Source organism: Rhizobium sp. 10PS4 (assembly GCF_032464805.1).
GTDB lineage: Bacteria > Pseudomonadota > Alphaproteobacteria > Rhizobiales > Rhizobiaceae > Rhizobium > Rhizobium laguerreae.
Window position 1 is genome coordinate 57,672 of the sequence record NZ_JAWDIW010000015.1, and the last position, 57,671, is coordinate 115,342.

The window sequence follows — 57,671 nt, forward strand, 5'->3', positions numbered from 1 at the left end:
TCTGCAGTGGCTGTGCATCGGCAGTCTGCTCGGTCTTCCGACGAACATGATGCCGCCATTGGCTATGGTGCTCAACAAAACCCGTTATCTCGCTCTCCGGATGTTTGCCGAGTTCGCCGTCAGGGTTCCGGTCACCATCCTGGGCATTGTCTATTTTCAAGTGGCGGGAGCACTGGGCGCGCGGATCGTGGCGGTGCTTGTCGCCTATGCAGCATCGCTCGTCATCACGCGGCAGCTGATCGGCGCGACATTTGCCGCGCAGTTGAACGCTTTTTTACGGCCTCTGGTCGCGAGCGTGCCGATGATGGCTTTCCTGCTCTGGGCAGAGCCGATGCTTGTTGCCATGCCTGTCGGCTTTCACCTTATCGTCGGCCTGGCGCTTTGCGGCGGGGTGTCCGCGGCGATCTTCTGGATCTTCGCGCTGCTCGTGTGGCAGATCGCCGGGAAGCCCGACGGCATCGAGACCATCGTCGTCCACAGGCTCATGCCGCGACGAAACAGGGTCCTCACTTCATGATCGAGACAAGTGCAGTCCAACGATGTTTGGTGTTTTCGGAGGAACAGAATGCGTTACGGAATATCTTCTAAGGCTCTGGGTTTGCTTATCGTTCTCGGTCTGGGGGCGTTGCCCGGCCAGCCCAGCGTGGCCCAGGAACCGCTCAACATCGATGCGTACCAGCTGACGTTCGAGGAGAGTTTCGACAGTCTCGACGTCTCGGCCTGGGGGGAGAGAAGTTCCCGTTGGATCGCCCATACGCCCTGGAACGGCGATTTCGGCGACGCCCGTTTCACAGATCCGGCCCCCGGCTTTCCGTTTACCACCGATCAGGGAATTCTAAAGATCGAAGCGCGCAAGGAGGCCGATGGAACCTGGCGCTCAGGCCTGCTGTCGTCGGTGAACCCGAAAGGCGAAGGGTTCTCGCAGCAGTTCGGCTATTTCGAAGCAAGGATGAAGCTGCCGCCTGGCAAGGGCGTCTGGCCGGCATTCTGGCTGATCGGGCTCGACCGGTCGAAATACACCGCCGAGATTGACGTCCTGGAATATTATGGACGCGCGCCCTACGAATTCAGCATGGGCTTTCATATCTGGCGTCAGAGCCAGGGCGGTCAGAACAGCACCGGCGGCTATTGGCAAAAGGTCCAGGACGGAATTTTGAACAGCGACTATCACACCTACGGCGTCGATATCCAAGCCGACAAGACGAGCTTCTACTTCGACCGTAAGTTCATCTGGAGCTTCGACACGCCGAAGGAATTCCACATGCCGTTCTATCCGCTGGTGAACCTGGCACTCGGCTCGGGTTGGCCGATCGATGAAACGCCGAATCCTTCCATTCTACTCGTCGACTATATTCACGTGTACCAGCGGAAGCCTACTGACGCAGCGAATTGAACAGCTGACGGACAGCCGTCGCTAACGGCCGCAGCTGAGGCCGGTTTGCGGATCGAAGAGATGCATCGCCTCCTCGTCGAAAAAGAGGGTGAGCTTTTCGTTGTTGCGGATCGGCGTGCGTGGCGGCAGGCAGGCCATCAGGCGCTGATTTCCGGCAAGGGCGGTGACGACGAGTTCCGGGCCGGTCAGCTCTGCGACCTCAAGGGTCACCTCGATCGACGGGCGGGCGCCGTCCGTGCGAAGCGCCTCGGGACGGATGCCGAGGATAAGGTCGCGGCCATTGCCGACCGCCTCGCGGAAACGGGTGGGCAGGGGCAGGATCGCATCGGTGCCTGAAAGCGCCAGGCCACCGTCGCGCGCCGCCGTCGCCTTCAGCAGGTTCATCGGCGGCGCGCCGACGAAGGTCGCGACATAGAGAGTTGCCGGATGGTTGTAGATCTCCTCCGGCGTACCCAGCTGCTCGATGCGGCCGTCGCGCATGACGGCGATGCGGCTTGCAAGGGTCATAGCCTCGATCTGGTCATGGGTGACGTAGACGACCGTGGTCTTCAGCATCTGATGCAGCCGCTTGATCTCGGTGCGCATCTCCATGCGCAGCTTGGCATCAAGATTAGAGAGCGGCTCGTCGAAGAGGAATACCTCAGGTTTGCGCACCAGCGCGCGACCGATCGCGACCCGCTGGCGCTGGCCGCCGGAAAGCTGGCTCGGCTTGCGCTCGAGGAGGTTTTCGATCTGCAGGAGCTTGGCGGCATCACGCACGGCTCTGTCGCGCTCGGGTGCTGCCACCTTGCGCATTTCCAGGCCGAAACCGATGTTCCGGTGCACCGTCAGATTGGGATAGAGCGCGTAGGATTGAAAGACCATGGCGATGTCACGGTCCTTCGGATGCACGCCGAGCACCGAGCGGCCGCCGATCCTGACATCGCCGCTCGTTGCCTCGGCAAGGCCGGCGATGATGTTCAGCAGGGTGGATTTGCCGCAGCCGGAGGAGCCGAGCAGCACCAGGAATTCGCCGCTTTCCAGCGAGATGTCGATGCCTTTCAGCGTCTCGATGTCGCCGTAGGCCTTGCGGATGTTCTGAATGTCGAGCGCGCTCATCGCAAGGGCTCCTGAAGAGATGTCGGGCCGCCATAGTTGCGGGGAAGAGTGGAGATGGCGCGCGAGGCAACCTCGGTTCCCGCCATCAGGCAGGAAACCAGCGGCTCACCGCTTGCGAGCGCGGCGAGAAAGGCGGCGTTGAAGACATCGCCGGCGCCGATCGTATCGACGACATCGACAACGGGTGCTGCCACCGAAACCAAGCTGCCGTCAGGCCCGATCGTGAGAGCCCCGTCCGGGCCGCGTTTGACGACTACGATCGCACCCGCCGGCATATGCGATTTGATCTGACGCGCGGCCTCGATCGGATCGGCGATGCCGGCAAGTGTCGTCGATTCGACCTCGTTCAGCAGCGCGACACCGCTGCGCGAAAGCCAGGCGCGTGTCGCTGCGCAATTCTCGTCTGTCCAGCCGTCGAGTGGCCAGCCGGTATCGAGCGCAACGGTGATGCCATGGCTGTCGGCCCAATCGAAGAACTTGCCGTATTCTTCTGTCAGATCGTCGGTCAGGAACGAGCCGCAGAGAAGCGCGTAGCCGCCCTGCAGTCTTGCGCCCTCGATGACGGCGAAAACGTCTGCCAGGCTGAAACGCGGCAGGTGGCCCCTCGTCGTGAAGAAGGTGCGCTCGCCGTCAGGATGGGTGATGCCGACGGAGAGCGTCGTTTTCTCAGGACGTACGGGCCACTTGTCGGAACGGTGGCCGAAGGCTTCGCTCAGCCAGCGGCCGAACTGATCACTGCCGATATTGGCGGCGATCTCGAATTCGACGCCGAGCGCTTGCCAGGCGAGCGCGCTGTTGCCGGCGGCCCCGCCGACGCGCAACTCGTCATGATCGACGATGATTTCCGTCCCGGCCTTCGGCCAAGGGGCGGTCGGTCCAAGGATCAGGTCGACGTTGACATTGCCGATGACTGCAAGCGGCCGCATTCATTCGCTCCGGGTGATTTTGGTCGATCGAACCGGCGTTCCCGCATTATCCACGCGGGCATCGGCAAAGGCGATCATCAGCCGCTGGGCGACCGGAAGCATGGCGAAGATCGCGGCAAAACCGGTTGCAGGTGCAAAGCGGATCATCACCGCGCCGGCGACCGGCGCTTCGCCCGAGGCGTCGAACAGGATGACCGGGGCGCCGGTCTCGACGGCGGATGTCGCCATTGCCGTCACCAGGCCAGCCGTCTCGTCCAAGCCGCGGAACAGCACGACGCCGATTTCCGGCCCCAGCATCTCCATCGGCCCGTGGCGCAGCTGGCCGCCTTCGAGCGAGAAGCAGGGACGGCGCGACAGCTCGGTCAATCCGAGTGCGAGCGCCTCGGCGATACCCTGCAACCGGCGGCCTGACGTGACAATGGTCGCGACGTTTTCCAGCGCCGAGAGTGCGGCGGCGATGTCATGATCTTCCGGCGCCCTGAGGGCGGTAAGGGCGGTGTCAGGATCTTCGCCGAGGGCGGAAAGGATTGCCAGATGCAGGGCGAAAGTCACCGTTAGGCTGCGGGTCGCGGCGAAGGCAAGCTCGGTGCCGCCGGTGCCGACCAGCGACGGAGCGGTTCTTGCGAGGAAGGAATTACCTTCGAGTGTCAGGCCGAAAGTCTCCTCCGTGCCGCCGGTCTCGCTGAACCAACGCACGACCTCGGCGCTTTCGCCGGACTGCGAGGTGACAAAGATCGTCCTGCCGGCGATCGGCAACGGCTGGCCGAGCTGTTCAGACAGGGGCAAGGCGACGGCATCGATGCCGAGCGCCCGGTAGAGCGGTTCGACGGCGCGGTTGACGGCATGCGAGCCGCCCATGCCGATGAGCAGCAGCCTGCCGGTCTTTTTCAGCGAAGCCGCAGCCCTGACGGCCATCGGCTGGGCCGCTTCATAGGAGGTGATCGCATCGGCATGCTGGCGCGCCATTTCGCGATCGATCGCCGCAAGTCCGGCCGGCCGGGTTCTTTCTTCTGTCATGTTCATCCCTTGACGCCGCCGCTGGTGAGCCCCGAAATCAGGGCGCGTTGCATGAGAAGACCAATCAGCACCGGGGGCAGGGCGGCGAGCACACCTGCCGTCGCGATCAGTCCGTAATCGGAAACGCGGCCGCCGGCGAGATCGGCAATGGCGACGGTCAGCGTCTTGGCGCGCTGGTCGGAAGTGAAGAGCAGCGCATAGAAGAATTCATCCCAGGCAAGTAGGAAGGCAAAGAGGCTTGACGTCGCCACCACGGGGGCGGCCAGCGGCAGCGTGATGATCCTGAGCGTCTGAAACAGGCCGGCGCCGTCGATCATCGCGGCGGATTCGATCTCGCGCGGGATGGAATCGAAACCCGACTTCATCAGCCAGGTGGTGAAGGGCGCAAGGATGGTGAGATAGACGAGGGCGAGGCCGAAGACGTTGTTCAGCATGCCGAGATGGGAAAGGCCCATGTAAAGCGGCACGGCGAGCGCCACCGGCGGCAGCATATAGGTGGCGATGACCATCGACAGCGACCATCCCACAGCAGGCGTACGCGACACGGCCCATCCGGCCGGTATGGCGAGCGCGATGGCGGCGATCGTCGCCATGCCCGCCACCTCTATGCTGTTGCGCAGCGACGAGGTGAAGGCGGCGCCGGCGCTGTTTTCGAGCGTCGAGAGCAGCACGCCGTAGCGAGAGAAATCCGCCGTCTGCGGCCACCAGCGCAGCGGCTTTTCCGCAAGGTCGGCGGCCGGCGAGATGCTCATGATGAACAGCCATAGGATCGGCGCCAGGATGACGGCGGCAAGCAGCAGCGCGCAGAGGTGAATGAAGGCGGAAAAAAGTGGGCTCTGGCGTTCCATCAGGCTGCACTCCCCGCGGTCTTGCGCACCAGGGCGGCGTAGCCGGCAGCAAGCAGCGTCACCAGCAGCGTGACGATCAACGCCAAGGAGGCGCCGGAGCCTGCCCGTTGGAAAGAGAAGGCTTCCTGATAGACGAGGATCGACAGCGTGCGGGTGCTGTTGGCCGGGCCGCCGCGGGTCATGACCCAGATGATGTCGAAGACCTTGAAGGCTTCAATCGTGCGCAACACCAGGGCCACCATCAGCGGGCCGGCGAGATAGGGCAGGATGACGAAGCGGAAGCGGGCAAAAGCGCCGGCGCCGTCGACCAGCGAGGCGGCGGTGATGTCGCGCGGCACGGCCTGGAGTGCGGCCAGCGCGATCAGCGCCACCAGCGGGAAATTCTTCCAGCAGTCGGCGACGATCAGGGCTGCCAGCGCCGTGCCCGGCTCGCCGAGCCAGGAGCGGTAGGCCTCCAGCAGGCCGAGCTGCGTCAAGGCGGCATTCAGCGCGCCATATTCCGGATTGTAGATCAGCCGCCAGAGCGTGGCGTTGACGACGGTCGGCAGCGCCCAGGGCAGGATCATCAGGGCGCGAAGCGCGGTCCGGCCGCGGAATTGCTGGTTCAGCAGCAGGGCGGCGAGCACGCCGATCACCATTTCGGCGGCGACCGAGACGATTGCGAACCATGCGGTCGTGACGAGCGTGCGCTGGAAATTCGAACCGGAGATCATCTTCACGTAATTGTCGATGCCGACGAAGCTGCCTTCCGTGCCGACCAGCCTGGCGTCGGTGAAGGAAAGGCCGACAGTATCGATCAGAGGCCAGCCGATGACTGAAATCATGATCACGAGAAGCGGCAGCATCAAAAGCCACGCGCGGGTTGTCAGCCAAGTGCCCGACATCAAGGCGACCCTTATTCTTCATAGGTTCTGGAGACCGGGCGACGGCAGGCGCCGCCCGGGGTTTCATGCGTTGCTCAGAGGCCGCTATTGTCGGCTGCCGACTTCAGCGCGTCCTCTGGCGAGGACTGGCCAAGCAGCGCTTCCTGGATCGCCTGCTGCAGCGCGGTCGAAAGCTCCTGATATTTCGGCGTCGTCGGGCGCGGATACATGGCGGCAAGGCCGATCTTGGCAGCCGAGATCAGCTCTTCCTGGCCCTTGGTGACATCAGGATCCTCATAGGAGGACGCCCAGATCGGCAGGCTGAGCTTGGAATACGCGTTCTGCGTTGCCTGCGAGGTCATGAAGGTGATGTATTTCCAGGCCTCATCCGGATGCTGGCTGGCCGAGGTGATGCCGAGGCCCATCGAGCCGTTTACGGCAGAAGCCTCGCTCTTGCCGGCAATACCCGGCGCCGGCACGACGCCGACCTTGCCTGCGACCTTGCTGTCCTTCGGATTGTTGGCCATGTTGTACATGTAGGTCCAGTTCAGCGCGAAGGCGGCATCGCCGTTTTCGAAGACCTTGCGGACGTCCTCTTCGAGGAATTCCTTGGAGTTCGGATTGGTGAGGCCGGAGGAATAGCTGGAAACCATGTATTTCAGCGCATCGAGGCCGCCGCCGGTCTGGAAGGCCGGCTTGCCGTCCTTCAGGAAATCGCCGCCATAGGCGCTGACGAGCGTGGTGTAGTCGCAGATCGCGGCTTCGGCCTGCGACCAGCTCCAGGCGATCGGCGTGGCGAGCAGGCCCTTGTCCTTGATCGTCTTTGCCTGCTCGGTCAGTTCGTCCCAGGTCTTGGGTGGCGCCTTGATGCCGGCCTTTTCGAGGATTTCCTTGTTATAGAACAGGTATTTGGTGTCGAGGATCCACGGCATGCCGTAATATTTGCCGTCATATTGCACGGTGGTCCAGGCACCCGGCAGCACGCCCTTTTTCATCTCGTCGGTGACGCGCGAGGAGACGTCGACAAGAACCTTATTGGTGGCGTATTCGGCCGGCCAGATAACGTCGAAGAGGACGACGTCATAACCGCCGCCGGAACCCTGCGCCAGCACCGTCTTGTCGTGCAGGCCTTCATAGGGGACGAATTCGAGATTGACCTTGATGTCGGGGTTCGCCTTGGCGAAGGCGTCGGTCATAGCGCGCACATCGGCCTCGCTATAGGCAGCTTGCGCCATGAAAAGCGCGTTCAGCGTTGTTTCGGCGAAAGCGTGCGGCGCAAGGGACACGCCGATCAAGGCCGCACCCAGAAGCGTCTTGTTAAAGGAATTCAGCATTGCAGCCTCCAGTTTTTGACATTTACGCATTGCCGAGGGCGGTCCTCCGCCATCGGTGTTCGAGAGGGCACGCGCGGAAAGCGTGCCGGTTCGTCGTCTCGGAGCGTCGTCGGAGCCGTTGCCCGCCTCCTGCGTTCCCTGGAACTCTCCGGTTCCTCATTAAGTCAAGTGTCTTGACTTATTACTTCTTCAACATTCTATTGGAGTCAAGAGGGAATTGCACATGAATGACAGCCGCCCGATCCGGGCCAAGAGCGGCACCAATCACGAAGGCACCAGCGCGCATAACCGGCGCGTCATGATCGATGCCCTGAGGATCAACGGCGCGCTTTCACGCGCCGATCTGGCACGGGCGACGCGGCTGACCAAGCAGACGGTGTCGAATATCATCGAGGAACTCGAGCGCGACGGTCTCGTCAGTTCGCAAGAGGCGGTGAGGAGGGGCAGGGGGCAGCCGTCGACACCCTATCGTCTCGTGCCCGAAGGCGCCTTTGCAATCGGCCTGCAGATCGATCGGCATGTGACGCGGGCGGTCGCCGTCGATCTGGTCGGCAGCGTTCTCGTGCGAGATGAGGCCGGACTACCACCCGGAGGTCCGTCGAACGGGACGAAGGTCATCCTCGATCTCGTCGCCGGCGTGCGGTCAAAACTTGCCGGGATCGTCCAGCAGTCGGAAAAGCGGCTGGTCGGCCTCGGCGCCGCCATGCCCGGGCCTTTCGGGGTTGCCGGCAGCGGCGACGATCCGTGGATGATGGAGGCCTGGCAGAAATTTCCGTTGTTGGAAACGCTGACCGCCGGCACCGGGCTCGATGTCGGCCTGCAGAACGATGCGGCGGCGGCAGCGACCGCCGAGCGTATGGTGGGAGCCGCCCACGGCATCGACCATGCCGTCTGCCTCTTCGTCGGCTATGGCATCGGCGCCGGCCTTATTCTGAATGGCGAGCTCTACCGCGGCACCAACGGCAATGCCGGCGAGATCGGCATGGCGCTGCTGTTTGCCGACGGCAAATCGACGCCGCTCGAACATCGCGCCTCGCTCGCCTCGCTCTATCAGCATCTGTCGATAGATCCCGCCGATCCTCATCTCCACGCACGCATCAACGACCTTGCCTTAAGAGGCGACCAAAGCATCCATGCCTGGGTCGAGGCGGCCGCAGTGGATCTGCGCTGGAGCATCCATCTCCTTGAGACGCTTTTCGATCCGCAGACGGTGATCCTCTGCGGCAGCGCGCCGGAGGCGCTGGTGAACAGGTTGATTGCGGCAATCGGCCCGTTGCTGCCCTCGATCGCCGAACATCGCGGCCGGACGCTGCCGCGCCTGCAGCCCGGCATGGCCGATCCCTGGTCGGTGGCGCTTGGTGCTGCCGCCGGACCGATCAGCCGTGCATTCGATCCGCGTTTTGCGGCGATCCTGAAGGATTCCCTTCAATCCTGAGGCCTAAACTCTCAGGTTGCACACAAGTGCAACGGCCAAAATGTCAGCGTTTTGCAAGTTTCGTTGCAGCGGAGCAGGCGAATAACTTCGCTCCGCCGTAATATAAATTAATATCAACCCTCCCCTAAGAATCCATTGTTTCGAATATAGGTGTAATTTATTAACCGACTTCGGAAGCAATCGACGAAATTTCTATAAATATTTCCTCGAGGTCGGCGAATAACGATTGTATGAAGGTTTTATGACGACTGGATTTCGATCATTTAATGTCATGTAATCTTCATTGGAAGACGCAATTTGAACCAGCTAATAGGGCGTGCGCTGAAAGTGCGCGTCCCTTTTACGTTCGAGGTTCTCATGCAAGCCAAGCTTCTCGGCGCCGTCGGCGCCCTTCTCGCTACAGCGTTTCTTGCTGGTCCCGCTGCCGCCGCCGATAAGACCAAGATTGACTTCTGGTTCGGCAATTCCGGTGACATCGCAAAGCGTGTCCAGGAGCAGTGCGATCGCTTCAACCAATCGCAGGCCGACTACGAAGTCGTCTGCACCAGCCAGGGCAGCTACGACGCGTCCCTGCAGAATACCATCGCTGCCTTCCGCGCCGGCAAGCAGCCGACCATCGCCCAGGTCTCCGACGCCGGCACCCTCGACATCATGCTCTCCGGCGCCTACTACCCGGCCAACAAGCTGATGACCGACATGGGCTACACCGTCGACTGGAAGGACTACTTCTCCGGTATCTCCGGCTACTACGCGACATCCAAGGGCGAGATGTACTCCTTCCCCTTCAATTCCTCGACCGCTCTGCTCTACTGGAACAAGGACGCCTTCGCCAAGATCGGCAAGGATCATGCTCCGGCGACCTGGAAGGAAGCAGGCGAGGACCTCAAGGCTCTGAAGGATGCAGGCTATGCTTGCCCGCTCGGCTTCGACATCTCCAACAACGAAGTCTGGCAGTACATCGAGCAGTTCGAAGCCGTCAACGGCGAAGCGATCGCCACGAAAAAGAACGGCTTTGAAGGTCTCGACGCCGAGCTGGTGTTCAACAAGAACCCGCTTCTCGTCAGCTACGTCAAGGATCTCAAGTCCTGGTACGACAACAAGCTTGCCGTCATCAAGAACAAGGCTGTCGGCCAGACCTTCGTCGAAGCCTTTGCCGCTGGCGATTGCCAGGTCATCCTGACCTCGGTCGGCGACCACGGCAACGTTGGCCGCACCGCCAAGCAAGGCATGAACTGGGACGTTGCCATGCTCCCGACCTACGGCGATGCAACCCGGCACAGCTCTTATGTCGGCGGCGCTTCGCTCTGGGTTCTGAAGGGTCATTCCGACGCCGAATACAAGGCTGCCGGTGCCTTTTTCAACTTCATCGCAAAGCCGGAAGAAGCTCTCACCTGGTCGACCGTTACCGGCTACATCCCAGTTCGTAACTCCGGCTTCGAATATCTGAAGAAGCAGGGCTTCTACGACAAGGCTCCTTATGCCGGCCGCGAACTCGCTATTCAGAGCCTGACCGCATCGCCCGCTGACGATGCGGCTCCGCACGGCATCCGCCTTGGTGGCCTGCTGCAGGTCCGCACCGAAATCGCCAATGGTCTCCAGGCAATCTTCGTCAACAATGCCGATGTCCAAGCTTCGCTCGACAGCGCTGCCGAACGCGGCAATACTCTGTTGCGTCGCTTCCAGCAGACCTACAAGAACGTTCAGCTCCCCTGATCGCTTGATATGAGCCGCACCCGGTCCGCGTTCGCGCGCCGGGTGCGTCTTTGTAAGTTCTTCAGTCGGCCGCGGATGCGAACTCGCCGCCCGCGCCTAAACCAAACCAGGCCGAAAACGACCACCCATGGAAAAGCGTGTCACTTTCTCGTCGACGACGATCGGACTGCTCTTTGCATTTCCGATGCTGTTGCTGATTTTCGTCTTTTTCTACTGGCCGAGTGCGCAGGCGCTCTATTGGGCGTTCACGCTCGAGCAGCCATGGGGCGGCGGTAATGCCTGGGTGGGTTTCGACAATTTCAGACAGCTGCTCACCGATCCGATCTATTGGGACTCGATCACCCGCAGCATGATCTTCGGCTTCAGCTCGACGGCCATTGCCATGGGGCTGGCCCTCATCCTGGCGCTTTTGACGGATCGTGAACTGCGCGGCCACAAAGTCTACCGGTCGGTCTTCATCTGGCCTTACGCAATTGCCGCTCCCGCTCTCGGCCTCGCCTTCCGCTTCATCCTGGCGCCGGAGGCCGGCCTTCTGTCTGTTATCAACCACGTCTGGCCCGGCCTCTGGAATCCCGCGCTCGACGGCAAGGACGCGATGATCGCCGTCATCGTCGCCTTCTCCTGGAAATATATCGGCTACAATTTCATCTTCTTCCTCTCGGCGCTGCAAGGCATTCCGCGCTCGCTGATTGAGGCCGCCGCAATGGACGGTTCGGGGCCGATGCGCCGGATCTGGGATATCCAGCTGCCCCTGCTGACACCGACGCTGTTCTTCCTGCTCGTCATCAACATCACCGAGAGTTTCCAGGATTCCTTCGGTATCGTCGACGTTATGACGCAGGGCGGCCCGGCGCGCGCCACCGAACTCATGGTCTACAAGATCTATTTCGACGGCTTCAGAGGCCTCGACTATTCGGGCGCCGCAGCGCAGTCCATCATCCTGATGGTGCTCGTTGTCCTGCTCACCGTCTTCCAGTTCCGCTTCATCGAGCGGCGCGTGCACTACAAGTGAGGTTGCGGACATGATCGAACGCACGCCGATATTCAACTTCATCTGCTATAGCCTTCTCGCGCTCGGCATGGTGATCGCGCTTCTGCCTTTCGCCATTGTCATCATCGCCTCGACGCTTGATCTGGAGACGGTCAATCGCGTGCCGCTGCCGCTGGTTCCAGGCTCGCATTTCTGGGAAAACGCTGAGACAGCCTGGGTTCGCGCCGATCTCGGCAACAAGCTGTTCCACAGCATCATCTTCGCCGCAACCGTCGGCGCCGGCAAGGTCATGCTGTCTTCGATGGCAGCCTTCTCGATCGTCTACTTCCGCTTCCGCGGCCGGTATGTGATTTTCTGGATCATCTTCATCACGTTGATGCTGCCGCTGGAAGTCCGCATCGTGCCGACCTATTCGATTGCGGCCAACGCGCTGCAGCCTTTCCAGACGATCCTAGACGTTACCGGCATAAGCTGGCTCGTTGCGCTGATCACCGGCGTCCAGATCAAGCTCGAATGGGGCCTGCTGAATTCCTATCCCGGTCTCGTTCTGCCGCTGGTCGCAACCGCGACCGGCACCTTCCTCTACCGGCAGTTCTACCTGACGGTTCCCGACGAGCTGGCCGAGGCCTCGAAGATGGACGGATCGGGCCCGGTCCGGTTCTTCTGGGACATTCTGCTGCCGCTCTCGCGGCCAAATATGATCGCGCTCTTCACCATCATGTTCGTCTGGGCCTGGAACCAGTATCTCTGGCCGCTGCTGATCACCACCGATCCGAATTTCGGCATCGCCGTGACGCAGCTCAAGACCCTCATCCCGTCCGAATTCGGCCTGCCCGACTGGAACGTCGCCATGGCCGGAACCCTGATCATCATGTCGCCGCCATTGATCCTCGTCATTCTGATGCAGCGCTGGTTCGTACGCGGCCTTATCTCCACCGAGAAGTGAAGGAGTACTCCCTTGGCACCGATCTCCATTCGTGGCGTGAAGAAAAACTACGGCAAAACCCCCGTTGTTCACGGCGTCGATCTCGACATCCAGTCGGGCGAATTCATCGTCATTCTCGGGCCATCCGGCTGCGGCAAGTCCACGCTGCTGCGCATGATCGCCGGTCTCGAGGAAATCACCGGCGGTGAAATCGCTATTGACGGGCGCGTCGTCAACCAGTTGGAGCCGCGCGAGCGCGGCTGCGCCATGGTGTTCCAGAACTATGCGCTTTATCCGCATATGAGCGTTGCCGAGAATATCGGCTACGCATTGAAGGTGGCCGGCGTCTCGAAGGCGGAGCGTCAGCGGCGCATTGGCGAGGTCGCCAAGGCGCTCAGCCTCGAACCCTTCCTCGAACGCCGGCCCGCCGCTCTTTCCGGCGGTCAGCGCCAGCGCGTCGCCATGGGCCGCGCGATGATCCGCGAACCGAAGGTGTTTCTCTTCGACGAGCCGTTGTCGAACCTCGACGCCAAGCTGCGTATCGCCATGCGCGCCGAAATCCGCCGTCTGCACCGCCGCCTCGGCGCCACTTCGATCTTCGTCACGCATGACCAGACCGAGGCGATGACGCTGGCCGACCGGCTGGTGGTGATGAACGGCGGCAGGGTGGAGCAGGTCGGCACGCCGGAAGAGGTCTATCATCATCCGGTTTCGCGCTTCGTCGCGGGCTTCGTCGGCACGCCGGCGATGAACCTGCTCGAGGGCACGATCAATGACGAAGGCGTCTTCGTCTACGATCAAAGCCGCAAGGTCGCGCTGCCGCGCGAGCGCGCCGCGCCGCTGAAAGGCAAACGTGTCGTGCTCGGCATGCGCGCCGAAGCGGCCCGGCTGGTGGCCCCGGATGCGCCCGGAGCCCTCACCGCAACGGCCGATTTCATCGAAGAGCTCGGCGCAAGCCGCATCGTCCACGCCGATTTCGATGGGCTGCCCTTTGCCGTGGCGCTGACCGAAGCGGTGAAGGTTAAGTCGGGCGACCCGATCGGCATCGCGATCGATTACGACCAGATCCACCTCTATGCCGCCGATACCGGCCGGATCATCGAGAACCCGGTTACAGCAGGTGCAGGTGCCGTTCACGCCTAAAGCAGTCTTCGATGGGCCTTGCAGAGCGTTCGGCGGCTGAGGGTGTCAGCCGCTTGCTCGAAGGCGAATTGCTCTAACGGTGGATCGGGTCGATCCACGGGACGTCTTCCGGCTTTTCGACTGGCTCGATGTCGAGATTGACGACGACCGGTTCCTGGCCTGAGCGGACGAGAACGCATTCCAGCGTCTCGTCCCGGCTGGCGTTGATCTCCTGATGCGGCACATAGGGCGGAACATAGATGAAGTCGCCTGGGCCGGCCTCGGCGGTATATTCCAAATGCTCGCCCCAGCGCATGCGGGCCTTGCCCTTGACCACGTAGATGATGCTTTCGAGATCGCCGTGGTGATGGGCGCCGGTCTTGGCGTTGGCATGGATCGTCACCGTGCCGGCCCAGATCTTTTCGGCACCGGCGCGCGCATTGTTGATCGCGGTCGCGCGATTCATGCCCGGCGTCTGTGCGGTGTTCGGATCGAGCGAATTGCCGGGAATGACCTTGACGCCATGTTCCCGCCAGTCGACATGATGATGCTCGTGGTCGTCGCCCATGCCTTGCCTCCACTTTCGATTTCGTCAGTCTAAGCGGGAGCCGGGCGGTGGCCAAGCGGATTTGCCGTTGCGCAGCCACACGACATCTCCGCACCGATAGCTTCTGTGTGCCTAAGGAAAGAACGGATCCCGATGAGCCATGTCCCGCAGATCGACTACGACAGTGCTTCGGAAGAGGTTCGTGCGGCGCATGACGAAGAAGTCAGGCTACGCGGGCGCATGACCAACATGAAGCGGACGCTGCTGCATTCGCCGGCCGCCCACCGCATCTATGCCGAGTGGTTCACGCTGCGGGCCGAGCTCGATCCTGCCGTCAGCGACCGGGCGATCTGGATCTTCTCGCATGCGATCTCGAAGGCGGCGAAATCGAAGATCGCTATCACCTTCTTTCGCCGGGCGCTGATCAACAAGGGTTTCAATCCCGATGCGCTGGAGTTTTCCGACGAGGAAGCGCTGCTCGACGCCTTCGGCAAGGCGATCGTCGCCGATTCCAATGCTGTTCCCGCCGAACTCTGGGCAAAGCTGAAAGAGCGCTACGAGACCAAGGTGCTCGTCGATCTCGTCGCCTTTGCCGGCATCATGCTGGCCACCGCCGTCTTCAACAATGTCGTCGAGGTCGACTTCGACCCCGAGCTTGAAGCCTTTGCCGAAGGCGCCAGTTCATCCGCATCCTGAAATTTCAGCTATCGAGCGGCAGGATCAGCACATCGCGCGGCGGCACCTCGATGCCACTATTGCCGATATGGTCGATCGGCCAGACTGCCTGGCTTTGCGCAAGGGCTCCTTCGGCTAGCGTCAGCTCGGTCTTCTGCGCCGTTCTCGTCGGATTGACGAGCCAGAGGAAGCTACCCTTTTCCCCCTTGTGGATACGGGCGAAGAGTGCGGCATTCGACAGCGTCACGTGGCGCTTCTTCCCGCTCCATCTCAATAGCTCAGCGAAGAAAGCGCCATTCGCCTTCCCCTGCGTGCGGTAATAGGCAACGGAAGGATTGGTGCCGATGAGCAGCGTGCGGCCCTTGCCATAGGCATTTTCGACGACGGCAAGACGGCCGTCGGTGAAGTGGCCGCGTCCCGTTCCGCCGGCCAGCCGATAAGACTGCAGGAAGCCGCCGCCGTCGATCGCCGCGCCGTCGAGATCGAAATGGATGCGGTCGCCGATATCGGGCATGAACTCGACCTCTTCCTCTCGCGCGCCAAAAACCTCGTCGAGGCCCATGTTCGGCTGAACGGTGCCGACATGGCCGCGATCGCCGAAATAGCCTGGGCATGCTTCGGCAATCAGCGTGCCGCCATTTTCGACCCAGGCTTTCAGGCGTTTCGCCTGCTCTGATGTGAACATGATCGGATAGGGGAAATAGAGGAAATCATAGGCCGCGATATCGTCGATATGCACCCAGTCCGGCTGCACGCCGTTTTCGAGGAAGGCTCGATAAGCGCCCCACATGGCTTCGGGATAGGGTTTCTCCTTGCGGTCGTGGTTCAGGAGGTAATCGAACTCCTGCGTTTCGCGAACGACAAGGATGCCGACCTCGCCGCGCAAGGGCTTTGCCTCCCAGAGGGGAGCTTGCGCCTTGTCATTTGCCCATTTCGCCATGGCGCTTGCCATGTCGGAGCGCGGCGTGCGCGAGCCGTCCATGCCGTAGGAGCCGAAAGCGCCGAAGAGCGGGCCATCGAGCAGCGGGCGCCAGCGCAGATTGATCACGCCGCGGGCGCCGCCGGCAAGCGAGGTCATGCTCCAGAGGCGGATATCCTCGGGAGCGACGACGCGGCCATCCTCCCTGTCGCGGCCGATCACCTGCGGCTGCAGCCAGAGCGGGCCGCCCTGGCGTTCGGCATGCCAGAACGGCTTGCCGCGGGCGGCGGCGCGGTTGATGTCGACGCCATACCAGTTTTTCCAGGCTTCCGACCCCTTGCGAGCCTGGATCCAGGTGAAGCCGTAGACCTCGACCTTGGAGGCGGCGAGCCAGTCGTCGCAGCCATTGGCCGCCATGTTGGGAATTGCGCCCGATATGCCGTGGGCAACGATGGTGTTCTTCTGGTCGACGGCGCGGATCGTGTCGATGCGCCACTGCATCTGGTCGTAGAAATTGTCGCGCTTGAACTGCAGCCAGTCGATGCATTCGGGGTACGGCGCCATGTGCACCGGCGGCTCGATATCGTCCCATTCGGCATAGCTGTAGCGGTACCAGGCTTTCGCCAGGACCTTCAGGCTGCCGTATTTCTTCTCCAGCCATTTGCGAAAGGCTGATTTGGCATAGGGGCTGTAATCGACATCGGCGGAATAGTTGCACTCGTTCCAGACGTCATAGCCATAGATCGCCGGATGATCCTTGTAGCGGGTGGCGAGCGCGGTCAGGAATTTTCCCGCCGCTTCCTTCACTTCGGGGCAGTTCAGCGTCAGGGCGCCGGCGCCGCCGCCATTGTTGGAGAAGCCGCCAGTTGCCGACGACACGCCCATATAGGAACCGAGTTTGGTGCCGTCGGCATTGACCTGCAATGCATGAGCATATTTGCGCACCGCCCAGTCCGGCACGGCATGGATCAACTCGGCGATAACGGTCTTGATGCCGTTTGCGGCGGCAAGATCCATCTGGCGGTCATAGTCCTCCCAATCGTAGACGCCGGGGGCGGTTTCGATCGCGCTCCACATGAACCAGTGGCGGAAGATGTTGAGGCCGTCTTGCCCGGCGGTGGCGTAGTCGCGTTCCCAATCTTCGCGGGGCGGGTTGGACTTGCGGAAATAGACGGCGCCGTAGGGCAGCTGGATATCTTTGTTGAGCATTTTCCTGTCCTTCTCTATCGATGACCGGACATGGCTTCGCCGTCCGGAAAGAAGGCTCCGGCAGTCGGCAATCGAAGATGTCGTCCGGTTGTTCTAAAAAGCGTTGATCTAGTGCGGCCCTCCGGCGAGGAGTTCCAGGGTGCGGATGAGGGCGGAATGGTCGCGTTCGCCGTCGCCATTGGCGATCGCGGCATTCATCAACTGCTGCGTGGCGGCCGTGTTCGGCAGCGACAGATCGAGTGCGCGGGCGGCATCGACGGCAAGCGTCATGTCCTTGCGGTGCAAGCGGATGCGGAAGCCGGGCTCGAAGGTCTCCTTGACCATGCGCTCGCCATGCACTTCGAGGATGCGCGAGGAGGCAAAGCCGCCCATCAGCGCGGAGCGGACCTTTTCCGGATCGGCGCCGGCCTTCCTGGCAAAGAGCAGCGCTTCGGCAACCGCCTCGATCGTCAGGCCGACGATGATCTGGTTGGCGACCTTGGCCGTCTGGCCGTCGCCGCTGCCGCCGACATGAGTGATGTTCTTGCCCATCTTCTCGAAAAGCGCCTTGGCGCGTTCGAAGGCTTGCTCCTTGCCGCCGACCATGATCGTCAGCGAGGCGGCCTTGGCGCCGACCTCACCGCCGGAAACCGGGGCATCGAGATAATCGCAGCCGAGCGCCTCGATGCGTTTGGCGAAAGTCTTGGTGACGACCGGCGAGATCGAACTCATGTCGATAACAAGCTTGCCCCGGGAAAGGCCGGCGGCGACGCCATCTTCGCCGAACAGCACCGCCTCGACATCTGGTGTATCCGGCAGCATCAGGATGACGATGTCGGAAGCGTGCGCTACCGCCCTGGCGCTGGCTACGGCTTTGCCGCCCTTGTCGACAAGATGTTGCGAGATTTCCTTCACCCGGCTCAGATGCAGCGTGTGGCCGGCGTCGATCAGGTGTTCCGCCATCGGGCGGCCCATGACGCCCAGTCCGATAAATCCGATGTTCATGCTGTCCTCGCTGACGTCAGATAGGGTTTCATCCAGCCGAGGCCTTCGCTGGTGCCGGATTTCGGCTTGTACTCGCAGCCCACCCAGCCGTCGTATCCGAGGCGATCGAGCTCGGAGAGGATGAAGCCGTAATTGACCTCGCCGGTGCCGGGTTCGCCCCGGCCGGGATTGTCGGCGATCTGGACATGGGCGATCTTCTCCTTCAGCCGGATGAAGGTGGGGATCAGGTCGCCCTGCATGATCTGCATGTGGTAGAAATCATACTGGATGTAGAGATTGTCCGAGCCGACCCGGTCGAGAATGCGTTCGGCATCAGCGGTGGTCGACAGGAAGAAGCCGGGAATATCGCGCAGGTTGATCGGCTCGACCAGCAGCTTGACGCCGACGTCGGCACAACGCTTTGCTGCATATTTCAGATTGTCGACCAGCACCGTTTCCAGCGTTTGAAGGTCCGCACCCTTCGGCACCAGGCCGGAGATGACATTCACCTGCCGGCAGTCGAGCGCTGCGGCATAGTCGAGCGCCAGTGCCACTCCGTCGCGGAACTCCTCTACGCGGTCCGGCAGGCAGGCGATGCCGCGCTCGCCGCCGGCCCAGTCTCCTGATGGCACGTTGAAGAGCGCCTGTTTCAGGCCGCTCGCCTTTAGCGCCTCGGCGACCTTCTCCTTCGGTTCGGCATAGGGGCCGAGATATTCGAGGGCGCCGAAGCCGTCCCCTGCTGCAGCGGCGAAGCGGTCGAGAAAGGGCAGGTCCTGGTAGAGGAAGGAAAGGTTGGCGGAAAATTTCGGCACGGGATCGTCCTTAGATATTGGCGGGCGCGACGAAACGATGCCGGTGCAGCATGCGCTTGTCGCGAGGGTCGGGATTGGGAACGGCGGAGATGAGGCTCTTGGTATAGGCCTCCTCGGGAGCGGTGCAGATCTGTTCGGCCTCGCCGAGTTCGACGATTTTGCCGCGATGCATGACAGCGACGCGATCGCAGAAATAACGCACGACCGAAATATCGTGGGAGATGAAGATGAAGCTCAGGTTCAGCCGCTGGCGGATATCGAGCAGCAGATCGAGGATCTGGCTGCGGATCGAGACGTCGAGTGCCGATGTCGCCTCGTCGGCGATGATGATGCGGGGGTCGAGCGCTAGGGCGCGGGCGATGCCGATGCGCTGGCGCTGGCCGCCGGAGAAGGCATGCGGATAACGCTCCATGCCCATCGGGTCGAGGCCGACCAGGCGCATCAGTTCGGCGACGCGGTCCTCCAGCGCCTTGCCCTTGGCCAGACCGTTGACAACAAGCGGATCGCCGATCACCTCCTTGACGGTCATGCGCGGATTGAGCGAGGCGAAAGGATCCTGGAAGACCAGGCGGACTTCGCGGTGGAAGGTGCGGAGTTCGCGCTTGGTGAGTTTCGTGACGTCGATCTCGCTACCGTCCTTGCCGCGATAGGTGATGCTGCCCGATGTCGGCTCGACGGTGCGCAGGATGAGCCGGCCGAGCGTCGTCTTGCCGGAGCCGCTTTCGCCGACGATGCCGAGGTTTTCGCCGGGATAAAGATCGAAGCTGGCGTCGTCGACGGCGCGCAGCGTATTGGCCTTACCGTGCCAGCCGTAGATCTTGCCGAGGTTGCGGACCGACAGGATCGGCTGCGGCGCCTGCGGCGAGAGCGCCACGGCGGGCAGCCGGCCTTCGACATGGTGGGTGAGCTTGACCGTCGAGGCCAGCAATTGGCGGGTATAGGGATGTTCGGCGGCGTGGTAGATCGCATCGACCGGGCCGCGCTCGACGATGCGGCCGAAGCGCATGACGGCGACATCATCGGCCACTTCGGCGACGATCCCCATGTCATGGGTGATGAGCAGCATGGCCATGCCGCGTTCGACCTGCAACCGCTTGATCAGGTCGAGGATTTCGGCCTGGGTGGTGACGTCGAGCGCCGTTGTCGGCTCGTCGGCGATGAGAATGTCGGGATTGCCGGCAAGCGCCATGGCGATCATGGCGCGCTGGCGCATGCCGCCGGAGAACTCGAAGGTGTAGCGGTCGGCCATCTTGTCCGGGTTCGGGATCTCGACCTGGCGCAGCAGTTCGATGGTCCGTTCGCGGGCGGCACGCTGATCGAGATTGCTGTGCAGGCGAACGGCCTCGATGATCTGCGAACCGATGGTGTGCACCGGCGACAGTGAACTCATCGGCTCCTGGAAGATCAGGCCGATGCGGCGGCCGCGGATGGCGCGCATTGCCCGGTCCGACGGTTTCAAGGCGGCGATATCGGTGATCCCGTCGCCATTGTTGAGCAGGATGCGGCCGGAAACGATGCTGCCCGGGCTGTCGACGATCTGCAGCAGCGAGCGGGCCGTAACGCTTTTACCGGAGCCGCTTTCGCCGACGAGGCAGAGCGTCTGGCCGCGTTTCAGCTCGAAGCTGACATTTTCGACGGCGTGCAGGATGTGGGTGCGCAGCCGGAAATCGATCGAGAGATTTTCGACGGAGAGAACGACGTCGTCTGAAAGATCGGTCATGGCTTCCTCCTCAATTGTCATAAGGGTCGGCGGCATCGCGCAGGCCGTCGCCGAAGAAATTGAAGGACAGGACTGCGACGACGACGGCGAGTGACGGCCAGATCAAGAGCCACGGCGCGGTGGCGACGGTGCGGATGTTCTGGGCGTCCTGCAGCAGCACGCCCCAACTGACGACCGGCGGCTTGAGGCCGATGCCAAGGAAGGAAAGCGAGGTCTCGGCGACGATCATGGTCGGGACGGCCAGTGTAACGACCGCAAGGATGTGGCTCGTCAGCGACGGCAGGATGTGGCGGAAGATCAGCCGGGCCTCGCTTGATCCGTCGAGCCTGGCGGCAACGACGAAATCCTCGCTGCGCAGCGCCAGGAAGCGGCCGCGCACCTCACGCGCGAGGCTGGTCCAACCGAGCAGCGAGACAATGATTGTTATGACGAAATAGACATTGACCGGCGACCATGTCAGCGGGATCGCCGCCGCCAGGCCGAGCCATAGCGGAATGGTCGGCATGGCGCTGACGACCTCAATGACGCGCTGGATCAGCGTATCGACCCAGCCGCCGTAGAAGCCGGAGATCGAGCCGAGCACGACGCCCAGGATCAGCGACATGGCGACGCCGACGAGGCCGATCGACATGGATACGCGGGTGCCATAGACGAGGCGCGAGAAGACGTCGCGGCCGAGCCGGTCGGCGCCGAGCAGATACATCGGATCGTTCTGGTTAAGGGGGCCGATCAGGTGGCGGTTCATCGGGATCAGGCCCCAGAGATCGTAGGCCGCGCCTTTGACGAAGAAGCCGATCGGCACAACCTTGGTGTCGTCGACGACGAAGGTGCGGCGCAGAGCCACCTTGTCGATCTCGACCTTGTAACCCTTCACATGGAAATTGAATTCCGAGCTGCCGTCCGGTTTTTCGACGAAGAAGCTGAAGCCCTGCGGCGGGGCATAGGTATATTGCGGCCGCGAGGTCATCGGCAAAGCCGGCGCCAGAAATTCTGCGAAGAGGCCAACCAGATAAAGAAAGAGGATGATGGCGCCGGCCACCATCGCCACCTTCTGGCGGACCAGTTTGCCGGCGACCAGCCGCCAGGGACCGACCGCGGCGGTCGAGACGGTCTTGCCCTGTTTCAGCGGGCTGATCGAGGGGCCGTCGGCAACAGTGTGAAGCGGCCCCGCATGGCTTCCGAAGGTTTCGTGCGTGCTCATCGCGTCCCCCTCAATTGAACCGGATGCGCGGATCGAGCAGCGCCAGCAGCAGATCCGACAGCAGCATGCCGACGAGGGTGAGCGCGCTCAAAAGCAGGATGAAGCTGCCGGCGAGATACATGTCCTGCGAGATCAGCGCACGGAAAAGTAGAGGACCTGCGGTCGGCAGGTTCAGCACGATGGCCGTGATCGTCACGCCCGAGACGAGATGCGGCAGCACCCAGCCGATCGCCGAGACGAAGGGATTGAGCGCGATTCTGACCGGGTATTTCAGGATGACCTTGTATTCCGGCAGACCCTTGGCGCGGGCGGTGACGACATACGGCTTGTGCAGTTCGTCGGTCAGGTTGGCGCGCAGGATGCGGATCAGCGCCGCCGTTCCCGATGCGCCGATGATGATGATCGGGATCCAGAGATGGGCGAGGAAATCGCCGACCTTGGCGAGGCTCCAGGGCGCCTCGGCATACTCAGGCGAGATCAGCCCGCCGACGCTTTGGCCGAGATATTTATAGGCGATGTACATCAGCGTCAGCGCCAGGATGAAATTCGGTACGGCAAGGCCGATGAAGCCGAGAAAGGTGAAGACATGGTCGCCGACGGAGTGGCGGCGGACGGCAGAATAGATGCCGATCGGCAAAGCCACGATCCAGACGAAGAGCAGGCTCAACAGCGAGATCACCAGCGTCGAGCCCATGCGGCCCCAGATCAGCCCGGAGACCGGCTGGCCCCATTCGAAGGAGTAGCCGAAATCGCCGCGGCTGACGATGCCCCAGATCCATTTCAGATATTGGACGTAGAAGGGGTCGTCGAAGCCGTAGATTTCCTTCAGCCGCTCGATCTGCGCGGGATCGACGGTCTGGCCGCTGTCGCTCATCGTGGCGATCATCGACGTCAGATAGTCACCCGGCGGCAGCTGGATGATCAGGAACGAGATCAGCGACATGCCGAACAAGGTCGGGATCATGTAGAGCACGCGCTTGAAGATATAGCCAAGCATCGGAATGTTTCTCCTCCCGTCGGGAACGCTGTGACGCGCTTCCCCCGGATATCCACCCGCTTTCGGCCTAGGCCGAAAGCGCTCCTCCGTCGCGCGTCACCTCATTTCCAGGTGAGATGCAGGACCTCCAGCCGATCGATGCCAGGCACCTCCACCTGCGCGCGTCCATCCTTCACACTGAAGCTTGCGGCGCGGTCGGCAACGACGAGCCAAGCCTTCGCCACCGATCGGCCCTCCGGAATCTCCACCGAAACGGTCTGCGCTGCCAGAGGGTAATTGTCGCGGATCGGGCCTTTCATCATCATCGGGTTGGTGAGGTTGAATAGGCTGAGCGCCAGACCCTCATCGTTTTCGCGCAGCGCCAGATCGACGACGCCCTTGCCCTTGACGGTGACGCGCGGCGTCTTGCCGAGTGCCCAATGGACGGCGTTGGCGATGAGACGGGCGTGGTCGACGGCAAAGACCTCCCAGAAGATCTCGCCGATGTTCCAGGGGATGTAAATCGTGCGTCCGCCCTTGCCGGTCTCGCGGGCGATTACGGCAGCATCTTTCGGGGCCTCGCGCGGATAGACCTCTTCCATCGGCAGATCGGGAAAATCGGGGACATAGAGGAAGGGCGTCTTCGCATCGGCCGACGGTTCGGCGTGGATCAGGCGGGTGCCGCCCATGATGCGTTCGGCGCCGTCGAAGCCCCGATTGATCGGGTGATCGCCGGAAAGGGCGACATAGGTGTTCTTGACGATGCCGCGCGGGCCAGAGACGTATCTGGCGCCGAGCACGTCGGCCAGACCGAATTCGTCACGCTTCTTGCCGAATTCGTCACGCAGCGACGTCTCGTAAGAGGCGATGACGCTGCCGCCGCGATCGACATAGGCGCGGATCGCCGCGTTCTGCGCATCCGAAAGGCAGGAAGCGTTGGCGAGAATGATCAGTTTGAAGCGGTTGAGGTTTTCCTCGGTCAGCACCTGGTCCGAGAGCAGCTCGAAGGGCAGCCGGGCTTCGACGAGGGCGTGATAGAGACCGAGATCGTGTTTCTCGGCGGAATGCCGCTCTTCCGGCGCCCAGTGGCGCAGTGTCGTCGAGGGATCGACCACGGCGATTTCGGCGGTCGGCTTCATGCTTTCCAGCACCGGCTCGACGGCTGCCTGCAGGCCGAATGCGTCGGCCACCGGCTCGACCCAGCGTTTGTCGGGCACGACACCGTTGAATTTGGTGAACCAGGCATAGAGGCCGTGGGCAGTGCCGTCGTTGATCCAGAGCTGCATCTCCTCGCCCGAGGTGACGGCATCCTTCCAGCGATATTCCTCCTCCGGGCCGATCGAGGTGATCAGCACGACCGGACGGTCGGGGAAGGTGGCGCGGATGCGCTTGCCGTTGCGGCCAGCCGACCAGCCGAGCTCGAGCCCCTTGCGGCCCTGATGGTCGACGACGAGGAAGGGGCAGTGCCTGGCGATGACCGAGAGATCGAATTCCATCAGCGAAGCGCCGCCCATGTTCGGAATGAAGCTCGCATGCGGGCGGATCGCTTTGACGGCATCGTCCCATTGCGCGATCATGTCGGTGAGCACGCGGCGGCGCCATCGCACCCAGGCCTGCCAGGCGGGATCCTCGGCATCGGGTTTTACAGGCAGGGCGTGGCCGGACATGTCCTTGAAGCGGCGGGCGCTGTCTTCGCTATAATCGACGCCGTGGCCCTGCCAGCGATTGGCGAAGACCGCATCGATATCGTATTTGCGGACGATCTCCTTGACCACCTCAGGCATGAAGGCGGTGTTGTAGTCGCCATAGGCATTGGTCACCCAGACATCGGGATAGGCCCAGTGGCGGCGCGGCGTGCCGTCGGCATTGATCATCACCCATTCCGGATGGGCTTTTGCGGCATCGTCATGGATCGCATGCGGGTCGACGCGGGCCATGACATGCATGTCGAGCTTGCGGGCGGCATCGACGAGCGCGCCGAAGATATCCTTGTCGCCGAGATACTTGCTCACATAGTGGTAAGGGACTTCGCTCGGATAATAGGCGATATAGCCGCCGGCACTGAGGCAGATCGCGTTCGATTTCGTGCGTTTGAAGACATCGATCCAGAAGGCCGGGTCGTATTTCTCCGGATCGTCTTCCACGAAGGTCAGCTGAGTCCAGCGGGTCGCCGTCTTGAACCAGTCCGGCGTCCTCAGCGTGTGGGTATTCTGTTTCCTGGCATCGAGCATCGTCTTCATCCAATCATTGGCAAAAGCAGGGCCTCGGCGCCAACCGGCGGGGGCCGGCACCTAATTGGGCTCCTGGGATAAAAGGTCTTCAGACCTTGTAGAACTGCTCCGGCATGGTCGGAGCGGGCGTCGGCCAGCCGAAGGAGTTCGGCATGATCTTCGTGATGTTCTTCATGTTGTTCTTGACGATGCCGTATCCATCAGGCGGCAGCGAGATGCCGAAGACATAGAAGTTGTCGGCGGCGCCTTGCAGGATCTGCTTCATGACCTCGCGCTGGCCTGATGCGTCGGAAGTGGCCTTCAGCTTGTCGTAGAGCGCAAGCTGGCTCTTCGTGCTTTCCGGCGGTTCCTCGGCATTGGCATTGGCGCGGTCGCGATACCAGAGTTGCCAGGCCGGGGCATACATGGCGTTGGCATCGGTCGGCACGTAATAGCGCGGGTCGAGCATGGCGGCGACGCCGCCATTTGCGCCGAACTGGTGGGCGGTCGCATCGAAATCACGGCCCTGGCGGACGCGCGTCTCCCAGAGCGAACGGTCCATCGAGCGCATCTGCGCATCGATGCCGACCGCCTGGAACATCGGGATCACCAGCTGGAAGAGATCGAGGAAGACGGCGCGCGCCTGGTCGATCTCGAAGATGATCGTCAGGCGGCGGCCTTTTTCGTCGAGGCGGAAGTTCTGGTCGTCGCGCTTCGGCACGATCTCATCGAGCATGGCATTCGCCTTGTCGACGTCATAGGCCGTGAACTGCGTGGCGAGCTGCTCATTGTAGAGCGGGTCTTCCTTCTTGATCGATGCCTGGGCAGGCGCCCCCTGGCCGACGAGCACCGCATCGATCAGCGACTGCCGGTCGAGTGCTGTCGAGAGTGCCGCACGGAAATCCTTGTTCCGGAAGAGCTTCCGCTTGGTCTCGTCATTGTGGTTCAGGTTGAAGATGAAATTCATCACATTGGCTTCAGTCGAAGTCAGCGTGTAGAAATCATAGCCGCCCTGCTCACGCGCATCGTAGAGAACCGACTTGTTGTTCGGCGTGGCGATATACTGGTCCATCAGGTCGACTTCGCCCTGCATGGCCTTCAGCAGCAAAACCTGCGGGTCGGCGACCATCTGGTAGACGATGCGGTCTATATAAGGCAGCTGGTTGCCCTCGGTGTCGACCTTCCAATAGTAGGGATTGCGTTCGGCAACGGCGCGTTCGGTGTTTTCGCCGGGCGCTATCGTGAACATCCAGGCATGCACGCACGGCTTCTTCGAGGAGTTCAGGAAGAAGGCGTTGTCGTCCTGGAAACCGGCGGCCGCCTGGAAGGAGGCGATCCAGCTTTCGAAGCCGCGTTGTTTGGCGAGTTCATCGGCCTTCGGATTGAAGTCGATGTGGAACTGCTCGAGATAATGTTTCGGCGTGCGCGTCGTCTGGTCGTTGTTTGCCCAGGCGACCTGCAGTGGGAACAGGCCGTTCGGCTTGTCGAAGATGACCTTGAAGGTCTGTTCGTCGACGATCTCCAGCTTGGCCGGCTTGCCGCCGGACTTCCAGTGATCCTGACCGACAAAGGCGACGCGCTTGTCGGTGAAAACGGTGTCGTACCAGAACTTGATGTCGGCGGTGGTGTAGGGATGGCCGTCCGACCATTTCATGCCCTTGCGCAGGCGGATCGTATAGACCTTGGAGTCGGCATCGCCCTCAAAGGACTCGGCGACATTCAGCGTCACGCCTGACCAGTCGGGGGTGTAGCGCAACAGCGGTTCATAAGCCTGGTAGCGAAACAGCATCGACAGCGACCCGCCGCCGACCAGCGCCATGTTCCAGTCGCCACCGTACTTGCCGACGCTTTCGACCGGTTTGACGACGAGCGGATTTTCAGGAAGCCGGTCCTTCAGGCCCGGCAGGGCGCCGCTCGACACCTTCGTTTTCAGGATATCCGCTTCCTTGAAGTCAGCGGCGAAAACCGGCAGGGCCGGCAATATCAGGGCGGCCGATGTCCCGGCCAGAAACGCACGTCGTTTCAGCTTGATCATAGGGGATCTCCTCCAAAAAATCCGTGCCCTTATCATTATTTTTGCTGTGGGGTTTGGATGGGGAAAAGATTACATTTGGATATTGTTAGGTAAAGCGTTATGTTTACGTTAGTGTATAATTTGCTTTACCGGCGCGATTGCTATAGCCAGCGCGCATCAATCGAACGCTGAGGTGCCACGTGGGAAGCAGGGGCCGGGTTACATTGCAGACGATCGCGCGGGAGGTCGGCCTGTCGAAATATGCGGTCTCGCGCTCGCTTGCCGGCAAGAGCGGCGTCAGCGAGGAAACGCGCGCGCTGATCCGCGAGACGGCGCAGCGCCTCGGCTATACCAAGCCCGCCGGGCAGGGCTCCACCGGCGAGGTCGCGGTTGTCTTTCACGATCTCGATGCCGTCAACAGTGAGCTCTATATGCAGGTGCAGAACGGTGTGCAGCGCGAGGCTCATCGGCTTGGCATGACGCTGCGCGTACGCTGGACCCATGATTCCGACCAGTTGGAGGAGCTGGCGCGCACTTGCGATGGGCTGATGCTCGTCGGTCCGCATGCCCGTGAGGCCGTGGCGGCGGTAAGTGCCACCGGCGTTCCGATCGTGCGTTTCGGCTGGGTCGATGCGCTCGAACAGATCGACCATGTCGGCGGCACCGACCATGAGGCAGGGCAGGCGGTGGTGGAGTATCTGGTCGGGCTCGGCCATCGGTCCATTGTTTACGTCTATGGCATGCCAGGCCTGCGGGGGCGCCAAGAGCGGCACTACGGTGCCCGCGAAATCGCCGAACGCTATCCTGACGTTGCGCTTCATGTAATGCAGTTCGACGAAGAGAATGGCTTCAGCGCGGCCTTCCGAGCGCTCGTGGAAAAAGGCATCCGGCCGACGGCTTTTTTCTGCGCCCATGACGGGCTGGCACTGACCGTGGTTTCCGAGCTGCTCGGTCAAGGATATCGCATTCCCGACGATATTTCGGTCGTCGGCTTCGGCGACTACTCGCCGGCAACGCAGATCTCGCCGGCGCTGACGACGGTGAGGATGGAGGGGCAGGAATGCGGGGCGGTCGGGCTGCGGCTTTTGCTCGAGCGCATCGAGAATCCACGCCTGCCGGGCATGCCGGCGCGGCGTATCATGATTGCCTCGCGCATTATCGAGCGCCGCTCGGCCGGACCCTGCAAGGCGGCGGCGAGCGTCGATGCCGCCGAGGTTTAACCGCCGAGCGAAACAATCGCAGCCTTGACTGCGTCCGCGCCGGGCCTGGTCGGCCGGTATTCCAGACCGACGGCGCCGTCGTAACCGTTGGCAAAGATCCAGCCGAGGCGTCGGGCAAGGTCAATATTGCCGGAGCCCGGTTCGTTGCGGCCAGGGTGATCGGCGACATGGACGTGTATGATACGGTCGAGACGGCCGTTCAGCACCTCCTCGGTGCGCTCGTCCATCACGGCGGAATGGTAGATGTCGTAAACGATCCCGATCTCGGGGCGGGCGACGTCATCGATGATGTCGAGACCTTCGCGGGTCGAATCGAGGAAATAGCCGACATGGTCGATGCGGATGTTGAGCGGCTCGACGCCGAGACGGACACCGCTGCCTTTGAGGATATCGGCGCCGGCTCTCAGCGTTTCGGTGAGCGCCCGGCGCTGTTCTTCGCGGGTCAAGCCTGAGAGATCGTCGCCCGCTTGGGCAATCAGCACCGGCGCGCCGAGACGCTTGGCGACAGCGACGGATTCGGCAAGGCCTTTCAGCCAGGCCTGCCGGTTGGCGGCGTCGGTCAGCGCGATCATCGGTTCGGCGACGAGGCTGGAGACGGCAAGGCTGGTTTCCTTCAGCGCCGCCTCGATCGCATCCAGATCCTTGTCGGTCCAGCGCCAGAATTCGATCGCCGTCAGGCCGGCCGCATGGGCGCGGCGGATGCGATCGGGAAAGCTGTCGCCCTCTTCGGCAAACAGCCACTCTATGCAGGCTGAATAACGTCGCATGAAAACTCCTCCCATCTGTTGATGCAGGCATGCGACAGATCGGCGCCTGCCGCAAGCGGTGTTCGGGCGCTTGACGCCCGGGGTTCATTGGCGGAACACTCAGCACATCAGGCCGGGATCTCCGGCCGTTTGCGGAGGAAGACATGGATCTCGGATTGAAGGGAAAGACTGCCGTCATAACAGGTGCGTCGGTCGGCATCGGGCTGGCGATCGCCGAGGGGCTGGCGGCTGAGGGCGTCGACCTCGTGCTGGCAGCACGCGGCGGCGATCGGCTCGAGGCGGAAGCCGCCCGTATCGCCAAGAAGTACGGCGTCAGCGCCGCCGCTGTCGCGGCCGATGTGGCGACGGTTGCGGGAACCGAGGCGATCATCGCGGCGGCGGCCGAAAAAGGTGGCGCCGATATCCTCATCAACAATGCCGGCACCGGATCGAACGAGACGGTGATGGAGGCGCCCGACGAGAAGTGGCAGGACTATTGGGACCTGCATGTGATGGCCGCCGTGCGGCTGGCGCGCGGCATCGCGCCGCAGATGAAGCAACGCGGCGGCGGGGTGATCCTGCACAATGCCTCGATCTGCGCCGTCCAGCCGCTCTGGTACGAGCCGATCTACAATGTCAGCAAGTCGGCGCTGATGATGTTTTCGAAGACACTTTCGACCGAGCTCATCAAGGACAATATCCGCGTCAACTGCGTCAATGCCGGTCTGATCCTGACGCCCGACTGGATCAAGACCGCCAAGCAATTGACGGCGGAAACCGGCGGCAACTGGGAAGGCTACCTGCAGAGCGTCGCCAACGAGCACGCCGCCTCCAAACGCTTCGGCACACCAGAGGAGCTGGCAAACGTCTTCGTCTTCCTGAGTTCGGAGCGCGCGAGCTATTGCATCGGCTCGACCTATTTCGTCGATGGCGGCATGCTGAAGACGATCTGACCGAGGCTGCAGGCAGGGCGCGCGGCGGCCGGTCTTTCTCGAGGCTGCCGGGCGTTTCTGTGGACGTTGCCGATACAAGCTATATATAATAGCTATTTTGTTGTATGTTCACGCTTTTGACGCTATTTGCCTGCTATTGGCAGGATAAATACTGCGATTTCTACAAGGCGACGACGATGCTGACGAAAAAGGGAAAATACGGGCTGAAGGCGCTGGTCGACCTGGCGCGGCTGGCGCCGGGTGAGACCGCCTTCATCAACGACATCGCGGCCCGCAACAATATCCCGAAGAAGTTTCTCGACACGATCCTGCTCGAACTGCGCAATGTCGGCATCCTGCGCTCGAAGAAGGGACCGGGCGGCGGCTATTCCCTGTCGCGGCCGGCAACCGAAATCCGCATCGGCCATGTCATCCGCACGCTCGACGGGCCCTTAGCGCCGATCCGCTGCGCCAGCCGTACGGCTTACGAGGCCTGCGACGACTGTGCCGATCCGGAAACCTGTCAGGTGCGGCGCTCGATGACCGAGGTTCGGGACGCGATCGCCGCCATTCTCGACAATATGACCCTCGAGCAGTTCGTCGCCGACGGCGGCCGCATCGACGGCACCAAGGAACAATTCCCGATCTCCGCCGCCAGTTGAATTAGGTCCTCCCAGGCTCTGACATATATTCGCCTGCGATGTGCAGCAACTTATCCCGCGCCAGCGATAGCGCGTGAATGCGGGCATTGCGCCAATGGCGGTCGAGATTGAGGCCGATGCCCGCGGATGTTTCCCCTGCAAGTTCGAACAGCGCATTTGCGGTGTCGAGCGCCGTTTCCCCGGCAAGAATTACGGCCGCCGAGGCGGAGAAATGTGCGTCCGCCATCGCGGCCTCCACAGGATTGACCTGGGCAATGTCGAGTTTGCGGCCAGCCCGTTCCAAGGCTGCCGCCGCCATTTCGATGCGGATGGCGCGTTCGCCGATCTGGGGAAGGACGGTCGTGCTGCGATCGCCAATTGCGGTCATCAGGTCGCTCCATGCGGCCCGGGCGATGCCCAGGCTGACGCCCGCCTTGAGCAGCAGGCCGAGCGAGATGCCGGTCGAATGTCCGGAGGAGGAAGCAGGCGCAATCGCATCGGCATCGACATGAAGCGTTCCGACGATCGCCGTCGCCGATCCATTGGTGCGCTGGCCGAAGCCGTCCCAATCATCGACCACCTGCACGCCTTCTTCACCGCGTGCGAGGTAGAGCGTCACCGGGCGGCTGGGAGGAGCGGTGGCGGCAGCGGCGATCCAGTCGGCGAATAGAATACCGGGCGCCTGCCACGTGCGCCCGCTCAGGCGGTAGCCTGGACCTTCGGCAGTCAGTTCGGTCCCGTCGGTGAAGGCGGCGCCCGCGAAGCTGTCGCCGAGCAGCACACGGGCAAACAGCGATGCCTTCAAATCCTCGGAAGCTTGAATGCGGAGCGTTTCCAGCGCAGAAAAATGACTTTCCAGCGCCTCGCCGATCGAGGCATCGCCCTCGGCGATGATCGCAACGATTTCGGCGAGCAGGGCGTTCGACACGTCGAGCCCTTCATGGTCTGGCGGAACAGTGATTGCCGTCAGCCCCGATACAGACAGCGCATCAAGCTCGGCAAAGGGCAGGATGCGGTTGATATCACGCTCGCTCGCCTGATGCCGGAATGCGGCGGCGAGGTCGCGGGCCGTGGATATCGCCTCCTCTTCGCTTTCGATGCGATGCGCGGGAGGCCTGAGGCTCTGATGAAACTGCGATACCGTTCCCATCGGTCACTCTTTTCTCGACGGATACAGGAGTGAGGGATTGCCCCTCGAATGATAAGGCCGGTTTTTCTACAAAACCCGAATGGTTTGGATTTTCTTACCAGCTTGATTGCCTTGTCCTTTACTCTACTTAGGGTGTGGGGCTTCCTTGAGAAATATGATGAGCGACTCTCGTGCTCGCAACAGCGAGGTTTCGAAAATGGCACGCCAGCCGAGACCGCGTCTGACGCTGGATATTGCCGCTATCCCAACCTATGCGATCGGCGATATTCACGGCCGGTACGACCTGCTTGTGAAAGCCGAGGAGGCGATCCTGCGTGACGGCGCGCGGCTGCCCGGGCGAAAGCTGATCGTCACGCTCGGCGACTATATCGACCGCGGCCCTGAATCGGCACAGGTCATCACCCATCTGATGGAGCCTCCGCCTGATGGATTCGACCGCATCTGCCTTGCCGGCAATCACGAAGTCGCCATGCTCGACTATATCGATGGCTGGATCTCCTATGACGATTGGATGCAGATGGGGTCGGCGGAGTCGCTCAAATCCTACGGCCTCGATCCGGAGCATCTACCGCTGGTCTTTCCCACCGGCGCGAAGCTCGATGCCTTCATCCGCCAGTCGCTGCCGCGTACGCATATCGATTTCATGCGGGCGATGCCTGTCCTGCTGGAGACGCCGAGCGTGATTTTCGTGCATGCCGGCATCAATCCGAAGCTGCGGCTTAGTGAGCAGACGGACGAGGATCTGGTCATCATCCGCCAGCGGTTTCTCGAAAGCCGGGTGCCGTTGCCGAAACTCGTCGTTCACGGTCATACGCCGAACGATGAACCCGACATACGGCCGAAGCGGCTCAATATCGATACGCGCGCCTATCGCAGCGGCAAACTCACCGTCGCTCGCTTGTGGCAAGGCCGAGTGCATCTGTTTTCGACCTGACTTCCGTTTCCTCAGCCGCTAGAGCCTTTCCGGTTTAGATTGAAGCATTCTGTTGGCTCAAACGGAGTCGGATGGTCGACCGGCCGGCGCGCGTCGTAGCCAAGCTCTACGGCCAAGCCGGCCGGTCGATCAGCCGGCCCGTTTCAGCCAACCCGAAGGGCCGGGCATCTTTCCGCCAGGATCAAAGGCGATCGGCTCGGACGTACCTAGGGGTATGCCCGTCGCCAATCGCCTCTGCCCTGACGAAAACCTGCTCCGGCAGAATGCTGCAATCTAACCCGGAAAGGCTCTAGGATCGTCTCAGGCGACCCCTTCCTCGACCGGCTCTGTCTTCGCTGGTTCCACAGTGGCCGGCCGTTTACGGCGCCAGCCGCGTAGCACGACGTAGAAGACCGGCGTCAGGAACAGGCCGAAGATCGTCACGCCGAGCATGCCCGAGAAGACGGCGGTGCCAAGCGACTGGCGCATTTCGGCGCCGGGGCCGGTGGCGATGGCAAGCGGCAGAACACCGAAGATGAAGGCGAATGCCGTCATCAGGATCGGGCGCAGGCGAAGATGGCTGGCCTCGATGGCCGCCTCCACCGGCGACTTGCCCTCGTCTTCCGCCTGCCTGGCGAACTCGACGATCAGAATGGCGTTCTTGGCTGCAAGGCCGATCAGGACGATCAGACCGATCTGAGTCAGGACATTGTTGTCCATTCCCCTTAGCGAGACCCCGATCAGCGCCGCAAGCACCGCAAGCGGGACGATGAGAATGATCGCGAGCGGCAGAACCCAGCTTTCATATTGTGCCGCCAGCGCCAGGAAGACGAAGACGACGGACAGGGCGAAGATGTAGATGGCGGTGTTACCTGTGTGGGTCTCCTGATAGGCGAGTTCGGTCCATTCGAAGGTCGTCCCCTGCGGCAGGATCTTCGCCGCCAAGGCCTCCATCTTGGCGATGGCATCGCCCGTCGACGTGCCGGGCGTCGGATTGCCCTGAAGCGGCACCGAGACGTACATGTTGTAGCGCTGGACAAGCGCCGGGCCGCTGGCGTCCTGGATGTCCATCAAGGTTCCAAGCGGAACCAGCGCGCCGGTCGCCGACCGGACCTTCAGGGCAAGGATGTCTTCCCTGTCCATGCGATATTGCCGGTCGGCCTGGGCGCGAACCTGGTAGACGCGGCCGAACGCATTGAAATCGTTGACGTAGGCGACGCCGAGATTGATGGAAAGCGCGTTGAAGATATTGGGGATCGGCACATTCAGGAAACGCGCCTTGTCGCGGTCGATCGCCAGGAAGTATTGCGGGCTTGCATCGGAGAATGTCGTAAAGACGCCCGTCAAACCCTCGGTCGTCGCTGCCGCACCCATCATCTGCCGGGCGAGGCCGAGCACGCGCGTCATATCGGCGTTTTCGAGATCGGAAATCTGCATCTTGAAGCCGCCGGAGTTGCCGACGCCCCGCACGGATGGCGGCGGGATGGCAATGATGAAGGCTTCCTGGATGCTTTGCAGCTTGCCGAAAAGCTCGCCGATGATCTTGTTGGCGTTCTCGCCGCCTTCTTCACGTTCGGCAAAGGATTTGAACGGGACGAAGACGACGCCGGCATTCGAGGCATTGGTGAACGTTGCCCCGCTGAAGCCGGCAAATTGCACGGCATTGCCGACGCCGGGCACGGTGCGGGCGATTTCGCCCACCTGCTTGACGACGGCATCGGTACGCGCAAGCGAGGCTCCATCAGGAAGCTGGATGACGATGATGGCGTAACCCTGGTCCATGGTCGGGATGAAGCCCGCGGGAACTTTCGTGCCCATATACCAGGTCGCGCCGAGCAGGCAGACGAAGGTGACCATCGCGGCGGTCAAGCCTATCCAACTGCTGACCAGATGCCGAACGGTCCATGAATAGCCGGAGCTCAGCCGATCGAATCCATGGTTGAAGCCGTTTGCCAGCCCTCTTCCCAGACGGGATGCGACATTCGTGCGCTTGGTTTCATGGTCATGAGTCTTCAGCAATATGCCTGCGAGGGCAGGCGAAAGCGTCAGGGAATTCAATGCGGAAATTGCGGTGGTGACAGCGATCGTGACCGCGAACTGTCGGTAGAACTGGCCGGAGATGCCTGGAATGAAGGCTGTCGGTACGAACACGGCGATCAGTACCAGGGAGATGGCGACGACGGCGGTTCCGACTTCGTCCATCGTGACATGGGACGCCTGCTTCGGCGTCATCCCGCGCGCCAGATTGCGCTCGACGTTTTCCACCACCACGATCGCGTCGTCGACGACGATACCGATTGCCAGCACGAGGCCGAACAGGGTGAGCATGTTGAGCGAAAAGCCGAACGCCAGCAGAACGGCGAAGGTGCCGATCAGCGATACCGGGATGGCAATGATCGGAATGATCGCGGTTCGCCAGGATTGCAGGAAAACGAGAACGACAATCGCCACCAGGATGGCCGCTTCGGCGATAGTTCGATAGACCTCGGTGATCGAATCCGAGATGAATTCGGTCGTGTCATAGACGATGCGATATTCCAGGCCTTGAGGAAAATTCTGCGAGAGGTCCTTCATGATGGTCTGGACCTGATGGGCGGTGTCCAGGGCGTTGGTTCCCGGCCGGGCGAAGATGCCGAGAGCAACCGCGGGATCGTTGTTGAGATAGCTGTTGGTGACGTAATCCTGTGCACCGAGCTCGATGCGGGCGACATCCTGCAATTGCACGAGCCGGCCCGATGTCGTCGATTTCACAATGACATATCGGAATTCGCGCACGTCGGAGAAGCGTCCGTCCGTTCGCACCGTATATTCGAACGCATTCTTGCCGGTGACGGGTGGGGCCCCGATCTTGCCGCCTGAAACCTGGACATTCTGATCTCTCAGCGCAGCGACGACGTCGTCGGATGTCATCCCGTAGGCGGAGAGCTTTTCCGGGTCCAGCCAGATTCGCATCGAATACTGGCGCTCGCCGAAGAGCTGCACGTCGCCGACGCCGTCAAGGCGAACGAGAACGTCGCGAATGCGGTTGCGGGCGTAATTCGAGACGTAAAGCTGGTCATAGCGATGCGACGGCGACAGCAGGTGCACCACCATCATCAGATCAGGCGAGCTTTTGTCGGTGGTGACGCCAAGCCGCTGGACTTCCTCGGGAAGACGGGGAAGGGCGATGGAAACGCGGTTCTGGACAAGCACCTGGACCTTGTCGAGATCGGTGCCGAGCTTGAAGGTGATCGTCAGCGACATGGCGCCGTCGGCGCTGGAGTAGGATGACATGTAAAGCATGTCTTCGACGCCGTTGATCTGTTGTTCAAGCGGCGTCGAAACGGTATCGGCGATCGTCTGCGGGTCGGCACCCGGATAAGAGGTGCGCACGACGATGGTCGGGGGTGCGATCTCGGGATACTGCGATACCGGCAATTGCGTATAGGCAATGCTGCCGACGACGAGAAAAAGGATCGAGATGACCGCCGCAAAGATCGGCCGGTCTACGAAAAAATGAGCAAATCTCATTGTCCGTTCTCCGCGCCGGCGGTTTCGGGCGCAGTGTCCTGCCGTTCCGGCGGCAGTTCGGTCATCTGAGGCGTGATCTTTGCACCCGGCCGGGCGCGCATCAGGCCGTTGACGATGATCGTCTCGGTGCCGTCGAGGCCCTCGCGTATGACGCGGTAGCCATAGAGCCGCGGTCCGGGCCTTACGGGCTTGGTCGACACCGTGCCGTCTTCGGCGACGACATAGACGACGCGCTCATTCTGGTCCGAGCCGATGGCCTCGTCGGGGACGAGAATGGCCTGGTAGGTGTTGGAGGCTTCGACCTGTATGCGACCGAAGAGGCCGGGCTGAAGGACGAGATCGGGGTTGGGGAAGCGGGCACGCAGACGAATGGTGCCGCTCTCATTGTCGACCCGGTTCTCGGCGAAATCGAGCTTTCCCTTGAATGGTTTGGCATTGGGATCCGAGATCGTGACGGATACATCCAGGCCGCCGCCACCCTGCTGAAGATCCTTGCCCAGTTTGCGCGCCGTGTCGGCGAAATTCAGCAGGCGGCGCTCATCGACGTCGAAATAGAAATCGATCGGGTCGAGCGAAACAATAGTCGTCAGCACAGTCTGATCGGTCTGCACCAGGTTGCCGGCCGAGATTAGCCGGCGGTCGATGCGGCCGCTGAGTGGCGCCTTAATCTCGGTATATTCCATGTCGAGAGACGCGCGATCGGCTGCGGCCTGTGCGCCGCGGACATTGGCCTCGGCCGAATCGAATTCGCGGCGGCGATCATCCAGCGTCTGCGCCGACTGGCTGCCGCTCGAAGCAAGAGATTGCGTGCGCTTATACTGCGCATCGGCAAAGACCAGGGTGGATTGCGCCGATTCGAGTGTCGCCTTTGCCTGATTGAGCGCGGTTACGAACGGCCGCTGATCGATGACGAAGAGCAGGTCGCCCTGCTTGACCAATGCGCCGTCCTGAAAATGGATTTCCTGCAGGTAACCACCGACGCGCGAACGAACGGAGACTTCGTCGACCGGCTCGAACCGGCCGATGAACTCGTCGCTATCGATGACATCGCGAACGACCGGCTTGGCGACGGTGACGGGTGGGGGCGGCGGGGCGCTCTGGGCCAGCGCGGGGAGGGGCATGAATGCGGCGATACAGCCAAGCACCACCATCTGTCGAAGCGCGTAAGTCATACCGGTCCTCCAATCTCGACGGCCGATTCACTGCCGCCAACCTCAAGATGAAGTGATGTTATTCATGTCTTGCTGCTTTGACCGAGGGTCTCTGCCCCCGTGATTTCCCCGGCGTTCAATCCCTTGGAAAAGGAAGGCCGGCACGCAATGCACATCAGAAAAATCGTAACCCTATGGAATTGGACTATAAACGGCACCGGCGAAAAATTGCAAATGCCAATTGGTAACGATTCCGGAATCCATCAAAACGTCACAGAGGGCATCAGCTCTCGACGATCTCGTCTCTGCCGGGTTGCAGAGCGGCGAGTTCGGCCCAGTCGAGTTCCTGTTCCAGCATGTGAAAGACATCATCGTCAATCTCGTCGGCGCGGCGCATCGCTGCCAATCTTCGGCGTTTCGCGACGATGACGTTGCGGCGCTGCTTGTCGAGCCTGCTGACCTCGCGCGGGTGTTTTCCGTCAGCGGCGATTTGGCGCTCGGAGGTGTAGACGTCGCGCAGGATGCGGGTGGATTTGTCCTCGCCGCCGGCGAGTTCGGCAAGGGCCGCATCGATCAACGTGACGCGGGCTCTGGCGAGGTCGCGGTCCAGGGAGGTGTCCGGGTCGAATTTCAGGTAACGGATCAGTGGCCCGAGCGTCAGGCCCTGGACGATGAGCGTGCCGAGAACGACGGCGAGCGCGCTGAGCAGGATGATATCGCGATCGGGAAAATCGATCGGCAAAGCGAGCGCAGTTGCCAGCGTGACGAGGCCGCGCATGCCGCACCAGCCGGCAAGCAGGCTGGTGGCGAAGGTCGGAACGGCTTGTGTCGTGCGTCCGCGCGCGGCGAGAAAGTTGATGACGCGGTTATAGAAGAGCACCCAGGCCAGGCGGACGACGATGACGGTGACGAAGACCATGGCGGCGAAGGTGATCGCGAAATTCAGGCGGCCGGGATCGAGGTCGAGGACGATCTGGCGGGCCTGCAGGCCCATCAGCAGGAAAGCGAGGACGTTGAGCAGAAAGACCGCGGCTTCCCAGACCGAATAGGAATGAATGCGGTGGCGGGCCGTCTGCCGCTCGGGCATGTAACGGGCGATCACCATCGCATAGACGACGATCGCCAGAATTGCCGAAAGATGCAGCCGCTCGGCGATGATCCACGTGCCGAAAGTGGCGACGAATTCGAGCAAAGTGCCGCCGAGCGTGCCGGCGAGCCTCAGGCCGACGACCATGTAGAGACGGCCCAGGAGATAACCGAGGATGAGGCCGCCAGGCACGGCGAGCGCCAGCTCCGCCAGGGCGCCGGCGAAGAAGGTGGGGCTTGCGGCGGCTGCCACCGCGGCGCTGAAGATCAGCAGCGCGACGGCGTCGTTCAGGAGGCTTTCACCCTTCAGGATCACATAGGTCTGGCGCGGCAGGGTGAAGCGGTCGAGCATGGCGGTGGCGGCCGCCGCATCCGGCGGCGCGACGATGGCGCCGAGTGCGACGGCTGCGGCAAGCGGCAGGCCGGCCATCGTCACGCTGACGGTAGCGACGGCTGCGGCCGTCACGATCACGGCGATGGCGGCGAGCGAGAACAGCGGCAGCCAGTTGCGTCTCAATGTCCTCGGCGGCAAATCATAGGCGGCGTCGAAGAGCACGGGCGCGATCAGCAGCGCCAGCGCAAGTTCGGGATCGATCGCGACTTCGGGCGCCCAGGGCACGGCCGCAACGATGACGCCAGCGATCGCCAGCATTGTCGGATAGGGAATCCGGAACTTCCTGGAGAATTGCAGAAAGACGATCGCCACCAGCAGCAGCGTCAGCATGCTTTCGAAGAACGCCATCGAGCTCCCCAATGCGCGCCTCCGGCGGAGGCTGTTCCTGCCACAGAATTAGGGCGGAGCTGGGCTGCGGCTACCGACTGGTGCTCGTAAACGGCGAAAGGAGAAACTGCGGATATGCTTGACCCGGTCTGCGGCATTTTAGCCGCCATTGCTGAATCCGCCGTCCATGCCCTTGTGCAGTGCACATGCTGAATATATCTACCGATATTATAAGGGTGCTTATAAATAACGGTCACAGGTTTTCATGAACGCCACTCCGACCCTCGGTTTCCTTCTCCACGACGTCGCACGGCTGCTGCGCAAGCGGTTCGAGCAGCGCGCGAAGTGCCTTGGGCTGACCCGGTCGCAATGGCAGACGCTTGCCTATCTCTCGAATAACGAAGGTATCCATCAGGGTGGCCTTGCCGAAATCCTCGAAGTCGAGCCGATCACGCTGGTGCGCATTCTCGACAAGCTCGCCGAGCGCGGGCTGATCGAGCGCCGCCAGCACCCGACCGACCGGCGTATCTGGATGCTTTATATGCGCGACGAAGCGCACCCGCTGCTTGCCGAAATGCGCGAGCTCGGCGACACCACCCGCGCGGAAGCGCTGCAAGGTGTTCCGGCCGAGCAGCGCGAGCAGCTTTTCCACATCCTATCCGTAATGAAGACGAACCTGGTTCAGGCATGCCGGAGCCCGGTTGACGAGAATGAGACGAACGATGGCTGATCAATCTCCCCTCCGCGTCGTTGCCGACGCCAATGCCAAGACCGAGACCCCTGTCGAAGAAAACGAAGCGAAACAGCAGGAAACGGTAGCCGAAGCGCCTTCATCCAATTCAGCGCCGGCTGCCGCCGTGGCTGCGCCTGGCGGCAACAAGGTCCGCCGCCGGCGCAGTCTCACGCGGCCGATCCTGTTTGCCCTGCTGCCGGTGGCGCTCGTCGTCGGCGGTTATTATTACGTCAATGGCGGCCAGGTGATGTCGACCGACAATGCTTATATCCAGGCCGACATGGTAGGGCTTACTACCGATGTCTCGGGTATCGTCGACCAGATCAACGTCCAAGAGAACGAGGCGGTCAAGGCGGGACAGGTGCTCTTCAGCCTGCGGTCGGATTCTTTCAAGATCGCGCTTGATGGCGCCAAGGCGCAGCTCGACGCGCAGCGCAACCAGATCATGAATCTCAAGGCCAGCTATCAGCAGTCGCTTGCCGAGATCACCCAGGCGCAAGCCGATCTGCCCTATTATCAGGATCAGTTTGACCGGCAGCAGAACCTCGTCAACAACGGCAGCGCGACGCAGTCGGCCTATGACGAAGCCAAGCACAATCTTGAAGCCGCGCAGCAGAAGGTTGCCGTCGCCAAGGCGGAAGCCGCAACGACGCTCGCGCAGCTCGGCGGCAATGCCGATCAGCCGATCGAGGAAAACCCGCTCTACCTGCAGGCCAAGTCGCAGGTCGACAATGCTCAGCGCGAACTCGACCACAGCGTCGTCAAGGCGCCGTTCGACGGCATCGTCACCAATGTCAACGCGCTGCAGGTGGGCTCCTACCTGCAGGCTTCGCAGCAGGCCTTCTCGCTTGTTGCCACCAGCCCTCTCTGGATCGCCGCCAGTCCGAAGGAAACCGAGCTTACCTACGTCAAGCCCGGCCAGACGGCCGAGATCTATGTCGACACCTATCCCGGCGTGACATGGAAGGGCAAGATCGAGAGCATCAGCCCGGCCTCCGGTTCCAGCTTCTCGCTGCTGCCGGCGCAGAACACCACGGGCAACTGGGTGAAGGTCGTGCAGCGCATTCCGATGCGCGTCAGCATCGAGGACGCCGACGGCAAGCCGCCGCTGCGCGTCGGCATGAGCACGGTGGTCGATGTCGAGACCGGTCATGCCCGCGGCCTGCCTGATTTCGTCAACAAGCTTCTGGGGCGGCCTCAGGGCAAGGATCATGAGTAACGCTCCCGCTTCTCTGGCGACGCCGATTGCCAATCGCGGTGCGATCACGGCCTGCGTCATTCTTGCCGTTATCATGCAGGCGCTGGACACGACGATCGCCAATGTGGCGCTGCCCTATATCCAGGGCAGCGTGTCGGCCTCTGCCGACCAGATCAACTGGGTGCTGACCTCCTATATCGTCGCGGCGGCAATCATGACGCCGCCGTCGGGCTTTCTCGCCGCCAAGTTCGGCCGCAAACGCGTGCTGCTCGTCGCCATTGCCGGCTTCGTGGCGGCCTCCGTTCTCTGCGGCCTGGCGCAATCGCTGAACCAGATCGTCGCCTTCCGTCTGCTGCAAGGCCTGTTCGGGGCATCGCTGGTGCCGCTTTCCCAGGGCATCCTCCTCGACATCTATACGGTCGAGGAGCGCGGCTCGGCCATGGCCCTTTTCGGCGTCTCGGTCATGGTCGGGCCGGTGCTTGGGCCTGTCATCGGCGGCTGGCTGACCGACAATATCAGCTGGCGCTGGGTGTTTTATATCAACGTGCCGATCGGCGCGCTGGCCTTCATGGGCATCGTCGTCTTCGTCACCGAGACCAAGAGGGATCTGCTGGCCAAACTGGACTGGTTCGGTTTCGGGATGATGAGCCTCGGCATCGCCGCGCTGCAGCTGTTCCTCGACCGCGGCGAGCAGCTCGACTGGTTCTCTTCCGGTGAGATCATGCTCGAGGGGTTGATCTGCGCCTCAGCCTTCTATCTGCTGATCGTGCATACGCTGACGGCCGAGAAATCCTTCGTGAACCCGAAGCTGTTCCTCGACCAGAACTTCTCGATCAGCATGATCTTCATCTTCGTGGTCGGCATTACCTATCTCGCCTCACTGGCGCTGATGACGCCCTATCTGCAGACGCTGATGGGCTATCCCGTCATCACAGCGGGCATCGTCATGGGGCCGCGTGGGCTCGGCACCATGCTCTGCATGTTCATCGTCGGGCGGCTTGTCGGCAAGGTCGATACGCGCGCGCTGCTGGCGCTCGGCTTGGGGCTCACTGCATGGGCGATGTACGACATGACCGGCTGGACACCCGACGTCTCGCAATGGACGATCGTCTCGGTCGGCTTCATCCAGGGCGCCGGTCTCGGCTTTCTGTTCGTGCCGCTGACGACGATCGCCTTTTCCACACTGCCCGCCCATATGCGCGGCGACGGTACCGGTCTCTATAACCTCTCGCGAAACATCGGCTCGGCGGTCGGCATCTCGATCGTCTCGGCGCTGATCGTCGAGAACACGCAGAGCAATCATGAATCGATCGCGGCCTATGTGACGCCGTTCAACCACGCCTTCAATGCGGTGGCTGCGCAGGGGCTCAGCCCGGTGACGGCGGCCGGCCGCGCCTCGCTCAATGAGATCATCACGCTGCAAGCGACGATCATCGCCTATATAGACGATTTCAAGCTGCTGATGCTGATGTCGCTTGCGGTCATCCCGCTGGTGCTGCTGCTGCGCAAGCCGAAGGCAGCACCCGCCGTCGACCACAGCGCGGTAATGGAATGAACTTTAGGCGTTGCGCAATTCCGGACGAAAAACCGCTCACACTTTTCGGCATCATGCGCTAGCGGAACGGCTTGCTGAGATAACGCGATCCCTGAATGCCGAAGCGCCACGGTGCTTCGGCATTTTTCGTGATGCCGATGCGTTTTCCCGAGACGATCGGCACGGATGCTGATGGCGCGATCGCATAGGGCGGGTGATCGAGCAGCCTGTCATTGATCGCGATGTCGATGCCGAGCGTCTGGCAGAGCTTGCCGGGACCGCTGCAGAGCGACGTCAGCGTATCGGTGCCGCGCCGCTCCATCATCTGAGGGATTCCCGTTTCCGGCTCCAGGGCGCGGATGAGTACAGCCGAGCCCGGATGGCAGACGAAATTCAGGCACCAGTACATGCCGTAGATGCGGTAGATATAGACGTTGCCCGGTTTGCCGTACATGGCGCCGTTGCGCTTGGTCGGGCCGCGGTAGCTGTGCGAGGCCTCGTCATCGGGGAAATAGGCTTCGGTCTCGGTGATGCGTCCGCCGACGCCGTCCACGGTCAGATGGCAGCCGAGCAGGTCGCGTGAGACGACGATCGCATCGCGCTCAAAAAACGTCCTGAGGCTTTCGCCGGTGAGCGTGCCGGTGCCGATCGCACCTGATATCGTTCCACCATCGGTCATGGCCGACGCAGATAACATTCAGCGCGCTCGCCGTCATCCCGAAACCGCTTCATGTTTTTCGGCCACGGACATCAGCGGCCGGCATTCGGATCGCGCATCGGGATGGAGGGTGATGTGACCGAGACCGGGTCGCTCGCCGGGAAGGAATCTTCCAGCCCCTCCTCCAACTCTTCTTCGAGCAAAGCGGGATCCTTGCGGCGCGCGCCGTCGCTATGGGCAGGTTCGATTGCGGCGGCAAGCAGGGCTTTGGCCCGCAAGACGGCATTTTCCGAGGTCAACTCAGGCGTGCTCCGCAGCGTCACGGCAATGCTATCTTCGCCTTCGCCGCCGAATTCGACGACGAAGCCGTCTTCCGTCTGGTAGACGGTGATATCACTGAGTGCCATGACCGTTCTCCGAGGGCGCTCACATTAGCAATATGCATTTTAGTGAGATGCATTTTAGTGAAGCGCGTTTTCGGAATTTTGTCGAGCGAAGACCTTCACCAGCCAGTCGATGAAGACGCGCACGCGGGGCGAAAGCTGGCGGTTGCGGGGGTAGAGCAGGGAAACCGGTGTCGGGGTCAGCGGAAAATCCTGCAGTATCTGGACCAGCGTTCCCGCGGCAAGGTCTTCTTCGGCGTGATAGCGCGGGATCTGGATCATGCCGAGGCCCATCCTCGCCGCTGAAATATAGCTTTCGGCGGCGTTGACGGCGACGGTGGCGGGAATGGTGATGTCACGCACCGTGCCGCGGACGGTGAATTCGAGCGGCAGCAGGCTGCCGGTTCCGCTGGAGTGGAAGCCGACCATGCGATGGCCGGCAAGCCGGTCGGGATGCTGCGGCAGGCCGTGGCGGGCAATGTAGGCAGGTGAGGCGAGCGTCACCTCATCGAGCATGGCGACGTGCCGGGCGACCATGTCGCTATCTCCAGGCGTGCCGACGCGCAGCACGCAATCAATGCCTTCACGCACGAGATCGACCAGCCGATCGCCCTCGCTCATGTAGAATTCGATCTCCGGATAGGTCTCCAGGAAGGACGGCAGGCTCGGCAGCACGAAATGGCGGGCGAGCGTGCCGTGCACGTCGACGCGCAGCATGCCCTTCGGCTTGGCGCCTGCAAAGGCGCCTTCGGCTTCCTCAATATCGGCAAGGATCGACAGGCAGCGCTGGTAATAGGCCTCGCCGTCAAGCGTCGGGCTGACATGGCGTGTTGTGCGCTGGAGCAGGCGCACGCCGAGGCGGGCTTCCAGCCCCTTGACCGCATCGGTGACGGTCGAGCGCGGCAGACCGGTGTCTTCGGCGGCAAGCGTGAAGCTGCGGCGTTCCACGACACGGCAAAACACGCGCATGGCGTCAAATCTGTCCATCTGTTTGTTCGTCATTCCCGGATAGTGATGCGGGACAATGCCCGATTATCCGCAAAGGGAAAAGGCGCATCTTCTGCTCATCGAAAATGCGCTGCGGCGCAGAATGAAGGAGAAGGACAATGGCTTCCAACGAAAACAAGGTCGCATTGGTGACCGGCTCGTCCCGCGGCATCGGCGCAGCGGTCGCCGAGCGTCTCGCCAAGGACGGTTTCACCGTCGTCATCAATTATTCCGGCAATGCCGCTCCGGCCGAGGAACTGGCAAAGAAGATCGAGCAGGCCGGCGGCAAGGCGCTGACGGCGAAAGCCGATGTCAGCGACACCGAAGCCGTCCGCCGCATGTTCGATGCCGCGGAAACCGCTTTCGGCGGCGTCGATGTGCTCGTCAACAATGCCGGCATCATGGTGCTCTCTGCGCTTGCCGAGGCCGATGACGCCAATTTCGATCGCCAGATCGGCGTCAATCTGAAGGGCACCTTCAATACGTTGCGCGAGGCAGCCAAGCGTCTGCGCAACGGCGGCCGGGTCGTCAACTTCTCGACATCCGTCGTCGGCCTGAAGCTCGAAACCTACGGCGTCTATGCCGCTACCAAGGCTGCCGTGGAAACGCTGACGGCGATCATGGCCAAGGAGATGCGTGGCCGCAACATCACAGTCAACGCCGTCGCGCCCGGTCCTGTCGCTACCGAGCTTTTCCTCAACGGCAAGTCGGACGAACTCATCGCCCGCACGGCGAAAATGAACCCGCTGGAGCGCCTCGGCACACCGGAAGATATCGCTTCTGCGGTTGCCTTCCTCGCCGGCCCGGCCGGCGGCTGGATCAACGGTCAGACGCTGCGCGCCAATGGCGGCGTGATCTGACGAGACCGGCGGCTTCCGGCCGCCGCTCATCCGAATTTTAATTCCTCAATCAGCCAACCGAATCCAGAAGGAATAGGATCATGAGCAAGCAAGTCATCGTCATCACCGGCGCTTCCAGCGGTTTCGGCGCTCTCACCGCCCGCGCGCTCGCCAAGGCCGGCCACACCGTCTATGCCGGCATGCGTGCCACCGAAGGCCGCAACGCTCCCGCCGTCGCCGATGCGTCGGTTGTATCAGGCATCGCCAAGATCATCGTCGAGGCAGGCCGCCTCCATGTCATCATTCACAATGCCGGCCATATGTCCTTCGGCCCGGCCGAAGCCTTCACGCCGGAACAGTTCGCCGAACTCTTCGACATCAACGTGCTCTCCAGCCAGCGCGTCAACCGCGCGGCACTCCCCTATCTGCGCAAACAGGGCAAGCGCCTGGTGGTCTGGGTATCGTCGTCGAGCAGCCGCGGCGGCACGCCTCCCTACCTCTCGCCCTATTTCGCCGCCAAGGCGGCGATGGATTCACTTGCCGTCTCCTATGCCGGCGAGCTTACCCGCTGGGGCATCGAGACCTCGATCATCGTGCCCGGCGCCTTCACCAAGGGTACCAATTTCGCCCATTCCGGCTCACCCGCCGATACGGCCCGCGCCGCCGAATACAATGAAGGGCCCTACAAGGGCGTGCCGGAACAGGCGCTGCAGGGCCTGGCAGCGCTCGAACCTGCCGACGCCGATGCCGGCGCGGTTGCCGCTGCCATCGTCGATGTCGTCGGCAAGCCGTTTGGCACCAGGCCGTTCCGCGTCCATATCGATCCGTCCGAGGATGGCGCGGAGATCGTCAACGGCGTTGCCGACCGTGTCCGGGCGGAATTGTTCCGCAGCATCGGTCTCGAGGACCTGCTGAAGCCGGCGGTCGGGAATTGAAACCCGGTCCGCCACCGCGCGCGGGAACAACCGAGCGGGGAACCATGGCCAAGCCATCATCGCAATTATGTGAACGTGATTGCGGAATTTTTCCTTACAATCCTATGGGGAGTGCGTATATCTGCTTTATCGCGAGGGAGTGGAATTCCCTGCCGCTCTCTTTGCGAACCTCCAGAGCCTGCCGCGCCCTTGCTACGGTGCGACAGGCTTGATGTTCAAAGTTATAGATTGCGGCCCGTCGAAGGTTTCCCCTGCCTTCCCGGGCCGTAGTTGTTCTGGCGCTCAACCGTCGTTCAGTTTCGCCTCTATCAGAAGCTTCACCAGCCAGTCGACGAAGACGCGCACCTTGTTGCTGAGGTGGCGGTTCGGCGGATAGACGACGTAGAGCGGTAGCGGATCGCGGCGCCAATCCGGCAGCACACGAATGAGTTCGCCCCTTGCCATCGGCTCGCGCGCCATGAAGATCGGCACCTGCGCGATGCCGAGGCCGGTCAGCGCCGCCGTTAGATAGGTGCGGCTATCGTTGACCGAGGCGATGTAACGCGGGCTGGTCTCGATCACCTCGTTGTGCCGGCGAAATTCGAAGGGCAGCGTCCGGTTGTTCTGGGCGCGAAAATAGTTGACGGTGTAATGATCGGCCTCCAGATCCTCGGGCCGCTCGGGCATGCCGAATTTCTGGATGTAGTCCGGCGCAGCGCAGGTGATCATCTCGACTTCGGAGACGCGCCGCGCAATCAGCGACTGGTCGGCCGGCGTGCCGGCCCGCAGCGCGCAATCGACATTTTCTGCAAGATAATCGACCGTGCGGTCGCCGACACCGAGATCGATACGGATATCGGGGTAACGCTGATAGAAATCGCAAAGTGCCGGAACGACGATCCAATCGGCGAAAGCGCCGGCCATCTCGACACGCAGCCGTCCGCTCGGCAAGCTCTGCGAATTGGAGAGGCTGCCATCGAGCTCCTCCAGTTCCGAAATGATCTGGGCGGCGCGTTCGTAATAAAGCGCGCCGTCCGTGGTCACCATGACCCGGCGCGTGGTCCGATTCAAAAGCTTGGTGCGCAGATGCGCTTCCAGGCCCTGGATGAGATTGGTCACCGTCGCCTTGGGCATGGCGAGCATGTCGGCGGCGCGGGTGAAATTGCCCGTCTCCACGACGCGGATGAAGACGCGCATTGCCGAGAGCTGGTCCATCGGTTTCAAGTCCGCAGTTTGCGTTGCACCATTGTTCGAGATCTGGAACAGTGTTATCGCGATATAGCTTCTTATTCCTTGATTGGAATAACAATATCTTTTTTATTCAAAATGCAAGCGGCAGCCGTTGTCTGCTTGTGACTGACGCAAAAGAGACCGGAACCATGTCGGTGGAATGGAAAGATATGATGCTGGATAAGGTGGCCATCGGCCCTGTTTCCGCACGTATCTACATGGGCGCCGATTATGGCAAGGGCCCGCCGATCGTGCTTTACCTGCACGGCGGGGCTTTTCTCGACAGCGACAAGGCGGCCGACCGGCCGGTGGCAATGAGCCTCGCCAAAGCCGGCGCCATCGTCGTCGACGCTGACTACAGCACGCTGTCCGGCAACATATTTCCGAAGGCGCTGGAAGTTTCCTTCTCAGTTTTTACCTACCTCGCCAACAAACGCGCCGGTCTTGGCGACCGAAAGTCGTTGCTCTTCGTCGCCGGCGAAGAGGCCGGCGGCAATGTCGCTGCCGGCGTCGCACTGAAGGCACGCGACCAGATGCCGGACGCGCTCGACGGTCAGGTCCTGATTTCGCCGCTGCTCGATCCCTTCATGGGCACGTCCTCGATCCGCAAGGCGGAAGCCATCGGCATGCGCCAGCGCTGGACGGAGGGCTGGAGCCACTATCTGAGCGGCGGCGGTTGCCACCCCTATGCGGCGCCTTGCCTCTGTTCGCGTATTTCAGGCGTCGCGCCGGCGCTGATATTTACCGCGGAGGATGATCCTCTGCACGACGAAACGATTGGTTACGGTGTCCGCCTGAAACAGGCCGGCGTCGGTGTGCGCCAGCATGTCCTTCCCGCCGGGACGGGCTGGCCCTCGATTTATGGTGGGAAATCCGACGGAGCGCCCGACTGGCAGGAAAACGTCAGCCGCCATTTCGGAAGCTTCCTTCGGGAGGTAAGCGTCCAACCGCAATTGCATTGAAGAAGACCTGATATTTCGGCGGCTTAGAGCCGCAAGGAGAGTACTGATGACGTCCAGAAGTAAGCGCTGGGCCCTGATGGGCGCCGGCATAGCCGTTATTGCGTCGATTTCCGGCGCTGCGTTGTTTTTCGAATTGCCGATGAGCACGACCGCCACGGCCGCTTCCGCCCCCGCGCAGGCTCCTGCTGTGCCGGTGACGGTTGCCGTCGTCGCGGCGCGCGACGTGACGGCCTGGGAAAGTTTCTCCGGCCGTCTCGAAGCGGTCGACCGGGTGCAGGTGCGTTCCCGCGTCGCCGGCGCCATCCTTTCGGTGGCCTTCCGCGAAGGGGCGCTGGTCAAGCAGGGCGACCTGCTCTTCACCATCGATCCGGCTCCCTACCAGGCGAGCGTGGCGCAGGCGCAGGGCCAGGTCGCTTCGGCTGAAGCCAAAGTCAGCTTGGCGCAGACCGAACTCGATCGCGGCCGCAGGCTTTCCGACAACCGCACCATCTCCCAGAGCGATCTCGATCAGCGCCAGAGCGCGCTGGCCGAGGCTCAGGCGGGGCTGCGTTCGGCGCAGGCCGCACTGCAGTCGGCTCAGCTCGATCTCGATTACACTGAGGTGCGGGCTCCGGTTTCCGGCCGCATCGGCAAGATCGAGGTGACTGCCGGTAACCTTGTTGCGGCCGGGTCGGCCTCGCCGGCGCTGACGACGCTCGTTTCGGTCGATCCGATCTATGCGAGCTTCAATGCCAGCGAAGAGATGGTGACGCGGGCGCTTGCCCAGCTTCCGCAGACGGACAGCGCCCTGCCTCCCGTCGAGCAGATCCCTGTCGAGGTCGGCACGCTGACCGACAGCGGCACGCCGATCAAGGGCAAGCTGCAACTGATCGACAACGAGGTCGATGCATCAAGCGGCACGATCGGCGTTCGCGCCGTCTTCGATAATCCGGGCGGGCGTCTCATCCCCGGCCAGTTCGTGCGGGTGCGCATGGGCCAGCCGAAGGCCGAGAACAAGATCGTCATCAGTGACCGCGCCGTCGGCACGGATCAGGACAAGAAGTTCGTCTTCGTCGTCGATGGCGAGAACAAGGTCGCCTATCGGCAGGTTCAGCTCGGCACAGTGGCTGACGGTCAGCGGGTGGTCGATGGCGGCCTGAACGTCGGCGAGAAGATCGTCGTCAACGGTCTGCAGCGCATCCGTCCAGGCGCAGTCGTCGTGCCTCAGATGGAAGAAAAGGTCGCGACCGCGCAGTAAAGACTTTCGCCTTCCCCCGAGGGGGAGGGCCAATACTTGAAATGATATGACCCGCCGGCGGCTGCCAAACCGCCGGAGAGGGACTTTGCATCCATGTTCACCCCGGAGAGGGCTTTGATATGAACATCTCCAGATTCTTTGTCGACCGCCCGGTCTTTGCCGGCGTTCTTTCGGTCCTCATCCTGGTTGCCGGACTGATCGGCCTGCGCGCGCTGCCGATTTCCGAATATCCGGAGGTCGTGCCGCCGTCGATCGTCGTGCGCGCTACCTATCCCGGCGCCAACCCAAGCGTCATCGCCGAAACGGTGGCGACGCCGCTCGAAGAGCAGATCAACGGCGTCGAAGGCATGCTCTATATGGCCAGCCAGGCGACATCGGACGGCGTGCTCAACGTCACCGTTACCTTCAAGCTCGGCACCGACCCCGACAAGGCGCAGCAGCTCGTGCAGAACCGCGTTTCACAGGCCGAACCGCGCCTGCCGGCGGAAGTCCGTTCGCTCGGCATCACGACAGTCAAGAGCTCGCCCAACTTCATCATGGTCGTCAATCTCGTCTCCGACGGGAACAATCACGACATCACCTATCTTCGCAATTATGCGACCCTGAACGTCAAGGATCGGCTCGCCCGCATCGCAGGCGTCGGTCAGGTGCAGGTCTTCGGCGCCGGCGACTATTCCATGCGTGTCTGGATCGACCCGCAGAAGGCCGCCGAGCACAATCTTGCCGCCAGCGACATCAGCAGTGCGATCAGTTCCCAGAACATCCAGGCCGCCGCCGGTATCATCGGCGCATCGCCGAGCCAGCCCGGTGTGGACCTGCAGCTCAACGTCAATGCCCAGGGCCGCCTGCGCACGCCCGAAGAGTTCGGCAACATCATCGTCAAGACGGGCGCCAATGGCGAGATCACCCGCCTTCGCGATGTCGCCCGCATCGAGCTCGGTGCTGCGGACTACACGCTGCGTTCGCTGCTCGACGGCAAGCCGGCCGTCGCCGTCGCCGTTCTTCAGGCGCCGGGTTCGAACGCGATCGAGATCGCGGACAATGTCAACGCGACCATGGATCAGCTGCAGCTCGCCATGCCTGAGGGCGTCAAATACGAGATCGTCTACGATACGACGAAATTCGTGCGGGCCTCGATCGAGAAGGTCATCGACACGCTGCTCGAAGCCATCGCGCTCGTCGTCCTCGTCGTCATCCTGTTCCTGCAGACGTGGCGCGCCTCGATCATCCCGCTGATCGCCGTTCCTGTCTCGATCATCGGCACTTTCGCGGTGATGTATGTCTTCGGCTTCTCGATCAACGCGCTCAGTCTGTTCGGACTGGTGCTTGCGATCGGTATCGTCGTCGACGACGCGATCGTGGTGGTCGAAAACGTCGAGCGCAATATCGAGGAAGGCCTGTCGCCGCGGGCTGCCACCTACAAGGCTATGAAGGAAGTCTCCGGTCCGATCGTCGCGATTGCGCTGGTGCTCGTTGCGGTCTTCGTGCCGCTCGCCTTCATCTCCGGCCTGTCGGGTCAGTTCTACCGCCAGTTCGCGCTGACTATCGCGATTTCGACCGTCATCTCGGCCTTCAACTCGCTCACGCTGTCTCCGGCGCTGGCAGCCCTTCTCCTGAAGAGCCATGATCAGCCGAAGGATTGGCTGACGCGGTTCATGGACGCTATCTTCGGTTGGTTTTTCCGGGGCTTCAACCGTGTCTTCGGCGCGGGCTCGAATGCCTACGGCAAGGGCGTCGGCGGGCTGTTGTCGCGCAAGAGCATCGTCATGGTGATCTATCTGGCGCTGGTCGGTGCGACCTACAGCCTGTTCAGCACGGTCCCCGGCGGCTTCGTGCCGTCGCAGGACAAGCAGTATCTGATTGGCTTTGCCCAGTTGCCGGATGCCGCAAGCCTCGACCGCACGGAAGACGTCATCAAGCGCATGACCGACATCGCGCTGGCGCAGCCGGGCGTTGCCAATGCGATTGCTTTCCCGGGCCTGTCGATCAACGGCTTCACCAACTCCTCGAATGCCGGCATCGTCTTCGTGACACTGAAGGACTTCGAAGAGCGCAAGACGCCTGATCTCTCGGGCGGCGCAATCGCCATGGCGCTGAACCAGAAGTTCGGCGTCATCCAGGATGCCTTCATCGCCATGTTCCCGCCACCGCCGGTCAATGGTCTCGGCACGACGGGCGGTTTCAAGCTACAGATCGAGGATCGTGCTGGCCTCGGCAACCAGGCGCTCGACGAGGCGACCAAGGCCGTGCTTGCAAAAGCCTATCAGGCGCCTGAGCTCGCCGGACTGTTCTCCAGCTTCCAGATCAACGTGCCGCAGCTCTATGCCGATCTCGACCGTGCCAAGGCCGAGCAGCTCGGGGTTTCCGTCACCGACGTCTTCCAGACGCTGCAGATCTACCTCGGTTCGCTCTATGTGAACGACTTCAACGCCTTCGGCCGCACCTACAGCGTCCGTGTGCAGGCCGATGCGAAATTCCGTGCCCAGCCGGAAGATATCGGCCAGTTGAAGGTCCGGTCGGCATCGGGTGAGATGATCCCGCTTTCGGCCCTCTTGAAGGTGGAACCGAGCACCGGTCCGGAACGCGCGAACCGCTACAACGGCTTCCTTGCCGCCGATATCAACGGCGGTCCGGCACCGGGCTTCTCGTCGGGTCAGGCGCAGGCGGCAATCGAGAAGATCCTTCACGAGACCCTGCCTGCGGGCATCGACTTCGAATGGACGGATCTGACCTATCAGCAGATCCTGGCCGGCAATTCGAGCATCGTCGTCTTCCCCCTGGCACTGTTGCTCGTCTTCCTCGTATTGGCCGCCCAGTATGAAAGCCTGACGCTGCCGCTTGCGATCATCATGATCGTGCCGATGGGCGTGCTGGCCGCGCTGACCGGCGTTTGGCTCACCGGTGGAGACAACAACATCTTCACCCAGATCGGTCTTGTGGTGCTTGTTGGTCTATCGGCGAAGAACGCCATCCTTATCGTGGAATTCGCCCGCGAACTGGAGTTCGAGGGAAGAACACCGCGGGAGGCCGCGATCGAGGCCAGCCGCCTTCGCCTTCGCCCGATCCTCATGACCTCCCTTGCCTTCATCATGGGTGTCGTGCCGCTCGTCGTCTCCACCGGCGCCGGCGCGGAAATGCGTGCGGCCATGGGTGTCGCGGTCTTCTCGGGCATGATCGGCGTGACCTTCTTCGGCATCTTCATGACGCCGGTGTTCTATGTGCTGCTGCGGCGGCTGACGGGCAACCGTCCGCTCATCCAGCACAAGCCGGACGAACACAAGGAAGAAGAGGCGGAGGTCATCCGGCTCGCGGCGGAATAAACGGAATTCAACCTTCCTTTGTCGGGTAAATCGGGCGGGAACTTCGGTTCTCGCCCGTATCGTTTTCAGGGCATGAGGCGAAGTGTGCGCGGCCTTCGGACAACCCGCCAGGGCATGTGACAAAAATGCGTTACGTCCGTCAAAACGGTTTGCAACGATGGGCGAGGGGACTATCAAAGACGGACAACAGTTGGGAGGACTGAATGATGAATTCGAGAGACGGCCATGACGGCAGGCGGATCGCCTTTCTCGGTACCGGCCTGATGGGCGCGCCGATGGCTCGCCGGCTGCTTGGCGCGGGTTTTGCCGTCACCGTCTGGAATCGCGACCCCGGCAAGGCCGAGCCGCTTGCAGGAGACGGCGCAATCTGCGCGAAAACACCGGCGGATGCCGTTTCCGGCGCAGACGTCGTCATCACCATGCTCACCAACGCCGAGGCGGTGAAGGACGTCTTGTTCGACCGCGGAGCGGCCGATGCGACGACGTCTGGCACAACCGTCATCGACATGAGTTCGATCGCCCCGCATTTCGCCCGCGACCATTCGGCGAGGCTTGCCGAATGCGGCGTCGATCACGTCGATGCGCCGGTATCAGGCGGCGTCGTCGGGGCGGAAGCGGGTACGCTTGCGATCATGGCGGGCGGTGACAGGGGAGTGATCGACGGGCTTGCAGATGTCTTTGCGCCGATGGGGCGTGTGACCCGCGTCGGTCCAAGCGGGGCGGGCCAGCTTGCCAAACTTGCCAACCAGCAGATCGTCGCGGTGACGATCGGCGCCGTCGCCGAAGCGATGATGCTGATCGAAGCGGGCGGCGGCTCGCAGGCGGCCTTTCGGGACGCCATTCGCGGCGGCTTTGCCGAGAGCCGTATCCTTGAGCTGCACGGCAAGCGCATGGTCGAGCGGCAGTTTACGCCAGGCGGTTCGTCCAGCAACCAGCTGAAGGATCTGAACGCCGCCCTGGAGACGGCCAAGATCCTGTCGTTGACGCTGCCGCTGACTGCGGCGGTACATGCCGAATTCAGCGAATTCGTCGCCAATGGCAATGGCGAAAAGGATCACAGCGGCCTGCTCCTCCATCTTGAAGAGAAGAATGCTCGGCCGGGAGGAAAGACGTGACGGACAGCAATTCGCCGAAGCGGCGCCTACGTTCGCAGGATTGGTTCGACAATCCCGATCATATCGACATGGCAGCGCTCTATCTTGAGCGCTTCATGAATTACGGCATCACGCCGGAAGAGCTGCGCTCCGGCAAGCCGATCATCGGGATTGCCCAGAGCGGCAGTGATCTTACGCCCTGCAACAGGGTGCATATTGAGCTTGCCAAACGCGTGCGCGACGGCATTCGCGATGCCGGCGGCATTCCGATCGAGTTTCCGACGCATCCGATCTTTGAGAATTGCAAGCGCCCGACAGCCGCTCTCGACCGCAATCTCGCCTATCTCGGCCTCGTCGAAATCCTCTACGGCTATCCGCTCGACGGTGTCGTGCTGACCACCGGCTGCGACAAGACCACGCCGTCGGCGATCATGGCGGCTTCGACGGTCGATATCCCGGCGATCGTGCTCTCCGGCGGCCCGATGCTCGACGGTTGGCACGAGGGGGAGCTGGCGGGCTCCGGCACGGTGATCTGGCGGATGCGGCGGAAATATGCCGCAGGCGAGATCGATCGGGAGGAGTTCCTGCAGGCGGCGCTCGATTCTGCGCCTTCCGTCGGCCACTGCAATACGATGGGCACGGCTTCGACGATGAATGCGCTGGCCGAGGCACTCGGCCTTTCGCTGACCGGCTGTGGCGCCATTCCGGCCGCTTACCGCGAACGCGGCCAGATGGCCTATCGCACCGGGCGACGCGCCGTCGAAATCGTCTTCGAGGATCTGAAGCCGTCGGATATCCTGACGCGTGAGGCTTTCCTGAATGCGATCCGCACCAATTCGGCGATCGGCGGCTCGACCAACGCGCAGCCGCATCTGGCCGCGATGGCGAAGCACGCCGGCGTCGAACTCTATCCCGACGACTGGCAGGTATATGGTTTCGATATCCCGCTGCTGGCCAATGTCCAGCCTGCGGGCGCCTATCTCGGCGAGCGCTTTCATCGCGCCGGCGGCACGCCGGCGATCATGTGGGAACTGCTGCAGGCCGGAAAGCTCGACGGCAACTGTCGCACGGTGACGGGCAGGACGATGGCCGAGAACCTGGAGGGCAAGGAAGCGCGCGACCGCGAGGTTATCACGCCGTTCGCTGAGCCGCTGAAGGAGCGGGCGGGCTTCCTCGTTCTCAAGGGCAATCTCTTCGATTTCGCGATCATGAAGATGAGCGTGGTCTCGGAGGATTTCCGCCGGCGCTATCTTGAGGAACCCGGGCGCGAAGGCGTCTTCGAGGGCAGGGCGGTGGTCTTCGATGGTTCCGAGGACTATCACAAACGCATCAACGATCCCGAACTCGGCATCGACGAAAATACCATCCTTGTCATCCGCGGCGCCGGGCCGATCGGCTGGCCGGGTTCGGCTGAGGTCGTCAACATGCAGCCGCCGGATCATCTCCTGAAGCGCGGCATCCACAGCCTGCCGACGATCGGCGACGGCCGCCAATCGGGCACGGCGGACAGTCCCTCGATCCTCAACGCCTCGCCGGAAAGCGCAGCCGGTGGCGGCCTCGCCTGGCTTCGTACCGGCGATATCATCCGCATCGACTTCAACCACGGGCGCTGCGACATGTTGGTCGAGGACGCCGAGATCGAACGGCGCAAGGGCGATGGCATCCCGCCGGTGCCGGCGGATGCGACGCCGTGGCAGCAGATCTACCGCCGCTCGGTGACGCAATTGTCGGACGGCGCGGTGCTGGAGGGTGCGACGGAATTCCGCCAGATCGCAAAGAACCCGCCGCGGCACAACCACTGATCTTGAAGCTGCCGCAGACTGCAAGTCCTTTGATCCAAAAGGGGAAGTCGTAACGAACAGTTCACCTAGTCACTAGTTCGGTCATCAGGACAAGGCTTCATTAATGCCGGCTTGAGACCATATTGCCGTTATGCAAGCTTGTAAGGCTGGGACCGCGTTGCCAGAGAACAAAGCCACACGATCCGAACGAGAGTTTCAGGATCTTCTGCGTCGGCTCGAACTCGCTCTCGATGCATCCCGGATCGGTGTCTGGGAGCACAGCATCGAGCAGGGCGGGATCTTGTGGGATGCGCAGATGCATCGTCTCTACGAGACCGGCGAGACCTGCCGGTTGGTGCCAGCATCGCTTTGGTCGAACGCCATCCATCCCGATGATCGCGAGCGGGCCGAAGGCGACTTCGAGCAGGCGATCGGGACGCGCGGCGCCTATAACTCACAATTCCGGATCATATTGCCCAGCGGCGAAATCCGCCATCTGCGTTCGCGCGCGCATTTCTATGTCGATGCGGAGGGTCTGCCCTCCTTCATCGGCGCCGAATGGGATGTGACGGCCGACGTCCTGCTCAACGCGGAACTCGCGCGGCAGAAGGTGGTGGCCGAGGCGAGGGCGCTGGCGCTGGAGGAAAGCAATGCGCGCATCGAGCATGTCGCCGATCACGACTATCTTACCAGCTTGCCGAACCGGCGCCTTCTCGACAAGCGGCTGGCAGAGCTGCCGGTCGACAAAAGCATCACGACGCTTGGCGTGCTGCATCTCGACCTCGACCAGTTCAAGCAGATCAACGACAGCCACGGTCATGCGGCAGGCGATGCCGTGCTCAGGGCCGCGGCCCTTCGCATCACTGCCGCCATTCCTGCGAATGGCATGGTCGCCCGTGTCGGCGGCGATGAATTCGTCATCGTGCTGGTCAATTTCACCGATCTCGCAGAGCTGAAGCAGATCACCGAGGATGTCCAGCGCCGGCTGCGGAAGAAGATCCGCTTCGGCCAGGAGATGCTGCCGTCCGGCGCCTCGATCGGCGTTTCCTGGAGCGGCGATCGGCGGGCGCGCAACCTGCTGGCCGAATCCGACCTGGCGCTCTACCAGGCCAAGAAGCTCGGGCGCAACCGCGTCGAATTCTTCACACGGCAATTGCAGGAGGATCTGCGCTCCAAGCGTCGCCTCGCCGAAGAGCTGAAGCTCGGACTGGAGCGCGGCGAGATCATTCCCTATTATCAGGTGCAGCTCGACGCGCGGACGCGGGAGGTCATCGGCTTCGAGGCGCTGGCGCGCTGGAAACATCCGGAGAGGGGTGTGCTCACCCCGGGGGTATTCCTGAAGATCGCCAATGAGCACGGGCTTGCGGCGGAGATCGACGCGGCGATCCTCAAAGGCGTTCTCGAAGACCGGCTGTTCTGGCTGCTGCGCGGCCTTGCGGTTCCGCGCATCGCCGTCAATATCTCGGCGTCGCGACTTGCCGATCCGGCGTTGCTCGACAAGCTGAGGAAACTCGACATTCCGCCCGGCGTGATCGTCTTCGAACTGGTCGAGACGATTTTCCTCGACGACATCGACGAAAAACTGCTCGATCATATCGGCGATATCAAACAGATGGGCATCGACATCGAGATCGACGACTTCGGATCCGGCCATGCTTCACTCATCGGTCTCGTCAAGCTGCGGCCAAAGCGGCTGAAGATCGACCGGCAGCTCGTCAAAGAGGTCGTCACCTCCGCCGAGCAGCGGCGCGTGGTGGGTTCAATCGTGGAAATCGCCAAGGCACTCGATGTCGAGGTGATCGCCGAGGGTATCGAGACCG

47 protein-coding genes (2 of these 47 cut by a window edge) are annotated in these 57,671 nt (G+C 62.1%); 23 read left to right on the forward strand and 24 right to left on the reverse strand.

Going from position 1 to position 57,671, the window contains the following annotated elements; genetic code table 11:
• Window positions 1–517, forward strand: partial view of a lipopolysaccharide biosynthesis protein gene (locus RWJ89_RS26640; RefSeq protein ID WP_168284554.1) — the final stretch only. Its footprint begins 965 nt before the window's first position; the window shows 517 of its 1,482 coding nt (coding positions 966–1,482); the start codon falls outside the window, past its left edge; the stop codon is at window positions 515–517.
• A 48-nt stretch (window positions 518–565) separates the two neighbouring features.
• Window positions 566–1,393, forward strand: coding sequence for a glycoside hydrolase family 16 protein (locus RWJ89_RS26645; RefSeq protein ID WP_168284553.1), 828 nt, complete (start codon window positions 566–568; stop codon window positions 1,391–1,393).
• Between the two features lie 21 nt (window positions 1,394–1,414).
• Here RWJ89_RS26645 and RWJ89_RS26650 read toward each other — a convergent pair whose 3' ends face one another.
• The 6 genes from RWJ89_RS26650 to RWJ89_RS26675 form a co-directional block, all read right to left on the reverse strand.
• The gene (locus tag RWJ89_RS26650; protein ID WP_168284552.1) at window positions 1,415–2,491 is read right to left on the reverse strand and encodes an ABC transporter ATP-binding protein; all 1,077 of its coding nucleotides are present in this window, start codon (window positions 2,489–2,491) and stop codon (window positions 1,415–1,417) included.
• Window positions 2,488–3,417: a PfkB family carbohydrate kinase gene (locus RWJ89_RS26655; RefSeq protein WP_131662112.1), complete on the reverse strand. Its 930-nt coding sequence runs from the start codon at window positions 3,415–3,417 to the stop codon at window positions 2,488–2,490. Before RWJ89_RS26655 ends, RWJ89_RS26650 begins: the two co-directional genes overlap by 4 nt.
• Window positions 3,418–4,440: an SIS domain-containing protein gene (locus RWJ89_RS26660; RefSeq protein ID WP_221943130.1), complete on the reverse strand. Its 1,023-nt coding sequence runs from the start codon at window positions 4,438–4,440 to the stop codon at window positions 3,418–3,420. It abuts the gene before it with no gap.
• A complete protein-coding gene (locus RWJ89_RS26665; RefSeq protein ID WP_168284549.1) occupies window positions 4,437–5,282 on the reverse strand; it encodes a carbohydrate ABC transporter permease in 846 nt (281 codons plus the stop codon). The genes RWJ89_RS26660 and RWJ89_RS26665 overlap by 4 nt, the downstream gene beginning before the upstream one ends.
• A complete protein-coding gene (locus tag RWJ89_RS26670; RefSeq protein WP_316031703.1) occupies window positions 5,282–6,166 on the reverse strand; it encodes a carbohydrate ABC transporter permease in 885 nt (294 codons plus the stop codon). The genes RWJ89_RS26665 and RWJ89_RS26670 overlap by 1 nt, the downstream gene beginning before the upstream one ends.
• A gap of 74 nt (window positions 6,167–6,240) precedes the next feature.
• The gene (locus tag RWJ89_RS26675; protein ID WP_316031704.1) at window positions 6,241–7,479 is read right to left on the reverse strand and encodes an extracellular solute-binding protein; all 1,239 of its coding nucleotides are present in this window, start codon (window positions 7,477–7,479) and stop codon (window positions 6,241–6,243) included.
• Between the two features lie 223 nt (window positions 7,480–7,702).
• Here RWJ89_RS26675 and RWJ89_RS26680 point away from each other — a divergent pair, with 223 nt between their 5' ends.
• The 5 genes from RWJ89_RS26680 (at window position 7,703) to RWJ89_RS26700 (ending at window position 13,686) form a co-directional block, all read left to right on the forward strand.
• Window positions 7,703–8,914 carry an ROK family transcriptional regulator gene (locus tag RWJ89_RS26680; protein WP_168257759.1) on the forward strand — a complete coding sequence of 404 codons (1,212 nt, stop codon included), beginning with the start codon at window positions 7,703–7,705 and terminating at the stop codon, window positions 8,912–8,914.
• A gap of 357 nt (window positions 8,915–9,271) precedes the next feature.
• Window positions 9,272–10,627 (forward strand): extracellular solute-binding protein, encoded by a 1,356-nt coding sequence (locus tag RWJ89_RS26685; protein ID WP_168257760.1) that lies wholly within the window; start codon window positions 9,272–9,274, stop codon window positions 10,625–10,627.
• A gap of 127 nt (window positions 10,628–10,754) precedes the next feature.
• The gene (locus tag RWJ89_RS26690; protein WP_168257761.1) at window positions 10,755–11,639 is read left to right on the forward strand and encodes a carbohydrate ABC transporter permease; all 885 of its coding nucleotides are present in this window, start codon (window positions 10,755–10,757) and stop codon (window positions 11,637–11,639) included.
• A 10-nt stretch (window positions 11,640–11,649) separates the two neighbouring features.
• Window positions 11,650–12,564, forward strand: coding sequence for an ABC transporter permease subunit (locus RWJ89_RS26695; RefSeq protein ID WP_222062001.1), 915 nt, complete (start codon window positions 11,650–11,652; stop codon window positions 12,562–12,564).
• 12 nt (window positions 12,565–12,576) lie between these two features.
• Window positions 12,577–13,686, forward strand: a complete 1,110-nt coding sequence (locus tag RWJ89_RS26700; RefSeq protein ID WP_168257762.1) for a sn-glycerol-3-phosphate import ATP-binding protein UgpC — start codon at window positions 12,577–12,579, stop codon at window positions 13,684–13,686.
• Between the two features lie 73 nt (window positions 13,687–13,759).
• On the opposite strand, the gene RWJ89_RS26705 is transcribed toward RWJ89_RS26700, so the two are convergent.
• Window positions 13,760–14,233: a cupin domain-containing protein gene (locus tag RWJ89_RS26705; RefSeq protein WP_131666164.1), complete on the reverse strand. Its 474-nt coding sequence runs from the start codon at window positions 14,231–14,233 to the stop codon at window positions 13,760–13,762.
• A 132-nt stretch (window positions 14,234–14,365) separates the two neighbouring features.
• Here RWJ89_RS26705 and RWJ89_RS26710 point away from each other — a divergent pair, with 132 nt between their 5' ends.
• The gene (locus tag RWJ89_RS26710) at window positions 14,366–14,908 is read left to right on the forward strand and encodes a hypothetical protein (RefSeq protein ID WP_168257763.1); all 543 of its coding nucleotides are present in this window, start codon (window positions 14,366–14,368) and stop codon (window positions 14,906–14,908) included.
• Between the two features lie 4 nt (window positions 14,909–14,912).
• Here the strand turns inward: RWJ89_RS26710 and RWJ89_RS26715 are convergent, their stop codons facing one another.
• The 8 genes from RWJ89_RS26715 to RWJ89_RS26750 form a co-directional block, all read right to left on the reverse strand.
• Window positions 14,913–17,015: a beta-galactosidase gene (locus RWJ89_RS26715; protein ID WP_168284544.1), complete on the reverse strand. Its 2,103-nt coding sequence runs from the start codon at window positions 17,013–17,015 to the stop codon at window positions 14,913–14,915.
• Window positions 17,016–17,123: 108 nt separating this feature from the next.
• The gene (locus RWJ89_RS26720; protein WP_221943116.1) at window positions 17,124–17,999 is read right to left on the reverse strand and encodes a 2-hydroxy-3-oxopropionate reductase; all 876 of its coding nucleotides are present in this window, start codon (window positions 17,997–17,999) and stop codon (window positions 17,124–17,126) included.
• Window positions 17,996–18,790: a 2-oxo-tetronate isomerase gene (gene otnI / locus RWJ89_RS26725; RefSeq protein ID WP_131642794.1), complete on the reverse strand. Its 795-nt coding sequence runs from the start codon at window positions 18,788–18,790 to the stop codon at window positions 17,996–17,998. Before otnI ends, RWJ89_RS26720 begins: the two co-directional genes overlap by 4 nt.
• A 10-nt stretch (window positions 18,791–18,800) precedes the next feature.
• The gene (locus RWJ89_RS26730; protein ID WP_168257766.1) at window positions 18,801–20,510 is read right to left on the reverse strand and encodes an ABC transporter ATP-binding protein; all 1,710 of its coding nucleotides are present in this window, start codon (window positions 20,508–20,510) and stop codon (window positions 18,801–18,803) included.
• 10 nt (window positions 20,511–20,520) lie between these two features.
• Window positions 20,521–21,711: an ABC transporter permease gene (locus RWJ89_RS26735; protein ID WP_131642792.1), complete on the reverse strand. Its 1,191-nt coding sequence runs from the start codon at window positions 21,709–21,711 to the stop codon at window positions 20,521–20,523.
• Between the two features lie 10 nt (window positions 21,712–21,721).
• Window positions 21,722–22,708 carry an ABC transporter permease gene (locus RWJ89_RS26740; RefSeq protein ID WP_020051391.1) on the reverse strand — a complete coding sequence of 329 codons (987 nt, stop codon included), beginning with the start codon at window positions 22,706–22,708 and terminating at the stop codon, window positions 21,722–21,724.
• A gap of 101 nt (window positions 22,709–22,809) precedes the next feature.
• Window positions 22,810–24,918, reverse strand: coding sequence for a family 10 glycosylhydrolase (locus RWJ89_RS26745; protein WP_316031705.1), 2,109 nt, complete (start codon window positions 24,916–24,918; stop codon window positions 22,810–22,812).
• 88 nt (window positions 24,919–25,006) lie between these two features.
• Window positions 25,007–26,932, reverse strand: a complete 1,926-nt coding sequence (locus tag RWJ89_RS26750) for an ABC transporter substrate-binding protein (protein ID WP_316031706.1) — start codon at window positions 26,930–26,932, stop codon at window positions 25,007–25,009.
• 179 nt (window positions 26,933–27,111) lie between these two features.
• On the opposite strand from RWJ89_RS26750, the gene RWJ89_RS26755 reads away from it, so the two are divergent.
• Complete coding sequence (locus tag RWJ89_RS26755) at window positions 27,112–28,131, forward strand: LacI family DNA-binding transcriptional regulator (protein WP_316031707.1); 1,020 nt, start codon at window positions 27,112–27,114, stop codon at window positions 28,129–28,131.
• On the opposite strand, the gene RWJ89_RS26760 is transcribed toward RWJ89_RS26755, so the two are convergent.
• Window positions 28,128–28,898 (reverse strand): TIM barrel protein, encoded by a 771-nt coding sequence (locus RWJ89_RS26760; protein ID WP_131666156.1) that lies wholly within the window; start codon window positions 28,896–28,898, stop codon window positions 28,128–28,130. The genes RWJ89_RS26755 and RWJ89_RS26760 overlap by 4 nt on opposite strands.
• 143 nt (window positions 28,899–29,041) lie before the next feature.
• Between RWJ89_RS26760 and RWJ89_RS26765 the strand changes: the two genes are divergently transcribed.
• Together RWJ89_RS26765 and RWJ89_RS26770 are read left to right on the forward strand one after the other, a co-directional pair.
• Window positions 29,042–29,830, forward strand: a complete 789-nt coding sequence (locus RWJ89_RS26765; protein WP_131666155.1) for an SDR family NAD(P)-dependent oxidoreductase — start codon at window positions 29,042–29,044, stop codon at window positions 29,828–29,830.
• Between the two features lie 176 nt (window positions 29,831–30,006).
• Complete coding sequence (locus RWJ89_RS26770) at window positions 30,007–30,471, forward strand: RrF2 family transcriptional regulator (RefSeq protein ID WP_077979272.1); 465 nt, start codon at window positions 30,007–30,009, stop codon at window positions 30,469–30,471.
• Between the two features lies 1 nt (window position 30,472).
• On the opposite strand, the gene RWJ89_RS26775 is transcribed toward RWJ89_RS26770, so the two are convergent.
• The gene (locus RWJ89_RS26775; RefSeq protein WP_168284541.1) at window positions 30,473–31,600 is read right to left on the reverse strand and encodes a monooxygenase; all 1,128 of its coding nucleotides are present in this window, start codon (window positions 31,598–31,600) and stop codon (window positions 30,473–30,475) included.
• 157 nt (window positions 31,601–31,757) lie between these two features.
• Here RWJ89_RS26775 and RWJ89_RS26780 point away from each other — a divergent pair, with 157 nt between their 5' ends.
• Window positions 31,758–32,534 (forward strand): metallophosphoesterase family protein, encoded by a 777-nt coding sequence (locus RWJ89_RS26780; RefSeq protein WP_170269706.1) that lies wholly within the window; start codon window positions 31,758–31,760, stop codon window positions 32,532–32,534.
• A gap of 300 nt (window positions 32,535–32,834) precedes the next feature.
• Here the strand turns inward: RWJ89_RS26780 and RWJ89_RS26785 are convergent, their stop codons facing one another.
• From RWJ89_RS26785 to RWJ89_RS26795, 3 genes are all read right to left on the reverse strand, one after another.
• On the reverse strand, window positions 32,835–36,023 hold the full coding sequence (locus RWJ89_RS26785; RefSeq protein ID WP_168287793.1) for an efflux RND transporter permease subunit: 3,189 nt from the start codon (window positions 36,021–36,023) through the stop codon (window positions 32,835–32,837).
• Window positions 36,020–37,195 carry an efflux RND transporter periplasmic adaptor subunit gene (locus RWJ89_RS26790; protein ID WP_222062002.1) on the reverse strand — a complete coding sequence of 392 codons (1,176 nt, stop codon included), beginning with the start codon at window positions 37,193–37,195 and terminating at the stop codon, window positions 36,020–36,022. Before RWJ89_RS26790 ends, RWJ89_RS26785 begins: the two co-directional genes overlap by 4 nt.
• A 262-nt stretch (window positions 37,196–37,457) precedes the next feature.
• Complete coding sequence (locus RWJ89_RS26795; RefSeq protein WP_017961786.1) at window positions 37,458–39,002, reverse strand: cation:proton antiporter; 1,545 nt, start codon at window positions 39,000–39,002, stop codon at window positions 37,458–37,460.
• Between the two features lie 244 nt (window positions 39,003–39,246).
• Between RWJ89_RS26795 and RWJ89_RS26800 the strand changes: the two genes are divergently transcribed.
• From RWJ89_RS26800 to RWJ89_RS26810, 3 genes are read left to right on the forward strand one after another with little or no spacing between them, the layout of a single operon-like run.
• Window positions 39,247–39,711, forward strand: a complete 465-nt coding sequence (locus RWJ89_RS26800) for a MarR family winged helix-turn-helix transcriptional regulator (RefSeq protein ID WP_020051379.1) — start codon at window positions 39,247–39,249, stop codon at window positions 39,709–39,711.
• Window positions 39,704–40,933: an HlyD family secretion protein gene (locus tag RWJ89_RS26805; RefSeq protein ID WP_168284841.1), complete on the forward strand. Its 1,230-nt coding sequence runs from the start codon at window positions 39,704–39,706 to the stop codon at window positions 40,931–40,933. Before RWJ89_RS26800 ends, RWJ89_RS26805 begins: the two co-directional genes overlap by 8 nt.
• A complete protein-coding gene (locus tag RWJ89_RS26810) occupies window positions 40,926–42,467 on the forward strand; it encodes a DHA2 family efflux MFS transporter permease subunit (protein WP_131639755.1) in 1,542 nt (513 codons plus the stop codon). The genes RWJ89_RS26805 and RWJ89_RS26810 overlap by 8 nt, the downstream gene beginning before the upstream one ends.
• Window positions 42,468–42,525: 58 nt before the next feature.
• Here the strand turns inward: RWJ89_RS26810 and RWJ89_RS26815 are convergent, their stop codons facing one another.
• Genes RWJ89_RS26815 through RWJ89_RS26825 form a run of 3 tightly spaced genes read right to left on the reverse strand, consistent with a single transcriptional unit; the run spans window position 42,526 to window position 44,474 of the window.
• Window positions 42,526–43,143, reverse strand: a complete 618-nt coding sequence (locus RWJ89_RS26815) for a DNA-3-methyladenine glycosylase (RefSeq protein ID WP_316031708.1) — start codon at window positions 43,141–43,143, stop codon at window positions 42,526–42,528.
• A 53-nt stretch (window positions 43,144–43,196) separates the two neighbouring features.
• Window positions 43,197–43,511: a hypothetical protein gene (locus RWJ89_RS26820; RefSeq protein WP_077979126.1), complete on the reverse strand. Its 315-nt coding sequence runs from the start codon at window positions 43,509–43,511 to the stop codon at window positions 43,197–43,199.
• A gap of 54 nt (window positions 43,512–43,565) precedes the next feature.
• On the reverse strand, window positions 43,566–44,474 hold the full coding sequence (locus RWJ89_RS26825) for a LysR family transcriptional regulator (RefSeq protein WP_131639754.1): 909 nt from the start codon (window positions 44,472–44,474) through the stop codon (window positions 43,566–43,568).
• A gap of 119 nt (window positions 44,475–44,593) precedes the next feature.
• On the opposite strand from RWJ89_RS26825, the gene RWJ89_RS26830 reads away from it, so the two are divergent.
• Together RWJ89_RS26830 and RWJ89_RS26835 are read left to right on the forward strand one after the other, a co-directional pair.
• Window positions 44,594–45,334: an SDR family oxidoreductase gene (locus RWJ89_RS26830; protein WP_316031709.1), complete on the forward strand. Its 741-nt coding sequence runs from the start codon at window positions 44,594–44,596 to the stop codon at window positions 45,332–45,334.
• 80 nt (window positions 45,335–45,414) lie between these two features.
• A complete protein-coding gene (locus RWJ89_RS26835) occupies window positions 45,415–46,248 on the forward strand; it encodes an SDR family NAD(P)-dependent oxidoreductase (protein WP_168284842.1) in 834 nt (277 codons plus the stop codon).
• Window positions 46,249–46,530: 282 nt separating this feature from the next.
• Here RWJ89_RS26835 and RWJ89_RS26840 read toward each other — a convergent pair whose 3' ends face one another.
• The gene (locus RWJ89_RS26840; protein ID WP_020051371.1) at window positions 46,531–47,442 is read right to left on the reverse strand and encodes a LysR family transcriptional regulator; all 912 of its coding nucleotides are present in this window, start codon (window positions 47,440–47,442) and stop codon (window positions 46,531–46,533) included.
• A 164-nt stretch (window positions 47,443–47,606) separates the two neighbouring features.
• Between RWJ89_RS26840 and RWJ89_RS26845 the strand changes: the two genes are divergently transcribed.
• The 6 genes from RWJ89_RS26845 to RWJ89_RS26870 all read left to right on the forward strand — a co-directional run.
• The gene (locus tag RWJ89_RS26845) at window positions 47,607–48,419 is read left to right on the forward strand and encodes an alpha/beta hydrolase fold domain-containing protein (protein WP_026265404.1); all 813 of its coding nucleotides are present in this window, start codon (window positions 47,607–47,609) and stop codon (window positions 48,417–48,419) included.
• A gap of 46 nt (window positions 48,420–48,465) precedes the next feature.
• Window positions 48,466–49,656 (forward strand): efflux RND transporter periplasmic adaptor subunit, encoded by a 1,191-nt coding sequence (locus tag RWJ89_RS26850; RefSeq protein ID WP_131665228.1) that lies wholly within the window; start codon window positions 48,466–48,468, stop codon window positions 49,654–49,656.
• Between the two features lie 119 nt (window positions 49,657–49,775).
• A complete protein-coding gene (locus RWJ89_RS26855) occupies window positions 49,776–52,976 on the forward strand; it encodes an efflux RND transporter permease subunit (protein ID WP_131665227.1) in 3,201 nt (1,066 codons plus the stop codon).
• Window positions 52,977–53,179: 203 nt separating this feature from the next.
• A complete protein-coding gene (locus RWJ89_RS26860) occupies window positions 53,180–54,091 on the forward strand; it encodes an NAD(P)-dependent oxidoreductase (RefSeq protein WP_316031710.1) in 912 nt (303 codons plus the stop codon).
• Complete coding sequence (locus tag RWJ89_RS26865; protein WP_131665225.1) at window positions 54,088–55,872, forward strand: IlvD/Edd family dehydratase; 1,785 nt, start codon at window positions 54,088–54,090, stop codon at window positions 55,870–55,872. Before RWJ89_RS26860 ends, RWJ89_RS26865 begins: the two co-directional genes overlap by 4 nt.
• Before the next feature lie 130 nt (window positions 55,873–56,002).
• A protein-coding gene (locus tag RWJ89_RS26870) for a putative bifunctional diguanylate cyclase/phosphodiesterase (protein ID WP_131665224.1) crosses the window boundary here: on the forward strand, window positions 56,003–57,671 show its 5' portion. It continues 149 nt past the right edge of the window; the window shows 1,669 of its 1,818 coding nt (coding positions 1–1,669); the start codon lies at window positions 56,003–56,005; its stop codon lies beyond the right edge, outside the window.

Excerpts from the sequence above, each read along its gene's own strand:
- RWJ89_RS26645 (WP_168284553.1), top strand. The coding sequence starts at position 566 with ATGCGTTACGGAATATCTTCTAAGGCTCTGGGTTTGCTTATCGTTCTC.
- RWJ89_RS26650 (WP_168284552.1), bottom strand. The coding sequence starts at position 2,491 with ATGAGCGCGCTCGACATTCAGAACATCCGCAAGGCCTACGGCGACATC.
- RWJ89_RS26655 (WP_131662112.1), bottom strand. The coding sequence starts at position 3,417 with ATGCGGCCGCTTGCAGTCATCGGCAATGTCAACGTCGACCTGATCCTT.
- RWJ89_RS26660 (WP_221943130.1), bottom strand. The coding sequence starts at position 4,440 with ATGAACATGACAGAAGAAAGAACCCGGCCGGCCGGACTTGCGGCGATC.
- RWJ89_RS26665 (WP_168284549.1), bottom strand. The coding sequence starts at position 5,282 with ATGGAACGCCAGAGCCCACTTTTTTCCGCCTTCATTCACCTCTGCGCG.
- RWJ89_RS26670 (WP_316031703.1), bottom strand. The coding sequence starts at position 6,166 with ATGTCGGGCACTTGGCTGACAACCCGCGCGTGGCTTTTGATGCTGCCG.
- RWJ89_RS26675 (WP_316031704.1), bottom strand. The coding sequence starts at position 7,479 with ATGCTGAATTCCTTTAACAAGACGCTTCTGGGTGCGGCCTTGATCGGC.
- RWJ89_RS26680 (WP_168257759.1), top strand. The coding sequence starts at position 7,703 with ATGAATGACAGCCGCCCGATCCGGGCCAAGAGCGGCACCAATCACGAA.
- RWJ89_RS26685 (WP_168257760.1), top strand. The coding sequence starts at position 9,272 with ATGCAAGCCAAGCTTCTCGGCGCCGTCGGCGCCCTTCTCGCTACAGCG.
- RWJ89_RS26690 (WP_168257761.1), top strand. The coding sequence starts at position 10,755 with ATGGAAAAGCGTGTCACTTTCTCGTCGACGACGATCGGACTGCTCTTT.
- RWJ89_RS26695 (WP_222062001.1), top strand. The coding sequence starts at position 11,650 with ATGATCGAACGCACGCCGATATTCAACTTCATCTGCTATAGCCTTCTC.
- RWJ89_RS26705 (WP_131666164.1), bottom strand. The coding sequence starts at position 14,233 with ATGGGCGACGACCACGAGCATCATCATGTCGACTGGCGGGAACATGGC.
- RWJ89_RS26710 (WP_168257763.1), top strand. The coding sequence starts at position 14,366 with ATGAGCCATGTCCCGCAGATCGACTACGACAGTGCTTCGGAAGAGGTT.
- RWJ89_RS26715 (WP_168284544.1), bottom strand. The coding sequence starts at position 17,015 with ATGCTCAACAAAGATATCCAGCTGCCCTACGGCGCCGTCTATTTCCGC.
- RWJ89_RS26720 (WP_221943116.1), bottom strand. The coding sequence starts at position 17,999 with ATGAACATCGGATTTATCGGACTGGGCGTCATGGGCCGCCCGATGGCG.
- RWJ89_RS26730 (WP_168257766.1), bottom strand. The coding sequence starts at position 20,510 with ATGACCGATCTTTCAGACGACGTCGTTCTCTCCGTCGAAAATCTCTCG.
- RWJ89_RS26735 (WP_131642792.1), bottom strand. The coding sequence starts at position 21,711 with ATGAGCACGCACGAAACCTTCGGAAGCCATGCGGGGCCGCTTCACACT.
- RWJ89_RS26740 (WP_020051391.1), bottom strand. The coding sequence starts at position 22,708 with ATGCTTGGCTATATCTTCAAGCGCGTGCTCTACATGATCCCGACCTTG.
- RWJ89_RS26745 (WP_316031705.1), bottom strand. The coding sequence starts at position 24,918 with ATGCTCGATGCCAGGAAACAGAATACCCACACGCTGAGGACGCCGGAC.
- RWJ89_RS26750 (WP_316031706.1), bottom strand. The coding sequence starts at position 26,932 with ATGATCAAGCTGAAACGACGTGCGTTTCTGGCCGGGACATCGGCCGCC.
- RWJ89_RS26760 (WP_131666156.1), bottom strand. The coding sequence starts at position 28,898 with ATGCGACGTTATTCAGCCTGCATAGAGTGGCTGTTTGCCGAAGAGGGC.
- RWJ89_RS26765 (WP_131666155.1), top strand. The coding sequence starts at position 29,042 with ATGGATCTCGGATTGAAGGGAAAGACTGCCGTCATAACAGGTGCGTCG.
- RWJ89_RS26770 (WP_077979272.1), top strand. The coding sequence starts at position 30,007 with ATGCTGACGAAAAAGGGAAAATACGGGCTGAAGGCGCTGGTCGACCTG.
- RWJ89_RS26775 (WP_168284541.1), bottom strand. The coding sequence starts at position 31,600 with ATGGGAACGGTATCGCAGTTTCATCAGAGCCTCAGGCCTCCCGCGCAT.
- RWJ89_RS26780 (WP_170269706.1), top strand. The coding sequence starts at position 31,758 with ATGAGCGACTCTCGTGCTCGCAACAGCGAGGTTTCGAAAATGGCACGC.
- RWJ89_RS26785 (WP_168287793.1), bottom strand. The coding sequence starts at position 36,023 with ATGAGATTTGCTCATTTTTTCGTAGACCGGCCGATCTTTGCGGCGGTC.
- RWJ89_RS26790 (WP_222062002.1), bottom strand. The coding sequence starts at position 37,195 with ATGACTTACGCGCTTCGACAGATGGTGGTGCTTGGCTGTATCGCCGCA.
- RWJ89_RS26795 (WP_017961786.1), bottom strand. The coding sequence starts at position 39,002 with ATGGCGTTCTTCGAAAGCATGCTGACGCTGCTGCTGGTGGCGATCGTC.
- RWJ89_RS26800 (WP_020051379.1), top strand. The coding sequence starts at position 39,247 with ATGAACGCCACTCCGACCCTCGGTTTCCTTCTCCACGACGTCGCACGG.
- RWJ89_RS26805 (WP_168284841.1), top strand. The coding sequence starts at position 39,704 with ATGGCTGATCAATCTCCCCTCCGCGTCGTTGCCGACGCCAATGCCAAG.
- RWJ89_RS26810 (WP_131639755.1), top strand. The coding sequence starts at position 40,926 with ATGAGTAACGCTCCCGCTTCTCTGGCGACGCCGATTGCCAATCGCGGT.
- RWJ89_RS26815 (WP_316031708.1), bottom strand. The coding sequence starts at position 43,143 with ATGTTATCTGCGTCGGCCATGACCGATGGTGGAACGATATCAGGTGCG.
- RWJ89_RS26820 (WP_077979126.1), bottom strand. The coding sequence starts at position 43,511 with ATGGCACTCAGTGATATCACCGTCTACCAGACGGAAGACGGCTTCGTC.
- RWJ89_RS26825 (WP_131639754.1), bottom strand. The coding sequence starts at position 44,474 with ATGGACAGATTTGACGCCATGCGCGTGTTTTGCCGTGTCGTGGAACGC.
- RWJ89_RS26830 (WP_316031709.1), top strand. The coding sequence starts at position 44,594 with ATGGCTTCCAACGAAAACAAGGTCGCATTGGTGACCGGCTCGTCCCGC.
- RWJ89_RS26835 (WP_168284842.1), top strand. The coding sequence starts at position 45,415 with ATGAGCAAGCAAGTCATCGTCATCACCGGCGCTTCCAGCGGTTTCGGC.
- RWJ89_RS26840 (WP_020051371.1), bottom strand. The coding sequence starts at position 47,442 with ATGGACCAGCTCTCGGCAATGCGCGTCTTCATCCGCGTCGTGGAGACG.
- RWJ89_RS26845 (WP_026265404.1), top strand. The coding sequence starts at position 47,607 with ATGTCGGTGGAATGGAAAGATATGATGCTGGATAAGGTGGCCATCGGC.
- RWJ89_RS26850 (WP_131665228.1), top strand. The coding sequence starts at position 48,466 with ATGACGTCCAGAAGTAAGCGCTGGGCCCTGATGGGCGCCGGCATAGCC.
- RWJ89_RS26855 (WP_131665227.1), top strand. The coding sequence starts at position 49,776 with ATGAACATCTCCAGATTCTTTGTCGACCGCCCGGTCTTTGCCGGCGTT.
- RWJ89_RS26860 (WP_316031710.1), top strand. The coding sequence starts at position 53,180 with ATGATGAATTCGAGAGACGGCCATGACGGCAGGCGGATCGCCTTTCTC.